Here is a 57,671-nt window from a genome sequence, read left to right as displayed (position 1 = left end):
GGTTTTATATCGGTTGAATTGATGGTTCCTATTTCTTCGTGATGTCGGGCTCCAAAAAATAATCATGCCCCATTAAATTCTTGTTTGTATGCACTTCTATGCCCGTATAGGGTTCCTTTTTCTAAATCACTTATAGGGTTCATTATCTTTCGCAACCGTCTACTACCGCATCTGCTTCAGCACCTTACGGAATGTGCGAATCGCTTTTTTACCGGTAGCATCCAACGCTGCAAAATCGAGCGGCCGGGTTTCCAGCAAATCGTTGCGGAGATCGTAGATTTCTCCATCGGCATAGTACTTCCAGTCGGTATCGTAGACAAAGGTTCGGGCCTTAAAATTGCCCCAATTGGGGTCGTAATGGCAGAAGACCCAGTCCCGAACTGGACCGGTGTACCCGGAATCCGTCAATTGGGGATAAAAACTGATCCCATCCTGCGGTCCAGGCAAGGCATTGGGTTTCTTGCCGGATACTTCCAGCAAAGTGGGTAAAAAATCCGTCAGGTCGATCAGGTTTTCATTTCTGCTGCCCGAAGCGACCGTGCCTGGCCAATAGGCCAACATGGGCACATGCGTTCCCAAATCGTTGGTATAGCCCTTGTTGCCGCGCAACTCCTGTCCCTTAAAACTTGTGACCACATCCCGGTCAGTGCCGTTGTCACCCACAAACAGGATCAGCGTGTTTTCGGCAATGCCCAGTTCCGCCACCTTGTCGATAATCCGTCCCACCAACTTGTCCATATAGGTCACCATCCCAGGGAAATACTGAGGATCGTTGACCCGCTTTTGAGGATCGTAGGATGCAAAATCGGGGGAACCGGGGTACGGCTCGAAGGGATCGTGGGTCAGCGCCATGGGGAAATAAGCGAAAAAGGGATCACCTGCCTGCCGCTCCACAAAATCCTCCAGGTAATCGGTAAAAAGGTCCGGCCCGTACTGCCCGTCGAACTTTTCCAGTCCACTGCCTTTGGTTTCCAACAAGGGGTCTTTGTACCGGGAACCCAGATCGCTCACCTGCCACAGCCGATAGGAATCGAAGCCGGCTTCCTCCGGCAGGCTGCCGATCTTTCCCCCGGCCAATTCCCGCTGCCGGGCATTGCCATACAGTTGCCATTTGCCCGCCACGCAGGTGGCATAGCCCTGTTCCTTCAGCCAATGGGCCATGGTTTTTTCATTGGGGTCCAGCAGGCCGAAACCGATGTAATTGCGGAAATTGTATTTCCCTGTCATGAGTTTTACCCGCGAGGGGGTACACAAGGGCATGGCATGGGCATTTTCAAATACCATTCCTCCGGCAGCCATGCGGTCCAGGGAGGGCGTTTGATGTTCAGTATTGCCATAGGCAGGCAAGACCTCATAGCCCAGGTCATCGGCAAAAATCAGGATAATATTGGGCGGCTGTTGGGCTTTAAGGGAAGGTATCGTCCCCGGTATACCCAGTAAAATGCAGAGAAGAAAGAAAAGAGAATTTGGTTTCAAAATGAGGGGAATTAATGATAAAACTTTCTTTAAACGGTTATTTTTAAGGGGTTAAGCTAACTTAAATTCGGAGATTCTCCAATGCCAACATGCATCAATCCGGGAATAATCTACTTCCGCTTTCATCGGAATAAATTCGACGCTCGGTTGGAAGGGTACCTCATTTGCCAGGTCTCAATTCCACCGTAAGGGATTGGCCTGCATAAACACCATCAGGCATTTGCATGGTGATTAGGCTGGTATTGGTGCTTCTATTCCATGTTGCCTTTACTGCCTTGGATCTTGGTTTGTATTTGCCGGGCACGCTTATTTTGAATTCGCTGTTGCTCCGACCAGGATCTGCTACGGTCAGGGATTGAATGGAATTGCCATCGTTTTTAATCAGTACAATTCCCGGCTGCTTTACGGCCACTTCGGCTCCATCGGTCAGGTAAAGGGTACCGGCTTCGTAAAATACGGCTTGCGTTTGCTCCAGGCCAGGGTGGTGCACCGCCTGTAACCGCTGATTATTTGCCAGGATGGTTAACCCGGACTGAGGAAGGGAAGCCAGTTCTTCCAGATTGATTCTTGGAGCGACCAGATAAGCATACCCGGCGTCCTGAGGCCGAATACCGTGATCGAAATAAGCCGTCAGAACTTTTTTCCGAATCTCTTTGGTGGAAACATTTTTCTGATCGGTGATGTCTGCCCAGCTTCCGCTCTCTACCTGGTTTTTAACCGTCAGATTGGGTCTGTTGGGAAACCAATATCCGACTCCATCATGGTACAGCCATTCCAAATCCTCCAGTTCGTGTTCCCCCTCAGGCAAGACCCGGGGATCGCTGTCCCGTTGCTGTACCCGAATCGGGCCCCGGAGTAACACCTGATCCACAGTGGTAGCTACGGGATGGGGCTTATCCGAAGCAATTCCGGCTCCCAGACAAACATAAACCCGGTCAAAGAAAAACCATGCCTTTTTTGCCTTGGTATCATCATGTGGACTGATAAAATCAAAGCCTACGGTCCCAAAATATCCGTCCTCTGCTGCCCCTACGAAGTCCGTCAAGCCATCCATCTGTATGTCATCGGGTCCGTGTAATTCAGGTTTTTGCAATATGGTGGTTCCGGAGATCTTTTGCCAGTCGTAAACCGGCCAGATATCATGGTATTCATTGCCTTTCAGCATCAGGTAATTCGTGCCATCTGCCCGGTGGTGGGTGGTAATGCCTGGACCATTATAGGGCATTTCCATGTTTCGGTTGCGGGTGGAAAACATCCGCACGGTCGTATAAAAATCCGGTCGCTGTAGCACAAAATGTTCTGTTTGCCAGAAAAATTTAGCAAAAGAGCGGGTAGGAGAGCGCTCCCCTTTTCGAAGCTGTATGATTTCTTCCAACTCCTCCTTCCGGTGATCGGTGCTGCGCAATAACCTTTCAATTTCTTCAGTTCCCTTCGGCTGGAAAGTAGTTTGATTGGAGATGGCCCGGTTTTTTACGCTAATGTCTTCGTATATACCGTAGACCAGTTGCTTGTAGACCCCGTCCAGGTAATAATCCACCAGCTGGTTGATCCGGTCGGTGTCAAAGGCGTAGGAAGTTCCTGCTACATAGTCTGCCCATTCACCAAAGGCATTGGCGTATTTTCCATAGCCGTAGGAGGTGGTATTATTTACCCGATCCACCCGGTGGTGAAAGCTATAGTCGTGCTGTATGCCCCGCTCTCCCGTAGAAAATTTGATTTCGTTGGCAATGATGGAAATGACCTCGTCAAAGGCTTCTTTATTTCTTGTAAAAAGCAGATTTTTAGCCAAAATACCGGCTATTACGATCCGGTCTCCGCTGGGACGTGCGCCAGAGGCCTCCATATGAGCCCTGCCAATGATGGGTTGGGCTTTATCCACCAAATCCTCCGGTAATTCATCCCCCATCAGAAGCATCAGGTTGACCAGGTTGGTGGGGGTGGTGATTTGGTTGTTGTGCCAGTTATCTCCCACAAAATCATGGTTTACCCAGTATTTTAGCGATAGGGTGATCTTTTCTTTTAAGGCCTGATCCTGATAAAAAGCAGAGGAGGCTTTGGAATAAGCTTTTGCCAGGTAAACCAGGTCTCCGGTATGTTTTCTGTGAGGAAACCCTGCTGTTCTACTCAGATCCTGGTAATCGATTTCAGGGAAGGAGCCATCTGGGTTCATCCGATTCAGGATATTTTTCACCTGTTGTTCTGAAATTTCTGATTTCAGCAATTCGGCTACTACCCGGCTCCGGATGGTGTCCAGCTCACTGGAAAGGCAGGTGAAAGATTGGAGCAGGAATAGTAAAATGACCGACAGCCAAAAACTCCCTGAGCCTGTCGAAGGTAATCTCATGGTTTTGTTATTTTGGGTGAATAATGATAGGGCAGGAAGACTTAAATCATGGCTCTTTCTGCTGATTTTTCTGTAAGGCTTCCATTTTTTTTCTTAAAGAAAGTGGCCGCATATCGGTCCATATTTCTTCTATGTGATCCAGGCATTCCTGTTTACTCCCTTCTTTTCCTTCGGCCTGCCACCCGAGAGGAATTTCCCGGTTGGCAGGCCAGATGCTGTATTGTTCTTCCTGGTTGAATACTACCCGAAAAACTGTATTATCATCTTCCCACATATAGACTTGATTTAAATTTGTCTTTTAAATGTACGTATTAATCAAAAATTTGCAAGCCAATATTCTGTTAAAATATGAAAGTAGGAGATAAGTGTTGGTAACGGCAGTATAAAAAAACTTTTTGAGTACGTTGCCCGTCAAGTACCTGTTTTTCCGATATATTGTTTATCTTTAGGTATAATTACTTGAATTAAAATTCCTTAGTTTTTTACACTGAACGGATGATATCAGGAAATGAGATAGGTCCAACTACTTTGCCCCAATTGTCATCGGGGCAAATCCAGGCACTTTTAAGTTGCTGTGAAGGTGAAAAAAATCTGATGGTCAGTGTGTTCGATAAAGGGAAGAAGGAGTTTTTGTACCTCAATGACTCGTTTAATACCATTTTGGGATACAGCAAACAGGAAATGGTGCGTGGGGGTTGGGATTTCTGGTTTCAAAAAATCAAACCGGAAGAATTGCCAGGAATCCGTTCCCTGTTTGAATCTATCATACAAAACCCTGAATTTTTTAATGAGCGCAGTTCCATTCCCACCTTTTCCTATCACATACAGGATACCTACCGAAAATGGTACCTGGTCCAACACCAGATTTCACTTTTAATCAATTCATGTAATGAACTGTTGATTAGTTATTTATATGATTTTTCAAATAAAGAAAAGATTGAAAATATTTTTTCCCGTCTCCGGTATTCCGTTCAGCAAAGATCCTGTGAAATATCAAACAGAGAAAGGCAGGTGCTGAATTTGATTGGGGAGGGCTATTCCTCCAAACAAATTGCCGAAAGGCTTTTTATCAGTATTCATACGGCCATCACTCACCGCAAGCATCTGATTGAAAAATTTGCTGTTAAAAACACGGCCCAACTCATCAAGGAAGCTTCCAAATCGGAATTCATTTAAAAATCCCCATAAATGGGGATTGTGGCTTTGTCAGGATTCAGGTAATTTTATTTTTCCTGTTGAACTGTTTTGTAATCAGTCCATTACAGAATTTTATTTTTCAAGCCAGCAAACCTTTTCCATGAAAAAGCCAAATCCCAAATTAACCGGATTGATCGGTCATTTGAATCTGAAAACTACCGCAGAAAAGAATGCCTCTCTTCAATTAACTTCCCTTTTGTCCAGAACTGACCTGGAAGCAAGCGAATCAACTATCCGTGCGAATCCCTTTTCCATTGAAAAATCGGATCTTTTTCAGGCAGATTCCATCAGTAAATCCCAAATGAAGGCCATCCGAAACATTGAAAAGGCCAGAAAAAAGAAGGATCCGGATACACAATTTAAAGTTTTTCGCCGAGAGGTACCCCTTAAAGACCCTTTGATACCCCATTCCGTATCCGACTGGTCGGCAGGTGCTAAGGTGGATGAAACCATAGGCCCCTTTAAAAATAAAGATGGCAGGCAGTTTTGGTTTGATTTTTTACCCATTGGTACCTTTACGGCCCTTTACAAGCAGGGTATAACGTCACCCATCTTACTCTTTCAGGGAAAAAAGATGGTAGAAAAAGTGCCTGCCAAAGGAAGGGCACCGATCCGGCAGCAGCATCAATACAACCTGGGTAAGGGTGGCATCTGGATCAATGCCAGGCTATTTTCCCCGAATGCCCCGGAAGGAACATTTACCGGATTGACCATCAAGTCGGGAATCATAAAAATGAGCCAGGCGGCCAAAACCATCAATAAGAAGTTAACATTGCCTGCAAATGCGGGTATCGATGTTTCCTTAAACCTGGATCAACAAGAAGTTAAGGCAATAAACCAAAAGAGCCCCTATGGGAAGGCCGCTGCCAATATGGTACTGAATCTTCCCGCAGGTCTGGATTTTAGTATCGTTGGAAATACGGCATCCATTTCCAGAATAGGAAAAGGAAGTTGGCAATTAATGGGTCAGAAGGTGAATTTCAGCTGGCAAAAAAATCTATCCCTGAGCTATCATCCTTTGCTCCAAAGAATCTTGATTCCCTTCAAGGCTTCCGCTTCGGAATTGGAAGTACAGCAAAATGAGTCAGATTTCAACTTCTTAAGCCATAAGGCTCCCATAGAAAATAGCGGCTGGTTGCTGCCGGTTACCCTCCTGGACCTCCAACAGCCAACGCTACCGGAAGGGACAGGCCAGCTATATGTGCGTACCGGTCCTGGTCTGAGCAATTCATGGGTAGGCCTGCAAGGAAGCGGTTTCAAGCTTTCCCAAACGCATGTATTGGCCAGCCCGGGGCAGCTGCTCTTGGTGGATTTCAGCGTCTCCAATCCACATGCCAGCCAGGAGCTTGAGTTGTGGAAGGAAGCAGATCAATTGATACCTTCCCGGGTGCGCCTGACATTTCCTCAGGCAGGCCCTTTGATTTACCTGACGCATGCCAATGGCAATGAACTGCTGATGCGATTTTGTGATGCAGACTTTCAGGTAGACCGTCCGGTCAAGGTAGATGGTACGCCACCGGCGCTGCAATCCAGGCATTCCCTGCTCATGTTATCTGCTACCCCCGCCAACCGATTGGTTTACTTGTTTGACGACAACCTCATTGCTGATACCGGAGAAATAAAGAACCAGGATCCATACCTTCCGGAACAAATGGCGCTGGCGATGAGCAATGCCCTCTTCAAAGTCACCCAGCCTAATGGATGCCTTTTATTTGGTGAGTTGAATGAAAGTTTTTCCAAGGTAGATGAAGGATTTTTATTCCTTTCCTTTGGCCTGTTGGCTTATATCCCCACCTTACCTGATCCCTATGCAGCCAATCTGGGATTGATCAGGAGACAGTTCAGGGAAAGTACAGGCCAGACAGGAGCAGCTGGAACCAATTTGCAAGGCTGGCTTATAGGAAGAACGGCCTGGTCTGCCGGTGAATCCGGGGATCAGGTATCGGTTTCTTTTCATTTTTCACCTTTGGAGCAGCTTTTTGCTGGCATTTCCTTTGACCAGCCGGCGGAAAATCCGGATCCGGTCCCGGAAATTTCCGGACCTGGAAATCTTTCTGCCATTTCTGAAAACCCTCCCTTTTCAGTTTCTGCAAATTCTGATTTGGATAATCCCGGAAGCAAGCTTTCCGCCATGCGTTTTTCCCAAAACCTGAACCAGTCGGATACATTAAAATCAGCTAATTTTACAGGAGTTGCTGCACGGGCCGACAGTTCTGCACCGAAACCGTTGCCAGATTACGGGAGCCAATGGGATAAGGACACTTCCCGATACAGAAGAGATGTCTTTGCCCTTTTAGATGTCAGCACGAATGCAGATCTGTTTGGGATCAGCTTTGACCTTTTAAACCGGCGGGAATTCCGTGTGGACACGGAGAGGGATCCAACCACAGGTGAAGTTTCCTATAGCTTCTTTTCGCTTCAGGTGCAGGGCCTGGACGTGGTCAGTGCCGGAGAAAACGTACGTGCCTTTACCGTTCCTCAAATTTCCTGGGAACCTGTCATCAATTTAACCCCTCCTGATGGCTCCACACCTGGAGATCCTGATGGTGGCTTCATTTATTATCCGGATGATGGAGGGCCGACACGGATCGCCAACAATAGCGGGGAAAAGGTAACCCTGGCACCGCTTCCTTTAACCGATTTTCTCTTGGAAAAGCGTAATTCCGAGTCGGATTTCAAGGCTTTTTCGTTTTTCACCCTGCCCTTTGGGATGAAAGCAGCAGCTTTGCTTACAGAAAATTATCGGTTTGATAATGTGGACAGAACGGGAGGGAATCTAAAGGAAACCAAAATCAATTTTGACGGTGAAGTGCAGTCTAGTCTCCAATTGCGCATGGATGCGGGTATCCCTCTGAGGGAGGGAGATAGCAAGATGTTTATGGGTAGTACCGTACAAATTAACAATGTATTGGATTTTCTGGGTAATGCTACCGGAAACAGCACCCTTGGGGGAAGTGTAACGGAAATTTTTAATCGGGAATTTTTTTACGACAGCAACTATCCCTTTGAGTTGTATAAGCAGCGAGGGGTGCCGGTTACCCGTATGGACCTGAGTGGTTATGGTGCCAATATGTTTAGCAATTGGCTGAATACCAAAGCCGCAGTGGCAGAAACCAGCCAGGCCAAATTTGACGTCATGATGGGCCGCTGTTCCCATGAAATCATCCAGGTAAAAAGCATACTGTATCCCTGGGCCATAAAAGTAGTGCGAACCATCACACTGTTCAGGGTTAGTTCGGGGTATGTCTATCGTTTCGACAGTGGCTGGCGGGCAGAAAGCGATGGTAAATTTGATTTCAGGTATTTTTACTACAAACCCAACCCCGCCTTTCCGGGAGGTCCTCCTGAAAATCCGGAACCCCAGCTTATTGCTATTGAAAAAATGGCCGAACTTGATATCCATCCCGGCTTGATAAAGGGTTTATTCAACGTGTCGAACATTGTTGAAACCCAGGAGGTGGCACCCTTTAACGAAAACGTACTTTTCGAAGAATCGGTAGACCAGGAGGGCATGGAAGTTAAAACACCCAAAAATTTCGACGTCAGTCTTCAACCGGTGTATTTTGATGCCGATGTGGATATTGAAGGCGTAATTTCAGGAATGCAAACCAAACCCACGTCAGAAGGAGAAAAAGCATTGGTTCCCTCCAGTAGAATTCTGGGCTTTGTCCAGCTGGGTCCCAAAGGTTTTCCGTTAAACGATACCGCTCTGCGCCTGTTGGTGCAGCGGCAGGGGACGATTGGTGGTGCCATCGACTGTGAAGTAGACCTGGTAGGCAGCCATCAGAAAATGCGTTTCAGCCATTTTGATTTTAACAATTCCTTTGATGAAAATGGATCTGACCCGGTTTTTTGTGTAGCAGGGAGGGGAAACGTGTTGCTGCCCAAAGATGGTAGCTGGTCCATGGTCAAACATGAGCGGGCCAATGGAGAAATCAGTCCTGTGCCTCCCAATTTTGGTATCCCGGTAATTCGCCCGGGAAAGGTTATCAAAGATGGAGAAGGTGTAAAAATAAATCTTCCGGCTGCTACGGTACTTACGCGATTGGCAGAGCCATTGGAACTGTTGCGACAGCCGGTAAATGGTACCATCAATTATGGGTTTTTGCAAAGTACCGACACCCAGAAAGCCTTGTTGCTCACCCCTTCTTTTCAGCAGGGACTGAATAAACTCCTCAGCAAGACCCCTCCATTGTTTGTGGATGCCTTCCGAATTGTCAACACCAAAGGCATATTCCCCAATATCGGTGCAGGGGATGATTTCTCAGCTGAAACCCTGGGTGAAGCCATCCTGATGAAGAAAAACGGATCCTTTCCTTTTGATTTGAATACATTACAGGATCTGGGTCAGGATGTATTTGAACTGATGGATGTACAGGATACGCTGAATGGCATCAAGGAACAAGGCTTACAGTTGCTTCACAATCCGGAAGAAATGTTTGACCTGCCCACCGAATTTGAACTGATAGATGTGGGCGAGGGAAATTTCAGGATTTATATTGAATATGCCAAAAAAGACAAGAATGGGAATGTGGAGGAGCCCGGGTCTTTGGATTTTGATATCAATTCGGTGGCGGAAAGCTGGAAAAGCAAGATGAACAACATCGGCCTGGTCATTGACCTGGCAGGTATAAAGCGTCTGATGACCATTCGGGGCAATTGGGACTCAGAAAATGGGAAAGAGGCTACCTATCCAAAACCGGACCTTGAATTTGCACCTGAACTGGATCCGTTGGTAGACTTATTGGAAATCCTGCAAAGCCTGCAGGAAGGTGACTATGGAGCTGCTGTTCAAAACGGCCTGCAACTGGCCATGAGCAATAAAGCTGGAAGTTGGGAATATAAATTTGAAGCTTCCAAGGAAATTCCTGTTATCCGTTTTCCCATACCTGATGCCGTATACAATGATCCCAACACCCCATTTAAGTTGGAAGCCGGCCTGAAGATCGGTGCCTACTTCAATGCTGCGCTCAAGGTAACCACTGATGCCAATGAACTGCTTCCCTCCGCCGGTGGAGTACTTGGCTTTTATGGCCGGTTGTCAGTCATGTGCGTGTCCATTTCAGCGGCTACCATTTATGCCATAGGGCAGGCAGATGTTGACATTGCTGCAGACACCAAGCTTGGACCTTCCTTACGGATGAAGTTTGGCTTTGGGGCCCAAATTGTGGTAGGCCTGCCCGTTGCTGGAAATGTAAGTGTGTTGTTTGTTGTAGGGGCTGAGATATTTATAGCTGAGGGCATTGTACAGGTTTCTGCCTTTCTGCTTTTTGAGGGACATGCGGAGATTCTGGGTGGGGTGGTGTCCATTACCATACGCATCGAAGCCAAAGGTACCTATGCCAAAAAATCCCTTGGCGGCGGCGCCTCACGTACCGATTTGCAATGCCAGGTTACCTTCGGACTGGATATCAGCATTGCCTTTATCATCAATATCAGTTTTACCGAATCCTGGCAGGAACAGCGCCGGATTGCTTAATTTCTTTTTACCATGAATCCCAACCAGAGACTATCCATCATGACATTTCCGCAATATTTTGACGGAAACGCATTGCAGGTAAATGTTGTGGTTATTCCCAGAGACCATAACCCATTGAATCCAATTATTGTAGGGCAGGAACCTGCCATTCCTGATGCAACTGAAGCATTTGCGGATGCGAACTTTTCGTTTGGCGCCCAGCTGATACAGGGCTTTGCAGCCAACCCGCTACCGCAACCCCAGCCTTTAAATCAAGCCATCCCGGTAAACACCAGCGCTCCCGCAAACCCCAGGGAGATCTTTGAAGCCATGGCCAACCACCTGCAGATACTGGATGTAAATATGCTTAACAGCAATGCAGCTTTGAGCAGTATTCCGCAGTCAAGGCAATTTGAGGCGCCCCGTGCGCGGAACGTTACGGTTTACAAACACCTGCCCAAGACCTTTCTAAAAGCTACCGGATTGAAAGCCATCAAAAGCAAAAATGCCTTTACGGATGACACCTACCATTGTGCAGTAAAGGCGGCTAATTTTTACCAGGGCTTTCAGCAAAGTGGTCCCGCTATCAGTTGGGGAAAGGTATTTGCACATATTTTACGTCAACCCTTGCTAGCCAGGGCAGCGGGATTCATCTATTCCTTCGAATTACCTATTGCAGCCGATACTTTTCCAGAGGGTGGATTTTTGTACCTGGACCTGGGCAGTGGAAGCAGCTTTAGCCCGCAGTTTGCCGCGGACGATACTTTTATCAAACGCTATGCAGCCCGGATTCCCATTTTAAGACCCGGGGAGCCCCGGCAGGTTTTTGCCCCACTGCTGTACCCTGTGTTGAGCGTTCACGATGGAAATTACGATGAATTGTTTATCGAGACGGCCATTTATGATGACGGTTTCGCCAAGACAGTGCATTGCCACCAGGCACCCCACCGTGATCCCCTGGTCGAAGAAGCTGATGGATCTTACCCATTAATGGATTCAGGGATTCAACTGGGTTGGGATGATTTACAATTGCTTGATTGGTATATCCGCCAGCTGGCGGTTGATCCCAGTGTGGCTGGTCCTGTCCAGAGGCTGGACGCACCCTTGGGAATCAATGGCTTTGTGATCGATGTGCGGCAACAGGCAGCAGAGGGGGAGGAACCGGGAGAATGGGAGTCCCTGAATTGGGTTGAGAACCGGAATACGTTCAGCCTGAGCCGAAATCCGGCAAACCCGGAGGATGCCATTGTACTGGGAGATTTTACCGGTAACTTACCTTATCAGGTATATCCTACCCAACTGGACGGGACAGAGCAAGTCACCGGTCAGCCACAGCCTTATTGGTTGCCCATGTATTTTGCAAACTGGACCGGCCACAGCATGGTACTGCCAGACGAAGATGCCGCCACAGTATACCAGACCACTAATCCCAACCTGGATGCCGACCCGGATGGACAGCCGGCAAATGATAAAGATGGCAATCCTGTGTCCACCGGTACAGGTGTTACCGGGGCTGCTCAAAACCAACTCAATCAAATCTATCAGCCGGGCCCTGTTAGTGCTCAGCTCCGGTATGGCAGAAGTTACGAATTCAGGGTGAGGATGCAGGATATCAGTGGTGGAACCCCCGCCATTGAGCGGCAACCCATTAACGAGACCCCTTCGGACATCGGGTTTTGCAGGTTCAAGAGATTTATTGCTCCGATTCAACCCCGAATCCTGGAAATTGAGGCCAATCCGGAAGCCATGCCAGGGGATGAACATCCGGTAACCGGTGTGGATGGACCCAATCAATTGGAAGCCCTTACCATTCGCAGGCCTAAATTAGGTTATCCTGCAGTAGTGTATACAGGTAAATATTCGGATCCCATTGGAAGACTTACGGCACAATCCAACCTGGGTCTTAGCCCCGAAGCAGGGGATGCAGAACATCGGGTCGGATTGGGCATAGCGGATCCAGATGTGGACCGTCTGGAAATCACCGTAGAAATAGCCACCTTAAAACTGGACAAGTTGGACAGCCTGAATGGGAAGGATGATTATGTCCACCTTTACACCACCTATCGGTATTTTCCCGACATTGGGGGAGATGAAGACCAGTATGAAGCCAGCCTGAATATCCCCATTGTTTACAGGGATATTCAAGGTACAGATAAGGTTCTGCATACCGGAGAAACCTTAAACCTCGCCCAGGATCTGGGCCTGGATCAGGATATTGATGATTTAAGTGAATTGGTTTTACCTACCGCAAGGGTAGCCAGGTTGACCATCAGGGCAGTTTGTGAGGAAAAAGAAACAGCTTCCCAAACCGAGGCGTATTATGGGGTCTTGGATGTCGGAAACCCCACATTGGATGTTCGCTTCGGAGCATCATTCTCTGTGCTTCTGTACCAGCCATCCGAAGACGAAACGCAACTACTTGTTCAAACAGCCGGTATTCCTGCCCTTCAGGGATTGTACATGCGCCCCGATGCTACCACGGTATTTGACGGAACCTGGAATACCCTGCTATTCGGCAAATCAATAGAAAATCAAAATAGCAATATTCAACAGCTTGCTGACCGGCTAAACCTGGAAAGCAACGGCTTAACCCTGTATGCACCCAAGGGAAAGCGGGTGGTTTTTGGCTGCAGCAGCCGCATCCGGCACAGCCTTGCTCCGGATGGATCTTCCATCACCTTTGCATCAAAAGGAGATTTGTATAACCACTGGATTTGTTGCCTGAACTATGAACTGGACCGGGATTGGATGTGGGATGCACTGGATACCGAAGCTTTTTGGGTGAGAAGATCCAAAAAATTCACTCATGATGCCGGTACCGGTGAAACAGACGTAAGGGTAGGAATCCTTAAAATGATCCGTACGGCCTCATTTGAATCATTGGATGGCCCGCAAAGGAATAGCAGTCAATTGGTGTTTTTTGATGCCGTAGAACCCAAGCGGGATGATGATACTGCCTTTCCGGATACCATTGACCTGAGCTACCATCTTGAAGCCCGATTCAAGCCTGAGCATGGGGCCACAAGCGATACCCTGGAAACCATTGAGATGACGCTGCCCATTACCAGCCCCCCGTCCCAGGTGCCAAAAATCGTTTCGGCAGGCTATGCCTTATCCCCCTATTTGCGGGATGAAAAGTATGAAAACAGTGAATCCAGAAAGCGTTATTTGTGGATCGAGTTTGAACAATCGGTGAAAGATCCTCAGGATTGTTATTTTGCCCGGGTCCTGGCACAGGCACCGGATCAATTGATCAGCAATAACCATCCTTCTTTGTTTTTAGCTCCGGAAGAGCCCCCGCTGCCGATAGATCCGGAACTCCTCCGCATTGTTTCACCTGCATCATCCAATGATTTGGCAGGACTGAATGCCATGCAACCCATGGTGAAAAGCAAAGATAGCGATGTACATTATATCCTGCCCCTGCCTCCCGGACTGCATGCCAATAGTGACGAAATGTTTGGTTTTTTTACCTATGAATTTCGGTTAGGGCATTTTGAGCGGCCTCCAGCTGCAGAAGGTGCGGCCGGAGAGAAGGTATGGACCACCGCCCAGGGCCGCTTTGGCCGGCGGTTAAAAATGCAGGGAATCCAGCATCCGGCACCTGCCTTATCCTGCATGCCCAACAGGGATAAAGATAAAGTCTGGGTCACTGCACCCTATGCGGTAGCAGTTCACAAGGGAAAAAATGTAACGGCAAATCCCCCCAGAACCGGATTATGGGCCTTGCTGTATGCGCAGGTGAAACGGGTGGATAATCAGGATTACCGAAATATTTTATTGGATGACCGCCCCCTGGATTGGCGGATTCAGGTGAGTAGCTCCACTCAGGAGAATCCTTATGCAAGCTATACGGAAAAGGAATTACACCTGCTCAACCAGGTTGCTGTAAAGATCTCAAAAGGGCTGGGTGGAATTTCCTACTCAGGCAACTATCTGAAATTAAAGACTGCAAGCCAAAAAAACCTGCATTCCACTAAATTTGGTACCACCGTCTGGAACAATAGCGAAATCAGCCAATTTCTCCAACTGTATGGTTTACCCAGGGATGCATCCCTGAGCGTGGTAGTGGTAGAGGTCTTGCCTCATATAAAAAATATTTTTGACCATGTTTCCGGACTGGAGGATTCCCTTGTGGCCCAATCTACCAGTAATTTTATGAGTGCCGGTCAAAGAGCATCCTTTAATCAAAGCTACAAACAGCGATATGGCTCGAATGTTTCCAATGCCAGCACTGCAGTACCTAACAACAGTCCGGTAAGTGATGAACTGGGGCATCACCGCATATTGCGTACTTCCCGTTTGACCAAGGTGCCGGATATTTGCTGTACGGACTGCGATTAAAAAGAATCAGGCTCTTTTAAAAAAGTATTTCATTACCTGGACTTTTCTTTCCATACCTTTCCCCGACAGGACCTGGCTCGGCAGCGGAATGGTTCAGGGAATTGGACGATTCAAATTTTCCGGTTTATCTTAAAAAAAATAAAAATGAATTTGCCGGTTATTTTATTGCTCAAAACAATTTAATTTCACCAACTTCAAGTCGGAAATGTCCTGATGAATTGTAAACCAATCGAACAAAGTCTATGCAAATCCCCAGTTTAAGCTCCTTAAAAAAAGAACTTCAACATAAGGACCCAAAAGAACTGATTGATTTGATTTTGCACCTGAGCAAGCTCAGCAGGGACAACAAGGCTTTTCTATATTTTAAATTATTCGATACGGAGGATTCTTCATTGTTTATCGATTCCTTGAAGGAAGAGTTGGAAAGTGCTTTTTATAAAGCCAACACAAGTAATTACTACCTGGCCAAGAAAGCCGCTCAAAGCGTTCGGCGGATCCTCAACAAAAACTTGAAACTGACCAAAGACCCCATCGCAAAAATTGAATTAATTGCTTTCTTTTGCCAGAAGCTTGAGGAACTGGGGTATTTGGATTACCGGCATCCTGTCATTAACAACCTGTATGCGCTGCAGGTGGGAAAAATAGAAAAGTTACTTGCTCAATTGCACGAAGACCTGCAATTTGATTATCGGGAACTGTTGGAAGTGCTCAAAAAACCAATACGTTAAACCCGAAAATCATACAAGGACGGTAGACACAAGCCGGCAGAATAGTTTTCTCTATTTTCTTCATCAGGGAAGCCTATTTATAAATCAAAGCCTATCTATACCAGACCTGCTCATCCAATCCCCTGGGCCCGTAAACCGGAGGGGGATCTCCTGCTTCGATGCCACCCAAATCAGGGGCTTCACCATTATGGTCCGTGTTTATATTGGGGATAGGAATACCTTCATCAATGGCTTTTCCACTCAAATCCCAGGTTCAAAAGGGTAGGAGGTTCGGTAATGAATGCTCCGGAAGACACTGCATCCTGGGCAAAAAGCCCATAGCTACAGCTAACAAGCAATATTACAAGTGAGTGGAATAGGATTTTTGAAGGGATCAATCGCAGGTATTTGGGTTTCATGGCAAATTTTTTAGGGTAAGGTAAATATTTAACAGCAATTATTAAAGTCGCTATCGGAAAGGGAGGCTAAAAATTTGGAAGCATATCCTTCTTGTTGGAAATCTGGTAAGTGGATTGATTTTACCCGCATTCTGAGAAAAATGGGATGCATAGATGATATGAAATTCAAATTTCCTTCAGAATGTGGCCTTACTTTTCAAAAATGCCCGGTTAATAATGTTTCTTCTATCCAGGAAAATGACTGTTCTTTCAGAACCCTTTCGGAGCCGGATAGAAGGTTTTTTTGAGGATAAGGAATGAAAAACAATGTTATGATTACCTGGTGTTTTTTACTAACTTCATAAAAAAATAATATTCCATTGCCCTACAAACGACGGTCAACATTGTTTTTTACTTCAATTAAAGAGGAAAAGCCTTTGCCTGGTCTTCCAATTATAATACTCCTACTCTTTCTGGGAATAGCCTCATCTTGCGGGAATAAAGTGACCACTACGGATCTTCCCGTCTCGGTCCCTGAGGACTATACCCTACCTACTGGTGAGGCTGATCTTGAGGAGGAATGGTGGTCCTCTTTTGGGGATTCTACCTTGAATGCTTTGGTAGATAGTGCTTTAATGCATAACCTGGAATTAAGAGGTTCCTGGTATCAGGTAGCACAGGAAGCCAGTAATGTGGCCATCATCGCATCTGAAAGGGTGCCCCAGGTATTTTTAGAGCTTCAGGGAGGTGCCAGTCGGCCGGTTCCTGATTTCGTGGGTGGTGAAAATACGCAATTATCCCTACGAAGCAGCTATGAAGTGGACCTTTGGGGCAGGGTAAAACAGAGTAAACTGGCAGCAGAAAGCCGGCTCAGAGCTACTTTTCTCGATTACCGGACCTTGGGCATCAGCATTGCCGGAGAGGTAGCACTCACCTGGTTTTCCATGCAAGCTTTCCAGGAGCAGCTGGACCTGATCCGGGAACAAACGGAATACAACGAGCAGGTGTTAGCTTTGATCCGCGTCAGGTTTGCCAGTGGGCAGGTCAGGGGAGTCGATATTTTACGTCAGGAGCAACTGATTCAAAACACTCAGGAACAGGCAACGGCCATTGAAATAGAAGTGAAAACCCTTCGAAACCGATTGGCAGTCTTACTGGGTGCTGTACCGGGTAGTCTTAACCTTCCACAAGATGGCAAACTTCCGGAATTAAGTCCTATGCCGGATGCAGGGTTGCCCATGGAATTGATCAACAGGCGCCCTGATGTCCAAAGTAGCTTTAATCGTTTGGAAGCCGCAGATAGGGAGGTAGCGGTAGCCATCAGCAATACCTATCCCCGGCTGAGCTTTAATTTTACAGGTGCCCTGAGATCCAATACACTCACCAACCTGGTAGAGTCGCAAGCAGCATCTATCACCAGCAGCTTGCTGATGCCGCTGTTTTATGGCGGTAGGTTAAATGCGGAAAAGGAGCAGGCAGAATTTTTCCGGGACCAGCAGGTGCAGCTTTATGGACAAACGGTTTTGCAAGCCCTTCAGGAAGTTGAGGATGCCATGATTAGGGAAAACCTTCAAAAAGATCGTATCGGCTACCTGGAAAATCAGTTGGATCTGGCAGAAAGGGCCTTTCAACAATTGCGGGTAGAATATTTGAACGGATCCATCGCTTACCTGGATGTACTGGTCAGCCTGGATCAAATGCAGCAATTGAAAAGAGACCTGGTCAATGCCGAACTGAATCTGCTTTTGTTTCGGCTAGCGCTTTACCGTGCTTTGGCTGGCGGATTTGAGACACCTATTGAAAATGGGGGAAAATTTAACCTGAATTAAAATAAAATCCCGACAAATGACGAAAAAGAAAACCATATGGATCAGCCTGGGATTATTAGCCATTTGCAGTCTGATAGTCATGATTTTTATCTGGACAGCACCGGAAGCCGAAATGGAGGGGGCCTCTAAAACCACCGCCATGCTGGTGGATGTAGTGGAGGCTGAAAGAGGAGATTTCACTCCCTCGGTGGTGGCCACGGGGATTGTTCAACCGGCTACAGATATTTCTCTGAGCAATCAGGTAGGGGGTGAGGTCACTCAAATTGCCTCTCAATTTCTTCCCGGAGCCTATGTGAAAAAGGGCGATTTGCTACTTCAGATCAATCCTGCGGATTTTGAAAATACCCTCATGCTACGGAAAAGTGACCTGGCATTGTCCCAATCAGACTATGAGGTGGAACTGGGCCGGCAGGATGTGGCTCAGAAGGATTATGAACTCATCGGGGATGAGCTTTCTCCGGAAAACCGGAACCTGGTCTTGCGAAAGCCTCAGCTGGAGGCAGCAAAGGCCAATGTGGCAGCTGCCGAAGCGGCTGTGAATCAAGCCAACCTGGATTTACAAAGGTCCAGTATAAGGGCACCCTTCGATGCCCATATCCTTTCCCGAAATGTTAATCTCGGTTCACAAATAGCCCCCGGGTCGGACCTGGGAAGGTTAGTTGGCATAGATGAGTATTGGGTAGTGGCTAACGTACCGCTGTCTAAAGTCAATTGGCTGGATGTGGGAGAACAAACCGATGGGTCCGGGGCTGCCGTCAAAATCGTGCATCCTGCGGCCTGGGAACCCGGACAATTCAGGGAAGGGCAGGTATCCCGTCTGGTAGGTGCTTTGGATAACCAAACGCGGCTGGCAAGGGTAATCATTAGTGTGAAAGATCCGTTGATGCGCAGGGCTCCGGACCCTGACACACCCCCACTTATCATTGGTACCTTTGTAGAAGTGCAGATTGAAGCCCGTACACTGGAAAATGTAATCCGCCTAGACCGCCAATACATAAGACCTGGAAATACCGTTTGGGTCTTCCAGGAGGGGGAATTGGATATTAGGGAAGTAAACATTCTATTTGAAGATCGGGTTTATGCCTATATTGATAAGGGACTCGAAGGCAACGAGCAAGTAGTGGCAACTGATTTAGCCACCGTAGTAAGCGGATCGCCGCTACGCCTGGATGAAGATTAAAAAACCAAAACCATGAAGGACCAAACCAAGCCCGATACCGAAAATGGTGCCATAGCCTTTATGGCCAGAAGACCGATTATCACCAACCTGCTGATGGTTATTCTTCTTGCTGGTGGATTTTATACCATGTATAATATCCAGAAGGAAGTTTTTCCCCAGTTTCAGCTGGACATTGTGGAAATATCCGTGGTATATCCCGGTGCAGCTCCGGAAGAAGTGGAACAGGGCATTGTGCTTCCGGTAGAAGAAACGGTTCGAGAGGTACAAGGTATCAAAGAAATTATTTCCTCGGCCAATGAAGGTTCCGGAACAGTAGAAATCTGGCTGATCCCCGGTACCGATCGCATGAAAGCCTTGCAGGACATCAACCAGGCAGTTAGCCGGATTCAAACCTTTCCTGACGATATAGAAAGGCCTCAAATCATCCTTCAAAACCAGCAAATGGATGTAATGCAGGTGGGGATTTATGGAGATGTAGATGTCTGGACTTTACGTATTCTTGCCGAGAGGCTGCGTACCCGGTTTTTAAGCGATGATGAAATCACCCAGGTGGAGATCGGCAATGTACCTGACTTTGTAACCCATGTGGAAATCCCCCGAAATACCCTGCTGAAATACAACCTTACCCTTGGGCAAGTGGCCGACCTGATTGAAAATTCCAGCCGGGATATTCCGGCTGGTTCCATTGAAACCCTCTCCGGAGAAATTTTGCTGCGCATGGAAGAGCGGAAACTGGTAGCCGAGGAATTTGCCAATATTGATATCATTTCTTCAGAATCCGGTTCCACCGTCACATTGGGAGATATCGCCTCCATTAGGGATGGCTTTGAGGAAGTGGGTTTTCATGGTCAATTTGAACAGCAGAACACGGTGGACCTGGAGGTATTCCGGATAGGCAATCAATCTCCCCTTGATATAGAAGTTATCGTCAAGGATATTCTGGAAGAATTTAAGCCCAGCCTGCCACCTGGTGTTCAGGTTCGGATTGAAAGCAACCGGGCCGAAGACTTCCGCGAGCGGCTTTCCCTGCTGACGGAAAATGGACTGATGGCCATTGTGATTGTATTGGTAATTCTGGGACTGTTTTTGGAATACCGATTGGCTTTCTGGGTAATGATGGGCATGACCATTTCCTTTGTAGGAGCCATTATTTTTCTGCCTGCTGTTGGAATCAGCATCAACATGATTTCCATGTTTGGCTTTTTGATTGTATTGGGGATCGTGGTGGATGATGCCATTGTGGTCGGAGAAAACATCTACGAATACCGTCAAAAAGGATATTCCTACATGGATGCCGCGATCCTTGGTGCCAAAGATGTTTCCAAACCGGTAATTGTCAGTATACTGACGACGGTAATGGCATTTGTTCCATTGCTCTTTATTCCCGGGGAAACCGGCAAATATTGGTGGCCGCTACCTGTAGTGGTGATTGTGGTGCTCTTTGTTTCTTTATTCGAAGCGCTGTTTATATTGCCATCCCACGTTAACAAAGCGCCAAAAGGCTCCAAACATGCCTGGATTTTGAAATTGGAGAAATGGCAGGGAACTATTGCTGCGGGCTTTAATCGTTTTATCAATCGTTACTACAAGCCATTTCTGGACCTCTGCCTGAAAAACCGCTACCTTACTTTTTCTGCAGCCATTTCCCTCTTGATACTGGTGGGCGGCTACGGGTACAGCGACCACATGGGCATGGTTCTCATGCCGGAGGTAGCCGCAGATGAAATCGAGGCGGCGGTTCGGCTTCCTGTAGGCACCACCAATGACCAGGCAGCAAAAATAGCTAAAGAAATCACTACAAATACCCGGAACATGTTTGAAACCCATAATCTTTATGAGGTTGCCGAAGGGGTTAAAACCAATGTTCGGGGAAAAGACTTTATTGATGTGGAAATTGTGATGAAACCACCTGACCAGCGAGACATGAGCGTCAAGGAACTGATAGCGCTCTGGCGGGAAAACATCGGGGACATCAAAGGAGTAGATCAGATTAATTTTGAAGCTGAGCGCGGACCGGGTGGTGCGCGGCAGGATATCAGCGTGGATTTGAGTCATCCGGATATCGAAGTATTGGAACGGGCCAGCAGGGAGTTTCTGGAACGGGTGGAGGCCTTTTCCGAAACCCGGGATGTTAGCGACAATTACAATAAAGGCAAGCTTCAGCTGGGCTTTGAATTGCTACCGGAAGGCCGTAACCTGGGCCTTACACCCAATATAGTAGGACAACAAATCAGGGATGCCTTTTTTGGTGCACTGGCCATGCGACAGCTTCGCGGAATCAACGAATTTGAAGTTCGTGTGAAGCTGCCATTGGAAGAACGGAAGGATATGGACTACCTGGATGAATTTATCATCCTGGCACCCAATGGCACGGCCGTACCTTTGTTGGACGTAGTGCGCATCAGGGAAGGGGAAACCTTTACCAATATCAACCGTCGTGATGGCAAAAGGGTGGTAAATGTAGGCATGGATGTGGAGCCTCCTGCTGCACAGACCAGGGTACTTAATGCACTCAATGAACAGGTTTTACCTCAATTAAGGGCGGATTTTCCGGGTATTGCCTGGACGTATGAAGGGAGTCAGGCAGAAATGCGGGAATCTACTGAAGCCTTGTGGTCGGGTTTTATCATTGCCATGTTGCTCATTTTCTGCTTGCTGGCAGTAGCACTGAGCAGCTATACCCAGCCCATTGTCATCATGATGGCCATCCCTTTTGGAATAGTCGGTGCCGTGATCGGACACATTCTATTGGGCTATGATTTATCCCTGGTTAGCCTGATGGGAGTAATTGCCCTCTCCGGGGTGGTGGTAAACGACTCCCTTATCATGATCGATTATGCCAATAAACACCGGGTCAATGCTTCAGCTTATGAGGCCATACATGAGGCAGGCGTACGTCGTTTCCGGCCTATAGTTCTGACTACTCTGACTACCTTTGGCGGGCTAACCCCCATCATACTTGAAGGTTCAAGCCAGGCCATGCAATTGATTCCAATGGCCATTTCCCTGGGGTTTGGGATCATTTTTGCCACCGCCATTATTTTGGTGATCGTACCTTGCCTGTACATGATCTTTGAAGATTTGGTTCAGGCTGTTAAACCCGCAGAAAAGCAGGAAGAGGTATCCGCATAATTTTGGAAAATAGCTGTATATTCGTACAAAATTATAGATTTATGAAACTATTTGTTCGTTCAATATTGCTTTTAGTATTGCTTTCCAGCCCATTTCTGCTTCAGGCACAGGTGGTGGATCAGGAAGTCCACCGGGTTGTATTTCAGGTTACTAAAGGAGAGCCTGCCGACCAGGAACAAGCCATAGGCCAACTCAATAACATCCTGAGGGCACTGCCCAATGCAGAAATTGAGGTGATCTGTCATGGAAAAGCCCTGCCGTTTCTTCTTGAAGCACAAAGCCAGGTAAAAGAAAGTATTACAGACCTGCTCAGCCGTGGTGTGGTCTTCGCTGCCTGTGAAAATACCATGCGCAGGGCCGGCGCAAGTAAAGATGACCTGATATCCGGCGTGATTACCGTTCCTTCGGCACTGGCAGAAATCATCATTAAGCAGGAGCAAGGTTGGGCATATATCAAAGCGGGTAATTAGTGCGGCTAGGGTTTCCTGGGTAATGGCTTCCTGCTTATCAAGGCCCAGATAGGTTTGCCATCTTCGGAGGCCCGGGCGCCAATTTCAATCAATAGCCGCTTGGTAGTGGCTTCATCGGCACCGATCACATGCTGGAGGGTATTCAATTCCCGCCATTCGTGTGCTTTATCATTTAGCAAATTTAAAAGCAAGTCTTTTCTGGGCTGGTCTTTTTTGGTCTCTGTTTTTTGTTTCAGGTAATGCCCCAACCAGGTTCCTGCCAGGGTGGCCAGAGAGCCTATGACGGCACCGGAAAATCCAATAAAGGCAATCCAAATAGCGTCCGACATAATCAAAAATGGAAGGTGTTATTATGAAAATAGGGATAAAAATTATTCTAACCAATAATAATTACGATAAACTTGTTCCTGTATAGATAAGATATGGTAAAAAAATATTTATACGTACTGAATAAATTCACTATGCGACTTTCTTCAGTAGTATTTTTAATTTTCTTGATGACTCTAATTCCACGATTGATGGCAAAAACGAATCAGAAAGCGGCCACCGACAATAATTCAGCAGACAGCTACCAGGTGACCCTTAGACCTGCGGAAAACGGGTCTTTCAGTATAAGGCCGGAAATTTCTCCCGACGGAATGGTAAAAGCGGGGACGGCGTTAACCATCAAAGCTAGTCCTGCTTCAGGTTATAGCCTGGATGCCATTTACTACACGGTAAAAGGAGGCATGTGGGGAACGACAAGTCATGAGTTTTTTTCCTCCGAAGTTACCCTAACAGTGACAAAGGACATGACTCTGGGGGCCGTTTTTGTCGAAAATTTCCTGGCGGAGAATATTCAGGTGATTCAGGATGTAGTATATGCCCAACCAGGCGTGAAACCCTTGAAATACGATGTGTATTCCCCAAAGGGAGCCAGACAACTTCCGGCAATCGTCATCATCCACGGCGGAGGCTGGTCCTCCAATAACGAAGACATCATGCGTGGACTGGCTCGGGAGCTGGTCAAAGAAGGAAAATACGTTGTATTCAGTATAGACTACCGCTGGATCAATAAACTGGATGGAGATCCTACACCCAACCACATGCACCAGCTCATAGAAGATGTATTTGGAGCCATTGCCCATATTCAGGAACATGCCATGGAATACGGTGCCGATCCCACACGAATAGCGGTAACCGGCGACAGTGCCGGTGGCCATTTATCAGAAGCAGCGGCGCTACTCGGTCCACATATTGGAAATGGCGGCTTTGGAGAGCAGGAGGGGCTGTATGAGTTTATGCCCAGCTATATTCCTCCAACCAAATCAATAGATCAGGTAAAAGAGGAAATCAGCAGGGCCATAAAGGCAGCAGCTCCTAGCTATGGACCTTCCGATGCCGTTGATTTTAAAGGATTTATGGAGCAGACAGATTGCGGATATTGGGATGCGGTTTCCCCCATCAGGCATGTGCCTTCTTTCCAGAAGCGGGCAATACCTCATTTCATAGTTCGTGGTACGAAGGATCCGCTTATATCGCATGAGATGGTTCAATCTTATGTAGAGGTCCTTCAGGATAAGGGGCAAAAGGTCAGCTACATACAGGTAGAGGGTGCAGGCCATGCTTTTTTCGACTGGAAGCCGGATGCGCAGACCAGAGCCACTTTTGCCCGCTATGGCCAGCCTTATGCAGCCGAAATGAGGAAATTCTTTGATGGTATCTTTTACTAGAAAAGACGATGAAAGTAATCTTAGTTGCAATCGCAGTACTATTAAGTTGGGGAGGACACGCGCAAACCAACGCTAATAGCCCCACGGATGGGGCTGCCCAGTCACTGAAGGAGCTGTTTGATGGGAAGTTTTATATGGGGACGGCCATGAATCGCCGTCAAATTAGCGGGGAAAATCAAGCGGAGGTAGCGCTGATTAAAACGCAGTTTAATTCCATCACCCCGGAAAATGTGATGAAAAGCGAACGCCTGCAGCCCCAGGAGGGGGAGTTTACCTTTGATCTGGCAGATGCTTTTGTGGCATTTGGAGAAGCAAATGACATGCACATCATAGGACATACCTTGATCTGGCATTCTCAGGCTCCCCGCTGGTTTTTTACCGATAAACAGGGCAATGATGTTTCCCCGGATGTTTTAAGACAACGCATGGAAAGTCACATAAAAACCGTGGTGGGCAGGTACAAAGGGCGGGTTCATGGCTGGGATGTGGTCAATGAAGCCATTCTTGACGATGGATCCTACCGGGAAAGCAAGTTTTACGAGATTCTGGGCGAGGAATTTATTCAACTAGCCTTTCAATATGCCCATGAGGCCGACCCGGAGGCGGCATTGTACTACAATGATTATTCCATGGCCAATGCCGGTAAGAGGAGTGGAGTAGTCAAAATGGTGAAGGCTTTACAGGAGAATGGATTAAGAATTGATGGCATTGGCATGCAGGGACATGTGGGGATGCATCACCCATCTCTGGATGAGTTTGAAAAAAGCATCACCACTTTTGCAGCTCTTGGGGTAAGGGTGATGGTGACAGAACTGGATCTGAGTGTGTTGCCTTCCCCCGGGAATGAGGGAGGAGCAGAAATTTCCGATACCAGGGCCTATCAGGAAAAGTTCAACCCTTATACAAAGGGGTTGCCAGATGAGGTGAATGCCGCTTTCACCGAACGCTACCTGGATTTTTTCAAATTGTTTCTGAAACATGCCGATAAAATCAGCCGTGTAGCCACCTGGGGTGCAGCAGATGCCCAGTCCTGGAAAAACAATTGGCCGGTCCGGGGTAGAACGGATTATCCACTGCTTTTTGACAGGGAGTATCAGGCGAAGCCTATCGTGCATGCATTAATTGAAATCATGAATAATCAGTAAATCCATGAAGAAAAATCCAATCCAAATTAACCGACTGATACTACTGCCCTTAATACTGAGTGCCGCTTTTTACTTTTCGGCCGTCTCCGTTTGGGGCCAGGAGCAAAGTAAGGAAACCTTTAGCAATCCTATATTCCCCGGTTTTTTTCCAGACCCGGGTATTTACGCAGTGGGGGAAGATTTTTATTTGGTCAATTCCACTTTTTCCTTTTTCCCCGGAGTACCCTTATTCCATAGTAAAGATTTGGTGCATTGGAGACAGCTAGGACATATCCTGGACCGACCCGAGCAGATGGATGTAGAAGGTTTGGGTATTTCCGAGGGAATATTTGCCCCTACCATCCAATACCATGATGGGGTGTTTTACATGCTGACCACCCTGGTAGGCAAAGGGGGTAATTTTGTGGTAACAGCCACCGACCCTGAGGGACCCTGGAGCAAGCCCATCTGGTTGCCTGCTGTTCGGGGCATAGATCCTTCTTTGTTCTTTGACGATGACGGCAATTCCTATATTATATACAATGGAGACGCCCCGAATAACCGCCCGCTTTACAGTGGGCATCGAACCATCCGGATCATCGGGTTTGACCTTGGAACCCTGAAAACAGTGGGGGAAGACCGGGTACTCGTGAACGGCGGTGTGAACATAGATGAAAAACCCGTATGGATAGAAGGTCCCCATATTTTTAAGACCAGGGGCTACTATTACCTTTGCGCAGCAGAAGGAGGGACCAGCGTCAACCACTCCCAGGTAATTTTCAGAACCCGAGACCTCAATGAAGCCTTTATTCCATACGAGGACAATCCCATTTTGACCCAGCGGCATTTGGACCCGAACCGGCCGAATCCCATATCAGCTACGGGTCATGCCAATCTGATAGAAACTAAAAATGGCGAGTGGTGGGCGGTATTTCTCGCCACCAGACCCTATGATACCGAGGATCATTATAACATTGGAAGGGAAACTTTTTTAGCTCCGGTGAAATGGACCGATGACGATTGGCCCATCATTAATCCTGATTACGAAGAAGTGCAATACCAATACCCCAGGCCTGATTTGCCTGAACACACATTTGAAGACCATTTTCCGCTCTCCGGAAATTTTACCATTTCCGATGATTTCGATAAGGAAAAATTGGCGGATTACTGGTTTTTCATCCGTGTGCCAACGAGCAAATGGCATCGCATTGAGGAAAAAACGCTCACCTCTCAAGTAAGGCCGGAAACGGTGTTTGGAACCTCCAATCCCAGTTTTATCGGCAGAAGGCAGCAACATAATAAAGGGCAGGCCACACTGGAAATGTCCTTTAATGCCCGGAATCCAAACGAAAAAGCCGGCTTGTTACTTTTCCAAAACGAGACCCATCACCTGTTGCTCTGCATGAGCCAAAATACAGCCGGCAAGCCAGTGGTGCAAGTACTGAAAGCCAACGAAGCGAAGGAATACGAGGTCCTGGCAGCGCAGGAATTGGATGGGGCGCAGGATAAGGTAACCCTGAAAGTAGATTTTGACATGCCAGCGTATCGTTTTGCGATGAAGCAGAACGAAGATTGGCTGCCCTTGTATGATTTCAAAGAAGGAGAATACCTCAGTACCCGTGTAGCCGGTGGCTTCGTCGGAGTGACCATGGGACCTTATGCCAGTTCCTCGGGCAGTCCGTCCTCCAATACCGCTTCGTTTTACAATTTTACCTATACGGGAGAAGATTAGGCAAATGGAATTTAAGTCTTAAAATGCTTCTATTTGTAAACAAGACACACAAAATTGGTTATTCATGTAAACAATTTAAATGGAATTAAGTAAACTAAACAAAAAATGAGAGAAATGAGGGTGAAATAGCAAGGAAAGCATGTTAAATAATAAAATATCAGTTATTTTGTATAGGTGGCAATAGTAAAAAGCTTTCATCGTTCTTCCAACCATTTTTTCATTAAAATTTCCTCAAATTTCGAAATACTTCTTTTAGAATACACTCTGAAACCTGATCAATATTTCTCCTCTCTATTTATCTAATTAATTAGTTTAGGTGGGTAAGTTTTCCACCTTGAGGGCACCTGGATTAAAATGTTACCTTTGTCCCCCTCAATCAAAAAATCTATTAATTATAAAAAACAACTACTAATTTTATGAGTAAAAACCTAAACAAATTGACGAAGGTCTTTTGTACGATGGTCCTTTTTTCACTGCCTTTTTTTGCCCATGCCCAGACAACGGTTTCAGGGGTAGTTACTGACAAAACAGGGTTTGGAATACCAGGAGTGACGGTACTATTAAAAGGGACATCAGAAGGGACCGTTACAGATTTTGATGGAAAGTATAAAATTGAGATAGACGAATCTGATGCCGTTCTTGTTTTTAGTTCAATTGGATTTGATTCGCAGGAAATAGATGTGGGGACCAAAAACCAAATTGACGTCGTATTAAAGGAGGATGTTACCGGGCTAACCGAAATTGTGGTAACGGCTTTGGGAGTAGAAAGAGAGGAAAAAGCACTTGGATATTCCGTTCAACGATTAGATGGTGAGGATTTAGCCACTGTAAAAGCGATCAATCCAATAAATGGACTTTCCGGTAAGCTATCTGGCGTATACATAACGGGAAGCGGAAACGGTCCTACTGCTTCTGCGAACATTACTATACGGGGAGCAGCTTCTTTATTGGGAAATAACCAGCCATTGTTTGTTGTGAATGGGATGCCGATCACAAACGATCTTTACAGCTTTGACGATGGGTTAAATGGCTCCACAACCATTGATTTTGGGAATGCGTCACAAATAGTAAATTCCGACGACATCGCTTCCATTAATGTTCTGAAGGGACCTGCCGCTTCCGCGCTCTATGGAAGTAGGGCAGCAAATGGAGTAATTCTTATTGAGACCAAAACCGGGCAGGGGTCCGATACGCCAATGGGTGTTGAAATTAACTCAAGCACTACGTTTGAAAACATCCTAAGATTACCTGATTTTCAAAATGAATATGGGTTTGGTGCGGACGGTAAATATAGCTACGTCGATGGTTCGAACTACATTGGTCCCAATGAATCGTATGAAGCATACGGTGAAAATTGGGGCCCAAGAATGAACGGACAGCTTATTAAGCAGTTTAATTCAAATGGTGAACCCGTTCCCTTTACACCGGCACCCGATAATATTCGCAACTTTTTTAGAACAGGAATCACCTCCATTAATAATATTGCGCTAAATAACTCAGATGAAAACGGCGATTCACGGTTTTCATATACCAACCTGGGAAACAAAGGCATTGCGCCCAATACCAACTTGAATAGAAATACACTTCAAGCGAGCATTGGCAGGAGATTACTGGACGATCGCTTAAAAATAAGGGTGAATTCCATGTATGTAGCATCAAATTCTGATAATGTGCCCAATGCTGGCTATGATGAATCATCTTCCATCATGTACGGTTGGTTATGGTATCCGCGGCAGGTGGAGATCAATGATCTGAAAAATTACTGGGAAGTTCCAGGCGTACAACAGCGCTATGTGGAGGATCTTTGGGTAAATAACCCTTGGTTAGTTGCGAAGGAAAATACCAATTCATTTAAAAGCAATCGCTTCATCACCAACCTGAGAGCAGAGTACGATTTTTCAAAAAACTTTTCAGGACGGTTCCGATATGGAGCGGATGTATTGGATGAAGAAAGACAATATCGTAGGGCACCGTCAACTAAAGGTGTTTTAAGAGGAAGTTACCGGGAAGATGAAGTTTCTTTTAGCGAGACCAACGCTGAGTTATTATTCACCTACAACACGGATCGCGACAATTTATCAAATTTTGACCTGGATGTAAGTGTTGGGGGCAATATTATGAAACAAAATGCAAATTTTCTGGTAGCCAACAATCCTGAACTAGCCGAATTTGGTGACACGGAGAGCATTTACACCTTAGCAAATGCTCGATCAGGTGTTTTAGTAGAATCTCAGAAGACTGAAACTGGTATTAATAGTTTGTTTGGAACAACAACCTTGTCCTATTTAAACAGCCTGTTTCTAGAAGCCTCTTTCCGTAACGATTGGAATAGCACGCTGGTAAATCCGATGGAAGGTCTTGAGGGCTCTAATTTCAGCTTTGGATATCCATCTGTAGCTGTAAGTGCCGTCCTTTCCGACTTACTCGACATCTCCCGACAATTTGCATTTTTGCAGTTAAAAGGATCTTTTGCTGAGGTGGGGAACGGTGCGCCTCCTTACTCTTTTGGAAATACCTTTGCGCCACAACCTGCTTTTGGTTCACAAACCGCATACACCACCAATATTATTTTCTTTGATCCGGATCTTAAGCCAGAGCGTACACAGGCGTGGGAAGCCGGGTTAGATGCCCGATTCTTTGAAGGTAGACTTCGAGTAGACCTGACTTATTACGAAATGTTAAGCTTTGATCAGATAATAGATTTACCGGTTGCCAAGACCAGTGGTTTTGAATTTTATAGGACCAACGGAGGGGAAATCAGCAATAAGGGAATCGAATTAACTGTTGCGGGTAGAGTTATTGATAATGAAGACCTTAAATGGGATGTGATGTTAAATGCTGGAAGAAATAGATCCGTCATTGAATCGCTACCCGATATCATAAGCGGTGGGAGGTACTCGATAATAGCAGACTTATTCCCAGGCGACGAAGGAGGTTCTGACCTTGAGTTTGTAGCCGAAGAAGGCAAATTGCTGGGGCAGCTATACGGACTTGGCTTTGAACGGGGGCCTGATGGCCGTATCATCCATCAGGATGGTATTCCCATGATGACTGATGAAAAAGTATCTGCAGGCTCCTTCCAGCCCGATTGGAGAATTGGTATTAACAATAGTTTTACCTACAGAAACCTTACGTTGAACGTTCTTTTCGATGGACAAATAGGGGGTAAAATATATTCCCGCTCCCATTCACTTTATGGTACCAGTGGGGCCATTACCAATAATGACGATCCTAACCTGCCGTTGTCCACATTGGAAGGACGAAGAGTCCATTCAGTAGCTTACGACAGCGATGGCAATCCGGTCTACACGCTGGAAAATGCCGGTGGTGTTGTGGGACCGGGTTGGAACTGGACAGACGGTAACGGAGACGGAGCTTTCGTCAATGAAGATGGGTCCTTTCAAACAGAAGAACTCGCTGAAAATGATGTGGTTGTACCTTCGGGAGGAGCGCAGTACACAGGTTATTTCTACCAATACTATGGTAATGGTTTTAACAGAGATAATATCGAAGCGGCCACCTATGATGCTACCTATGTGAAATTGAGGGAACTGAGTATCAGTTATGCAATTCCAACATCACTAACAAATCAAATAGGAATTCCCAGAGCGAGTGTCTCCTTTATAGGCAGAAATCTCTTGTTATTTACCGATGTTCCAAGCATTGATCCGGAAACGTTCTCCATTCGGAATGGAATGTTCGTGAATGGGTTTGAGAGCACGCAGCTGCCATCCACCAGAAGCTATGGTTTTAGCATAAATCTCGACTTTTAAAAAGCTGGCCAGTAATTAGAACATAAAAAGAAAAAAGCATGAAATCGAGCCTGCCTACCGGACAGGCAGGCATGACGAGATCGTCACACAATGGGATGACTATCAAACACCTGTCTGCCGGCAGGCAGGTGCGAGATTCCATCCCGATACTCGGGACAAGTTATGACCGCTAAAAAAAATATAAACACATGAAATTGAAATATATAATCCTTGCCTTCTCACTACTGACACTGTCTGTTTCCTGTGAGAAGTTTGAAGAAATGAACGAAAATCCCAACGAACCTGCAGAGGTGTCAACAAACGTACTGTTGCCATCAGCCATCCGGCAGAGCGTGAATACGCATGTAACCGAATCCTTTCTATTAGGGAACAACATCGCACAGCTGACCGCAAAGACGCTTCGTACGGAAGTTGATGATTATCGATGGAATGCGTTCCCAACCGTTTGGGAAGGTTTTTACAAAAGCCTTACGGATATCGTGGTGATCGAACGAAAAGCTGTCGAAGATGGGAATGAGGTGTTGGAAGGAGCGGTAATTGTGTTAAAGTCCTGGATATTTTCAAACCTAACGAATTCTTACGGAGATATTCCCTATACCAGTGCCATCAATGGCTTTGATTCTGAATTTACTCCTGAATACGATCGACAAGAGGATATTTACGCCGACCTGCTTGATGAGCTGTCAAGGGCCAATACGCTTTTAGCTTCCGGAAACGGGGTGATTGGTTCAGGCGATATCTTGCTTGGCGGAGATGCCAATCACTGGATACGATTTTGCAATTCCCTACGTCTACGACTCCTCATGACTGCCAATAATCAGATTCCGGATGCAGGAACTCAGTTTGCACAGATTGTAGCTGAGGAGGATATAATTACTTCAAATAATGAAAATGTCATTCTGGATTATTTAACTGGTTTTCCAAACCAATTTCCGACGCTTCCCCTGAAAACGGGTGATTTCGATGCCGTGGCGTTAAGTAGTACCTTGCTCGGGGTCATGGATGAGAATATGGACCCCCGACTAAGCCGCTATGCACGACCGGATAACGACAATTACAGTAATCCTACCTTTACGGGTGCTGATAACGGAGTAGGGGAATCCTGTGCTACCTCGGGGTCTCGGTTAGGAGCGCAGTTTTTTGACGATCCCAACCAGACCTCAGCTACTGAATTGGGGTTAGAAGATCCCAATGGCATGATAATAACCTATGCAGAAGTAGCGTTTCTATTGGCAGAGGCAGCGGATAAGGGCTGGATAGACGATGCAGTAGAGCCCCATTACCAGAATGGTATCAAGGCTTCTATGGACTATTACCGGGTTAACTACCAAGCATTCGGCTGGGAAGATTTTGATGATTTTTACAATCAACCCGCTTTAGCCTATACAGACAGGAATGATATCTGGGAGCAAAAATGGCAGGCACTTTACTTTAATGGATTAGAGCCTTATTTCGAGCTTAGAAGGTGGTATTTTGAATCCGGAATGAGCTTTGATGGTATACCGTTTATGAATGCTGCCTGTGAAAATAATAATAATAACGAGCTGCCACTTAGGTTTTTGTATCCGGGCGAGGAACAAAGCTTAAATGAAGCGGCTTATCAAAAGGCAATCGCGCGGTTAGATGGTGGTAATAACTTTAATGCCCGTATTTGGCTGGTAGAATAGTCGTATTTGAAAGATTAAAAAAAAGGGAAATCAATTATTGGTTTCCCTTTTTTTGTTTTTATATAGTAGTATCTGATTTTTACTGAGCTCATTACACCGAGGAAGGCTTGTTGGTAGACCGGGAAAGCGATGCCATTCTGGAATCGTATGGAATCAAAGTGCTGCGTTTTTCGAATAGTAAGCTGGAGGAAGAACTTATGAGCGTTTTAAAGGTAATTGAATCATTCATTATCGCCCGGCTACCGGAACGGTAAACGAAACATCATCCCAGCTAAACGCTATGGTGGCACCATTATCAGAGGAGCGGATGTCTATGGTAAAGGTTTCTACTACGGTATCGGTTTTTTGTACCGGGGCCTGAACTTTCACTACATCCCGTTCGTAATCCGGTTCCGCTGCACCAAAGAATACGCCGGTCTCGTTGTTTAGGATCACTTCAAAGGCATCTGCCCCGGGCACCGCATACATGCGGTACGTTCCTGCGGCTACCGGTTCGCCTCCGAAAGTCACGTCCTGATTAAAGGTGATTTCCGTGGCTGCATTGGCACCGAGCCGCCAGTATTGCCCATAAGGCTGCAGGGCACCGGCACTTTCGTCCCCAAAGATAATCCGGTCTTTTTTGGATGGCTGGGAATAGTCAATGCTGATTTCCAGCCCGCCGTGACTATAGGAAGCCGTGGCAGGAGGACTTACCGGTGTGGCAATAAACAATCCATACACCACCCAGATAATAAAAATCAGCAAGATGACACCGGTGCCAATAAGGATATTCTTTTTCATGGTTTTGCAATTAATACCTTTTCAAGGTACAAAAATAATCGAAAATTCAGGCTAAGATCAGCATGATCATGCATATTTGGTCTTATCGTGGTCTTTGGTTTTTTGTGCAGGCATAAAATTGGGGACTGACCAATTCAACTGATGGGCTTACCCATCCCACCAGGTACCGGCCTTCTCCTCAGGGAGAAAGCATTTGACCAGAGTGGTAGATGAGTCTCGGCAAATTCTTCGGGCCATCCTTATCTTTCGGGTAAATGGTATGATTAACCTATTTTTTGAAATTTTCTTTTTGCTCGGTAATACTGATATTTTCTATCCCCTTGAGTAAAGCATCGGGAGTAAAAGAAACACTGTCTATGCCCTGGGCCACAAGAAATCCTGCGAATTCGGGATAGTCACTTGGGGCCTGACCGCAGAGGCCAATTTTTACTCCGGATTTTTTGGCGGTCTGAATCACATCGGACAACATTTGTTTGACCGCCTCATTATTCTCATCAAACAGGTCACTGATGATGGCGGAATCCCTGTCAATCCCAAGCACAAGTTGTGTCAGGTCATTGGAACCTATGGAAAAGCCATCAAATATTTCTGCAAATTCTTTGGCTAGAATCACATTACTCGGAATTTCGGCCATAACATAAACTTCCAGCCCATTTTTCCTCCTTTCCAGGCCAAAATCCTTCATGGTTTCCAAAACCCGCTTTCCTTCTTCCACTGTCCTGCAAAAGGGTATCATGACCTTGATGTTGGTCAAACCCATTTCGTCCCGGACCAGCCGTATCGCTTCACACTCCAAGCCAAATCCTTCCCGGTACCGCTCATTGTAATAGCGGGAAGCACCCCTGAAACCCAGCATAGGATTTTCTTCCTTTGGCTCAAAAATTTTACCTCCGATCAGTTGGGCGTACTCATTGCTTTTAAAGTCACTCATCCTGACAATAACTTCCTTGGGATAAAAAGCTGCCCCGACCATCGCCAGTGATTCTGAAAGCTTTTCCACAAAATAAGTTTTCTTGTTGGTGTAGTGGTGGGTAATGGCTTCAATGGCTTTTTTGTCATTGCTATCACTGAGTTCATGGTATTTGACCAAAGCCATCGGATGGATCCTTATGGTGTTGGTGATGATGAATTCCATGCGAAGTAGTCCAACGCCCTGATTGGGATAAAAAGACAACTCAAACGCTTTCTGGGGGTCAGCCAGTATGAACATGGGCCTGGTACGGGTTTCCGGCACTTCACTTACGTTGATTTCCTTTTCGTCCCATTCCAGCTTTCCTTCATAAACCATGCCTTCATCCCCTTCAATACAGGAAGCCGTGATGACTTGACCGTCATGTAGTTTTTCAGTAGCATCAGAGGTCCCCACCACGGCATGGATGCCCAATTCCCTGGCTACAATAGATGCATGACTGGTCCTTCCTCCTTTGTTGGTAATGATACATACCGCCTTGCGCAGCATGGCATTCCAATCCGGATTGGTGATGTCTGCGACAATGATATCTCCTTTTTGCACTTTTCCGGCATCAGCCAGGGATTGGACGATACAGGCCCTGCCACTGGCGATGGATCTCCCTACGGCTTTTCCCTTGCAGATGGGTGTTGCTTTTGTTTTTAAGGTATATTCTTTAATGGAAACGGCATCCCGCTTCCCATGCACCGTCTCCGGACGTGCCTGAACGATAAATAGTTCTCCGCTCAATCCATCTTTGGCCCATTCAATATCCATGGCCATTTGATAATGCTTTTCTATACTAAAGGACCATTCCGCCAATGTCTGTACGTCTTGGTCTGAAAGGCAAAAAACGGATCTTTCGGAGGGGCTGGTGGTAACATTGATGATGGGTTTTTCGGATCCTACCGCATATACCATCTTGTTCTCCTTTTCTCCCAACTTCCGGTAGATGATGCTCTTTTTCTGGCTGTCCAGGGATGGTTTAAAAACAAAAAATTCATCTGGATTTACGGCTCCCTGCACCACGTTTTCTCCCAATCCCCAGGCAGCAGTGATGTATATTACGTTTTGAAATCCCGTCTCCGGGTCAATGGTAAAAATTACTCCCGCACTGCCTTTATCTGAGCGAACCATCTGCTGAACCCCCACAGACAGGGCCACGTCCATATGGTCAAAACCATTGTCTATCCTGTATTTGATTGCCCGGTCATTGAAAAGGGAAATGTAACAGCGGTGAACGGCTTTCAGCAGGTTGTCCAGACCTGCAATATTCAGAAAACTATCATGCTGTCCGGCAAAACTTGCCGTAGGCAAATCTTCGGCTGTGGCGCTGCTCCTTACGGCTACTGAAATTTCATTGCCAGACCGGAGGGCCTCAAAAGAAGCGGCGATATCCTTTTCTATTTCTTTTGGTATTTTCCCTGAAGACAGGATCTCCCGGCAAGTGGCACCTATGGTTGGCAGGTTGTCCAGCGTTTCATTATCCAAAGTTGCCAATTCTGCTTCCAACTTTTCCTTAAGTTGATTTTCTTTGATAAAGGTTCGGAACGCTGCAGCTGTAACCGCAAATCCGTCCGGTATTTTAATGCCCAGGGGAGCAAGTGTTGCCAGCATTTCACCGAGAGAAGCATTTTTTCCCCCTACCAGGGGGAGGTCTTTGTTTTTGATGGATGAAAAAGGGATACAATTGGTAGACATGATAAATCTTGCAGTTAATAGAAAAAGTAAGGTAGTTAGATATAAAACAATTTTAAATGATAAAAATCATTTGCATCTATGATATTGCTTTGGCAATATTATTAATAGAAGAAATTTAAGCTAATCCAGCACATTAGGATCTATTATTGTAAATTGAAGGTATGATTAGGTAGATCATTGCCTTATTGAATTGAAATAAACCTTTAAACTTTATGAAAGCCTGGCTCCTACATAGAATTTCAAATCTGGATGAAGTGGCACATCCTCTGGAACTGGCAGAAATGCCGGTACCTGAACCGAAAGATTTTGAAATAAGGATTAAAATTAGTTGTTGTGGGATTTGCCACACGGAATTGGATGAAATTGAAGGCCGGACCCCCCCTGAAAAATACCCCATTGTGCCAGGTCATCAGGTTGTAGGTTTGGTAGACAAATGTGGCAAAGGCTCTAAAAATTTTAAAAATGGAGATAGAGTAGGAGTAGCCTGGATATATTCTGCCTGTGGGCAATGTGAATTTTGTTTGGTAGGCCTGGAAAATCTATGCCCTGATTTCAGGGCTACAGGAAGGGATAAAAACGGGGGATATGCCCAATTTATGGTGGTTGACGAGCGATTTGCTTATCGTATTCCATCCAGGTTTTCCGATGTTGAAGCTGCTCCATTATTGTGTGCCGGTGCCATCGGTTACCGGTCCCTTAACCTGACGGGCATTGCTGATGGACAAACGCTTGGGCTTACAGGATTTGGAGCATCAGGTCATCTGGTTCTGAAAATGGCCCGCCACCAGTACCCAAATTCCCCTTTATTTGTTTTTGCCAGGAGTAAAGAGGAGCAAGCGTTTGCTATGGATCTGGGAGCCAGTTGGGCGGGAAAAGTTACGGATACAGCTCCTCAAAAGCTCAATGCCATCATTGATACTACCCCGGTTTGGACCACTTCAATTGAGTCCTTGCTGCAGCTAAAGCCCGGAGGCAGGCTGGTGATCAATGCTATCCGAAAAGAATCCAAAGACCAGGAAGCCCTTATGCACCTCTCTTATCAGGATCATCTGTGGATGGAAAAAGAAATAAAGACAGTAGCCAACATTACCAGATCAGATGTAGAAGAATTTCTTAATCTGGCAGCTTCCATTCCGATTATACCTGCAGTAGAAACCTATCCATTTACAGAAGCCAACAAAGCCATAATGGACTTGAAACAGAAGCATGTGAAGGGAGCTAAGGTGCTGTTGTGCCGGTAAATAAATAACGATTTTTCGGTTGTTTCACCCGAAACAGCGCAATTATTTCCATTGAATGCCATCGGAAGTCATGCCGGACTGTGAAAAATGGAAGTTGATTTTTTACATTTGTCAACCGACATTCGTTCGGATTTAACGTATTTTGCAATATCCAATAACCTGCTCCATGCAAAAAATCAATGTGTCACTTATCCTTGTCGAGTTATGGCTTTCGGCAGCTATCCTGATGAGCTGTTAACAGAGCAGCTACGCTAGTTTATTTGATGCCGGTATCGCCTCTCATGAGAAGGCTGCCGAAACCTACGTAGGCCAACCCCATCTCAATAACCATACATTGCCAAAAAATCCATGCCTCCAATAGCCTCCCAAATTCTTAATTGTACCGGTGCCACCACCATCCGGGAGATCGCGCATGTTCAGACTTTATGGAGTGGTTACGGCTCCATTAAACGCTATAAATTAGTAGGAGGGAAGTATCCGTCGGTTATTGTAAAGCACATACAATTACCTCAGCCTGGTAAACACCCCCGGGGTTGGAATACCGATTTGTCCCATCAACGTAAAATCAAATCCTATGCCGTGGAAAGCTACTGGTACCAGCATTATGCCAGGTTAACGGGACCAGATTGTAAAGTTCCTCAATTATTACATGCGGAAACACAGGAAAGTTCGCGGTTGATTATCATGGAAGACCTGAATGCCTTGGGTTTTCCCAGACGTTTGACACCCGATACGGTTTCCTTGGCAGCAGCCAAAAACTGCCTGACCTGGCTGGCCCGTTTTCATGCCAAATTTATGCAGGTACCGCCCATTGGCCTCTGGGAAATGGGAACGTATTGGCATTTAGAAACCCGGCCTGATGAGTTGGCAAAGATGAATCATATACCCCTGAAGCAGGCTGCTTCGCTGATCGATCAAAGGCTCAATGAAGCTACCTTTCAAACCCTTGTACATGGCGACGCCAAATTGGCAAATTTCTGTTTCGGCCCGGAAGACCAGGTGGCAGCGGTGGATTTTCAATACGTTGGAAAAGGCTGTGGCATAAAAGATGTTGCCTATTTTATCAGCAGTTGTTTTACCGCAGAAGCCTGCGAAATACATGAGGATGAATTGCTGAACCACTATTTTAATTCACTTGAAATGGCACTTGATAAATCCATTGACTTTCAATTGGTTAAAAAAGAGTGGACGAAGTTATACGCCTTCGCCTGGGCCGATTTGTACCGCTTTCTGGATGGCTGGAGTGCCGGCCACTGGAAGATGCATGGGTACAGCGAGCGACTGACACGATCGGTATTGGAAGAACTAAATTACGTTTAAATGCTCAACAAAAACATCCTTTCCGCACTTTGCCAAAGTGCCATTAAAGCAAGTATCAAAGCGGGGCAAATGATTCAATCGCAGGTAGATCAACCCCATGACCTACAGGACAAGCAGGGGGGATATTCCAGGGCTTCCCAGTTAGTGACCGAGGTCGATTTTAAGGCGCAGGAAATTATTTTAGAACATTTACGGCCCGGTATTGCCCAATACGATCTGGGCGTACTGACGGAAGAGGCAGCCGATGATCAATCCCGTTTGTATACCGACTATTTCTGGTGCATTGACCCGTTAGACGGTACCTTGCCCTTTACGGAGCAGCGGCCGGGGTATGCCGTTTCCATTGCCCTCGTTTCCCAATCCGGAGATCCTGTAATCGGCCTAGTCTATATACCTGATGAGGATGAATGTTACAGCGCTATAAAGGGAGAAGGGGTGGTCCTAGATGGCCAGCCATTTAAATTAGGAAATTCAAGCGATGATAAGGTCTTCCATATCTATATGGACAGCAGCATGCAGTCGGCCGACTATTTTAACGCATTTACCGAACAGATGAAGCAATGGGCAAAAGCCCAAAATTACCGGGATGTGGTTGATCATATCGGTTTTGGTGCGGTCCGGAATGCCTTGGGTGTCTTGTCCCATGCCAATGCCTGCTATGTTAAATTTCCCCGACCACAAACGGGAGGTGGCAGCATCTGGGATTTTGCCGCCACCCGCCTGATATTTGAGGAATTGGGCTTACCGGTCTCGAATATGAAAGGTGAAAAACTACACCTCAATGCGCCGGAAACCACCTTTATGCATCAGCAAGGGGTGGTGTATGCGACAACGGAGAGTATTAGTGAGATGGTTTTGCGGTTAGAATTTTAAATCGTATCAGGTTGTGTGGGAAAGAAAAGCACGGGATATTGGATGGGTATCATGGTTGTTTTAAGTCTTTTTGATTGTATGGTTTCGCTTTAAGGAGAAAGAAGTATGGTACACACGCTGCATATTCAAAATTATGTAAGCACAATTTGCAGTACATCGTAGATGATTTTAGTTTAATGATAATAGAATGAAAGCTTATACTATCATAAGGTCTGAAGAACAATACTGGATGTATTGTAGCGACCTTGAAAAGTTAACCAACGAATACAGGGAAAACCCTTCTGATGAACTCCATGACCTTATCGAGACCATTACACTCTTAATTGAAAAGTATGATGAAGCGCACGCTACTTTGGAGGAACTTGATCCCATTCAACTGTTAAAATCCTTAATGGGGGATAATCATATGAAGCAGCGTGACCTTGCCCAATTGCTAGCGATTTCAAAGGGGCATGTTTCGGACATCTTGAATTATAAGAAAGGGCTGTCAAAAAACGTAATTCGCCTACTCTCCGATAGATTTAAGGTTCGACAGGACGCTTTTAATCGTACCTATGAATTATTCCAGGTTACCAATAAACAAAATGGGAATGCCGAACAGGGGCAATTGTATACCCAAAAGTAGCAGGAGCATGAAAAACACGATTTTAATCGGCTTAGCCCTCTTTCTTTTACGGGGCCTTGTAGTTGCGCAAACCGGACTTGCTCTCCCGCCGGATCTGGAGGGGCGAATTCCCTGGGATTTAGCAACCTTATCAGCAGCCCCCGATTTTGAATGGATAAATCAGACCGATGCTGTCTGGTCACTGATCTATACCGGTGAGGAATATGAAGGAAAGGTGACGGAGGTTTTTGCGTACTACGCCAGCCCGGCTACATTGGATGGAAAAAATCCGGGAACCGGGGAGTTTCCCGGAATCGTGCTGGTTCACGGTGGGGGAGGGACGGCCTTTCGAATTTGGGCACAGGAATGGGCCGAAAGAGGATACGCCGCCATTGCCATGGACCTAAGTGGTAATCAGCCGTTACCCACTGAGGAGCAAGACAACCCCTGGGGTTCAAAAAGCACCCGGCTCGCAGCCGGAGGCCCACGGCAGGATGACGAGCACAAGTTTTTCCGGTTAGACAAAGACTTTACCGCCCAATGGCAATTCCATTCCGTATCCAATATCATTCGGGCCCACTCCCTGATCCGTTCCTTTCCAGAGGTAGACCCCGATCGGACTGCGCTAACCGGGATCAGCTGGGGCGGGTACCTAACCAACCTGGTAGCCGGCGTGGACCACCGGTTTGCTGCGGCGGTACCGGTATATGGAGCGGGTTTCCTGCATGAAGGAAGCGCCTGGGACGGTCAGTTTGACTCCCTTGGCATGGAAGGGACGCAACGCTGGGTAGCACTATGGGATCCTTCCAGTTATGTGGCCCATGCAAGGGTACCCATGCTGTTTATCAACGGCACCAATGATTTTGCCTATTTCGTTGAAAACTGGCAAAAAACAGCGAACCTGGCCAGTAATGCGCAGTATTCCATGATACCGGAACTGAAACACAGTCATTTGCACGGAGCTGAACCTGTGGAAATTGACCACTTTATCAGTACCCAATTGGAAAACAAAGCCGAATTTATTAGTTCAATTAAATTGAGCCAAAAGGGGAGTCAGGCCAGGTATTCGATTGCTCCTGCGCCGAAAGAAGTTTACCTGGCATACACCGCAGATGCGAAACGGAGTCCGGAAAGGAACTGGCAACTGATCCCTCTCGGTAAAGCCAAAGGTAAAGTCACTATTCCTTCAGATGCCATGCTTTGGTACATCTACTGGGTGGATGAGTCGGGGAATAGAAGGAGTGGGGAGGTGTTAAGTAATTGAAAATCAATACACAAAGTAAAAGATAGTAAAAGGTTTGTTTTAATCCTTCAAATGATATATATTGGTATGTCAAATGAAAAAAAGTAAGAAATACAAAGCCTTTAAGTCGGAAGACCTATCTTATATTAGTGATTATGAAAAGCCCTATGGCATTTCTGATACTTTTGTGGTCAATAAGGGAGACCAGCAAGTCAGTTATGTGGTCAAGAACGGATATGGTTATTTCTTAAAGGATTTTAAAGGTGCCAGGAGTTTGGCAGAGGTGGCTAGAAAGCTTGAGGATAAATTGACCTATGCTGAGATTTCCCCGATAATTGATTTTCTGGATCTTAAAATCGTTGATTTGGCCAAGGCGGCCGCAGTTTCCCAAAGCACTATTTCCAGGTGGTCTGCTGACAGTAAAATCGGCATACCTGGTTCTTACCAGTTTTTTAAAATGGACGAAGTGATCAAAAAGGGAATGGAGATTTTTGGTCGGGAATCCAGCTTAAAATCCTGGCTGAATACACCAAATATGGCTTTGGGTCAAGTCAAACCCAGGGACCTATTGGTATCCATGATGGGGATAGACCTGGCGCATGAGGCTATAGATGCGCTTCACTTCGGAAATGTCATGTAGGCATGTTGACCTATTACCGCATGATGTCGGAAAAATACCACCGGGAACCTTTTAGTAGTTCTTTGTCAGGGGGAAGGTGGAATCCCAAAGCTTATCCTATGATATATGCCAGTAGTTCGGCAGCTCTGGCGGCTTTGGAATACCTGTGTATCAAAGGTACTTCTACTGCTCTTAAAACCTGGTATGTGGTTATTTATGAAATCCTTGACAGTGAACTGATTGGTACCCTTGATAAAGAAAGTCTGCCACAGAACTGGGACATGCTGCCACATAACAAAGCAACACAAGATTTTGGCAAACTGTGGTTGGTAGAAAATAGTTTTCCATTTTTAAGGGTTCCATCCGCCCGGTTGCACTTATCTTTTTATCCGGAAGAACACAATCTATTGGTTAATCCCAGGTTCCCGGGTATCCAGGATTTTTTCAAGGTGGTGGATTTTAGAAAGTTTGATTATATACTTGGTAACTAACGGGTGGAATTTGGATTCAATTTCTAATGGTGGACTATCTAAATGATACTTTGTGATTTGCTTTAGCGTAAAAACTAATCTTAAGAAAATCATCCGATAGAGCAATGTTATTTAATTCTTATTCCACCGGGTGTTATATAATTTATATTATGTTAAATACTGATAATTCCACACCATCAATTAATAATGAAACCTGCACTGAATAATGGTACATTTCTGGTCCCTCCCTTTTGTTCCTGACACCGCATAAACCAATCGGTATTCTCTATTGATACGCCTGGACCAATAACCTCTATAATTGCCTTGTTCATCAAGGTTTAAAAGGAACTGCTTTACCGTCTTTATGCTGTTGGATTGATTCTTCTAGGCGTTCCCAATTCGCCTTGGTTGACATGAGGTGAAGTATTTCATTTACAGAGTTATATTCCTCCTCTGATATCATTACCACTGCATGCTGACCACTTTTTCTGGGAACGATAATCGTTCCTGAATCCTTGGATACGTAGTCAAGATGCCTTTTCATGGACTTACGCAATTCGGTCATTGTTATGGTTTTCATCAGACAAAATTTTATTGATGGAATTTAATCAATGAGTCTATTGAAATTCGAATGGTTTTATTTTCGGAGGATTCTCATTAAACTGTTTTTCAGCTTTCCTCAGATCATGTGAAAGCTGCATCCTTAACCAAAAGTCTGCGTTTCCTCCAAAAACTTTGGCTAGCCTAAGTGACATATTTGGAGTGATAGATGCCTTTTCATTTAGAATATTTAATAACGTAGGTCGCGTAACCCCAAGCAGCTCAGCCGCCTTTCCAATCGTCAGTCGATTGGCACGAATCACTTCTTCCTTTAACACCTCCCCAGGGTGTGTATTGTGTTCAATTCTACGTTTCATTTGAATAAAATTTTTTCACATTAATTCCTATATCGCTTGTCTGACTGTACCCGGTTGTTTAAATTAACGAAACAATCAAAGAAAATGAAAAAGTACGTTAAGAATGTCTGGACCTATCACCTGATTGCCGACGGACCTGCGTTGATTTTTATTTGGTTTTGGGTAGAAGCCGGTACACCGGGATCGATTTCTTTTATACTATTTGCCTTCATCTATCCCTTCTTATACCGACCTGTGGTGGATTATTATCGTTTACTGGCCCTGGAGGCCATTGAGAAAAAAGACTTTTCAAAAATGTGGAAATGGGCCGGGTTTTACCGATTCAAATGGTATAGCAAGCTGATGTTTGGCGTATAAGCCCTCGCACCACCTGTATGGTGGAAATCCGTCTAGCGTCTTTTCCTCCTGTACCGCTTATCTGCTTACCGGTAAACGAACAGCTATGCCAAAGTCTCCACCAGCAGCACCAGATCCCCTATCCTAATGTCTTTTTTAACTAACAAGTACATTGGTTAAGCAATAACGAATTGAATTTCATTGCTAAAGGTATAAAAACAAAGAGATGAATACACTAGAAATCCGAAATTAACAGGGGTACAACATTTTAACCTGCTGCGAATAGGCCCTTTTTCCCATATCCGGTATATTTACCAAAAACAACAAATCCATGCCATCCCGCTTTACCCTCAGCCTTTGGTTACGTTTTTTTACCGGTCAACTGCTGATCCTTTGCCTGTGTGCAGCTGCCCTGGCCCAAACCGAACCTGCCGGTATCCTGCTTACCTGGCAGCAAGACCCCACTACTACCATCAGCATTGACTGGCATACCTTACCTCAAGACGAAGCAATCGAATCCGTCCGTTATCGTTCCGAAGGCTCATCCGAATGGCAGACAGCCCCTTCCCAATCCGTTCCCTTTCCCTATTCGGACCGTCGCATTCACCGCATCGAACTGACAGACTTGAAACCTAATTATAACTATGAATTTAGTGTTGGGGAGTTCCAGCGGATCTATTCCTTTCGCACCCTACCGGCCAAAAACCACCGCCCTCTCCGCATTGCCGCTGGAGGCGACACCTCCCATGGGGAGCTGTTCCGCCAAATGAACCGGGCCGTGATGCGGTACGATCCGGATTTTATCGTCTGGGGTGGTGACCTGGCCTATGCCAATGGTGACAAGGAGAACGTGGACCTCTGGTACCAATGGTTTGATGGGATTCGGGAAACGCTTATCTCCGAAGAAGGGCGTGTCGTTCCGATCATTGTAGCCCTGGGCAACCACGATGTCATCAACCACCATTACCCGGCATCGGAAAGTGTGATCGATGCGGACATGGGCATGCCGGCCTTTATCGCAAAAGTGAAAGCGGGCGGAATGGAGGAACCCACCGATGCCATGCGCCTGGCCAAAGGACCGTTTTTCTATCCCCTCTTCACTTTTCCGGGGCAGCCTGGCTACGGGGTACTGGATATCGGCGACTACCTGAGCCTGATCATCCTGGACAGTTCGCATAGCAACCTGATCAGTGGCACCCAAACCGAATGGCTGAAAAACACCTTGCAGGAGCGACAGGATCGGCCACATGTGCTTCCGGTTTACCATAAACCGGCGTATCCATCCGGTCGGGTGGAGCCTGGAGGAAAACGCATTCAATTCTGGTCTGAAGAAGTGCTGGATAATTGGATTCCTCTCTTTGAGGAGTACGGTGTTCGGGTGGCCCTGGAAAATGACGACCATACCTATAAGCGAAGCTACCCGGTAAAAAGCAATGCCTTCCACCCTAATGGGATCGTGTACTTGGGTGATGGCTCTTGGGGAGTAGCGAAAAAGAAGCCCAAAACCCCGGAAGAAATCTGGTACCTACGGAAATCTGCCGAGGAAAACTCCGCCATTATTATTACCCTTCAGGGTCCCCACCAGCATTTTTTAATGATCAACGAAAACGGAAAAATCATCGACGAATACCCGGAGACCTTAAAGATCACTCCCTAAATTGGTCGCTGTTCAACCCCTCCAGGGTTGCAAATTGGATGGGTTTTAGCTATCCCTGGGTTTACACCCAGGGTTATTTTTATTCAGGCCCTTCAGGCCTGGAAGCGGGGTGAAAATGTTATTCCCGTTTTTAAATCTGCGAATTACTAGTATTTACCGGGATAAATAACTTAAACTATTTCATGTGTCTATAATTTGTTCTTTTATGGCCACATAGCCTGTCCCGATCTTAAATCGGGAGAATCTCGCATGGCTGATAGTCGTCCCGGCGTGTGACGGCTACGTCATGCTCGATTTCATCTCCCTTTTTCCATCCCTACTTTCCCCCATTTCATCACATAAATTTGATTGAAGTGTCAGCGTGGTTTATTCTTGTGTCATGATTAATGCTTCCGGATTCCGATCAGAAAGGAATGACAAAATACGGAGACATTTTACCTTGACAAACACCATGACCAAAGCTACTAAAAGAACCTATATTGCGCTGATCCTCGCCGGTTTGTTATACAATATCTATTTGACCTGTGGCGCATGTGCAGAGGCCAAACAAATCATCCCAAAGCAAACCAGGTACAGCGTATTCGGGTTAAATTTACATTTTTAAATGGAATACAATATGAAAAACAAACCCTTAGCATTTCAGGAAATCGAATGGTGGATTGTCACCTTTGTTTTTTTGATTCTTGTGCTTGTAAATATTCTAAGTGCTGGAAGCAGTAGTTTTCACTATTTTCCAGGCAATCCCACTGGTTATTTTGCCAGGGTTTTTATTCCGTTGATCCTCTTTTTGGTCTTTTACCTGATGCACCGGGTGCTGATCCCCCGGTATCGAGAAACAAACCGAAAAGGACCTTTTATTGGCTACGGTTTACTGATTTTCACCTTGTCCTATATCCTTGTTTCCTTATTCTCAGTGGGCTCCGAAATTACCAATTCTCCCTTTACCCCATTTTATTTTACGGCTATGGCCTTGTATGGTGGCTACCTGGTTTGGGTATTGCTGCTAAAGGAGGTTTTTTTACCCCCCAAAATGGATGACTATCTGACGTATAACCTGCTAAGGTTGAGCAGTATTTTCTTCTTTGTGGTTCTTTTTCTATTTAAATTCGACTTTCTGGTTTCACGGAACATCTCTGTGATCCTGGCGCTTTTTCTTCCAGCCTCCATTCTGGTATTGTTGTACAATTTCTTTTTGATCTACAGAATGCGCTTACATGGAAAGCAACGCGCCGCCCTTTGGTTTAACATATTACTGATCGTAGGTTTTCCCGGTTTTTTATTGTTTGTAGGACTTATGCAACAGGATCCAGGCACGGTGCTTTTGGGCTTAGGCACCGGATTGGTCATCCAGTTGGTCGTACTGCCCCTTTCCGATCTGGCCTTCGAAAAGTACTTTGGCATGAAAGGCAAAATAGAAACCCTCAGCCATCAGGTAGACCGCGGATCGGCCGACCTCCGTTTTCTCAAGTCCCAGATCAATCCTCATTTTCTGTTCAATGCCTTAAATACCCTATATGGGGCGGCTTTGATGGAAAATGCCGAAAAGACCTCGGATGGCATCCAAAAACTGGGCGACATGATGCGCTTTATGCTACATGAAAACCAACTGGACAAAATCCCCCTACAACGGGAAATCGAGTACCTGCGCAACTACCTGGACCTTCAAATGCTGCGCTTTAAAAAGGAGGATAATTTAGAAATTAGCATTAAATTGAATGAAGAACACTGTGAAGGAACCATTGCCCCCATGCTGCTAATCCCTTTCGTAGAAAACGCCTTCAAACACGGCATCAGCACTAAAAATGAATCCTGGATCCGGATTAACCTGCGTTGCCTGGCCGGATCGGTGCACCTGGATGTGGTCAATTCCCTTCATCCGCCCAAGGCCCTGAAAGACCCTTCCGATGAATCCGGTATCGGTTTGGACAATGTGCGCAAGCGATTGCAGGTACTGTATCCCGACAGGCATGACTTAACGATTGTTTCCAACGATACGGAGCATTTTGTTCATTTTTCCGTGCAGATAACCCCCGAAACGCAAAAACCATGATCAAGGCGATTGCCATAGACGACGAAAACATGGCACTGGAAGTCATTAAATCCCATGCGGCTAAGGTGCCCTTTCTGGAGTTGGAGGCCGTTTTTTCCGATGCCATCACGGGCTTTGACTACCACAAAACCCAGCCCGCTGACCTGATTTTTTTGGACATCAACATGCCGGATATTTCCGGAATCGACCTGGCGGGCATGTTGCAAGCCGAAACCATGGTGGTTTTTACCACGGCCTATTCGGAGTATGCAGTCAAGGGCTTCGAGCTCAATGCGCTGGACTACCTGCTCAAGCCCTTTTCGCTGAGCCGTTTCCTGCAAGCCTGTCAAAAAGCACGGGATTGGAAAGAGCTGCAGCCGGCAGCAACAAACGGGCATGTATTTATTAAAACATCCGAAGGCCAAATCAAGGTCCATTTTGCAGACCTGCTGTTTTGTGAAGCCACCGGTAACTACGTGACCTTGTACCTGGAGGGGGAAAAGGTCATTACCCGAATAACTTTCAAGGAGCTGGAAAAATTGCTTCCCTCCTATTTTGTCCGCACCCACCGCTCCTTTATCGCCAATAAGCACCGCATGGACAAAATCGAAAAGCACCAGGTGCAGCTCGGAGAATATACCGTTCCGGTAAGCCTTTCCTACGCCGGACTTTTGTAGTGTTTTTTTGTTCAACTAGTTCGTACTAGCAAAAAGTGGTTAGATAGCCAAACGTAACTAATTCCCCCTTTTTAAGGGGGTAAGGGGGATTTCTTCGAGCAGTTTAATCTAATAAGAGTCTATAATTTATATCTAAAATCCTTCAAAACCCTGATTGGTACATGTCCTCTTCCTCGGATGGTTTAAGCAAGTGCATAGATGTGATTTTTTTTGTAAAAATTCTATTTTACGTTTGCGGTATGCTTAGATTTTCGTCCAATAATCCTCCCTGCCGATTCTGGTCGGGACAGGTGCTGGCGCCCTTGAGAAGGGGGAATTGATGCCGATCGAATTTCCAAACTGGTCCCTTGTTAAAGGGGTCCTGTATGGAAAAAAAAGCAGGCAGCTCCGGGATCGGGGCTGCCTGCTTTTTTACTATTTCTGTTACTATTCTCCCGCTTCCATAGGATGCTCCTGAAGGAGTTCCGAAGGTGAATAAAAACCTTGTTTTCCCTTTGTAGCTTCCCGCACCTCCGCAACCTTTTCGGCTTGCACAGGTGCAGCTTCATTGCCAAAACTATTCCTTACATAGGTAGCCACTGCTGCCACTTCCTTGTCATTGAGCATGCCGGCATAAGGGGTCATGGGCACCTGACCCGGATATTCCTTGCCCAGCACTTCAATGGGTCCCATTAATCCATTTAAAATTATTTTCACCAATCGCTCTTCGCTGCCATTAACCCATTGGGTACCGGCCAGGGGTGGGAAGCCTGAAGCGCTCAGGCCCTTACCATCGGGCTGGTGACAGGTGATACAGAAACCCTCTCTGCTATAGATGGCCTTACCCATCTGAAACAGGGTCAAATCTTCTCCTTTTAATCGGCTGTTGGAAGCTTTTTCTTCCTGAGGTGCTTCCTGAAAAACGATGCTGCCGTCGGCATTCACCACCATATTACTCACTGACATGCCATTCAAATGCGCCAATGCAGTTTCAAAAGGTTTTTGCATCCATACATCTTTGGGATGTTCATCCGCCACTTCCAGTATGGCCAGTCCATCCTCCTTGTTGAGCCAGGAAGCAGCTACGATGGCCTCCAGCCGCACCCTGCCATGGGGATCTGCAGCTGCTTTTTTCAGCATATCCACCTGATCTGCTACCTGATGGCCGGTATAGCGTAAAATTCTGGTTACGGCTGCCCTTACCCGGTGGTCATCGGAGGCAAATAAGGTCTTCATCAAGTCCTGATCCACCTGATTCAAGCCCCAGCTAACCCAGAGGGCTTCCAGGAGGTGGTGTTCGTACCGGGGATCATTGGCATCCAAATTGGCCGTCCATTGTTGCATCTTTTCCAATACTTCGGTTTGGTCTCGTCCCCGCAGTTCAGCGCGGGTACTGTATCTGGCCCTGAATTCGGGCAACTTGAGGTTGTCCAATAAGGTTTCTATGCTTTCCCCCGCAATCTTTGGTGGGGTAACCAAAGGCCTGGAAGGATAGGTAATCCGGTAAATCCTGCCATGCACATGGTCTCTCAACGGATCACGGGCATTGTGCTGCATGTGGCCTACCAGTATATTGTGCCAATCCACGAAGTAAAGGGACCCATCGGGGGCAAACTCCATGTCTACCGGGCGGAAATTGCGGTCATCGCTGCGTATCAGGTCGACCCGGTGCTCGCTGTCATAGCCGGTACCATCTTCCATCATCTTGTGCATTTTCATACCCAGAAAGCCGATGGTATTGTTGATGAGCAGGTCACCCTGTACTTCTTCCGGAAAATGCCTGCTGGATACAAATTCCAGTCCGGAAGTAGGCCGTACCCGGTGGGCATCTTCGATCAGGTTAGGACCTTTGTGGGTGCCTTCACCATACCTGGGTTGGATAGATCCAGGCATCATCCAGCGTACATCAGGTCCTGAGGTCTCTGCAAAAAAGTTTTGGCCCCAATCGTCAAAAGCAATTCCCCAGGGGTTGGGAATGGGCAATTGGGCCGTTCTTTCCAAATGTTTTCTTGCTGGGTTGTAGCGGTAAAAACCGCCGTTGGTCCCCCTTACCGGACCATAAGGGGTTTCTACATTGGTATGGAGGAAAACCCCCTCACCCATGTAAATGGCTCCCGAAGGATCCGCTACGAATGCGGAAATATTGTGATGGGTATCGTGATCGTCAAATCCACTCAACAGGATCTCACGTTCTTCGGCATAATCGTCTCCATCTTTATCCCTCAGGATGATCAGGTTGGTACCTTGTGATAAATAGACTCCCTCCGGAGCGATTTCCATGCCTATAGGCAGATGCAGGCTGTCTGCAAATACGGTTTGCTTGTCTGCTTTTCCGTCATTATCGGTATCTTCCAGAATCAGTATTTTATCATTGGGCTTTGGGTCTCCCGGCTTGTAGTGCGGATAGCTGGGCATCACGGCTACCCAAAGCCTGCCTTTGGTATCAAAGGTCATCTGCACCGGATTGGCCAGGTCAGGAAATTCCTTTTCGGAAGCGAACAACTCGACCTGGTAACCTTCTGCCACTTCAAATTTCTCCATGGCATCTTCTCCATACAGGTATTCCAGGTCGCCATTTTTATCGGGATTGTAATTGGTTTCTACCGGAGGCAGCTCTATGGTATTTTCATCTGCTGCTGCCAGGTCAAAATTTTCTCCCTTGCTGACTTTCCAGATGGCCTGGTCCCTGTTGTCCGTCATTTGCCGGATTTTTTGCAATTCATAGGGATAATTGTCAGGACCAAAGGGATTGTACCTTCGGCCAAAGACATGTACCCCATTGGGGATTTTATAGTCATTGTGCCACATCCAGTTTTTTTCCAGTACAGCTGCATGAATGGCCGTTCTCCTGTCCTCTGCTACCGGATCATCCTCACCAAAAACCTTATCTGTCAGGAATTGGGAAAACTTTTTGTACCCCTCTTCTGTGAGCTGGAAACCGTCTATGGTCAGGTATTCATCCGTAGCTGCATACCAGGACCTGGAGGGTTCAAATGCATCGACAAACAAAACCTGATTGGCTTCGGCCACTTCTTTCATGGCCTGGGTGTACATTTTCAGGTTTTGATTTTCCTTTTCACCATTGGGAAGGTCATGGTTTGCGCTCAGGTTTTCAAAGGCGATAGGTGAAACCAGGGCCAGCTGCGGAGCAGCATCCCCATTATAAATGGTGTTTTGGGTGTGGTTGATAAATGCTTCCAATTCATTTTTATAATTTTCCAGCCCTTCTTCTCCCTGGAAGGATTCATTGTATCCGAAAAATGCAATGATGATATCGGCTTCATGATTTTTAATCCATTCATCTGGTGATTCAAAATGACCTTCACTACCTGAATTGGTGGCGAGCTCATCCTGGAATTCTTCTGCTCCCGGAAAAGCCCAGGGAGATACCCTGCCCGAATGGGGCCTGAATCCCGGCGTATCACCGGCATCACTCATGTTTCGGATATACAACAAAGAATCCGGATAGCGAACATGCATTTCTGTTTCAAAATGTCCGTAATTCATCATTCTGGATCCAAGATTGTTTCCTACTAAAATGATGTGGTCTCCTTTCCGCAAATCCAATTTGGGCCCTTCAGGACCACATTGAAAAGCAAAAAAAGAAACGATAAGTAGGATAACAATTGTAGGAGTACGTTTTATCAGGTTAAAATTGAAGGGGACCATTAGCATTTTTTATAAATGTTGAGCATTACTTATAATTCAATATTACTATAATTTTCCAATTATTCTTAAATAAAGTATATAAAACGGTGATTTCTATCCTGCACTGTCCTGTGGCATCCATAAATGGAAAGCCAACCTTATTTCATTACTTTTGCTAGTACCTGCTCCCTTCAATTGTAATAGAAAAATTTTTGATTTCCAGCATTTATGGTTATTCTTAAGGTTTCTTACAAACTATGCAAACGCAAAAAATCGGCTTATTCTTAGGCCCATTGGTCTTTTTTGGTATTTATTTTACAGCTGCGCCTGAAGGACTATCTGCCTCAGGGCTTGCTTTATTGGCCGTTACATTTTGGATCGCAATCTGGTGGATAACTGAGGCCATACCCATTGCTGCCACCGCGCTTCTTCCCCTGGTTTTGTTTCCCTTTACCGGTATAATGGATATCAAACCTACAGCCATTCCCTATTCAGATCCGATGGTACTGCTGTATATGGGTGGATTTATGATTGCAGTCTGTATCGAAAAATGGAATCTGCATAAAAGGATTGCCTTGAAAATCATTTCCTATCTGGGTACCAACCTGAAAAGAATCATCCTGGGCTTTATGGTAGCCACAGCTTTTCTATCGATGTGGATTTCCAATACGGCAACTTCTCTTATGATGCTGCCCATTGCCATTGCCGTGGTGGTTCAGGTCAGTCAGTCCAATGATAGCATCCGGACTTCGCTGGGACAATCCCTGATGTTAGGAATAGCATACAGTGCCTCCATTGGCGGCTTATCTACCATCATCGGGACACCCACCAATATCATTCTGGTGGGCGTGTTAAAAAATACCTATGGCATTGAAATCAGTTTTGGCGAGTGGATGCTGGTGGGTTTGCCGATCTCTTTGGGTTTGCTATTTATTTGCTGGTATTACCTGGTAAATTGGGCATTTGTATTTCCTGACACCTTGAAAATAGCCGGAGGAAAAGAGGAGATCAACCGGCAGCTAGACCTGCTCGGTCCCATGAGTGTTCAGGAAAAACGGGTCTTGTGGGTATTTGTGGCGGTCAGTTTTTCCTGGATCAGTCGCAGTTTCATATTACAGGATTGGATTCCCTCTCTGGATGATACCATTATTGCGCTCACCGGAGTCTTGTTGTTATTCGTCATTCCTGCGGGGAATGAGCATAAAGAGCAATTGCTGGACTGGAAAGTTGCAGAAAAAATTCCCTGGGGCATCCTGATATTGTTTGGTGGTGGATTGGCCCTGGCAAAGGGCTTTCAGGAAACCGGTTTGGCCAACTGGATTGGTGAACAGTTTATCTTGCTTCAAAATGTTCCGTTTTGGTTGTTTTTGTTTTTCATCATTGCAGCAGTCAATTTCCTGACTGAAATTACTTCAAATGTGGCCACTGCCTCCATGCTCCTGCCCATATTATCTGCAGTAGCATTAGCCATGGGGGTTCATCCTTACGGGTTGATGGTGGCGGCGACCATGTCTGCTTCCTGCGCCTTTATGCTGCCTGTGGCCACTCCTCCCAATGCGGTGGTATTTGGCTCAGGTTACCTTACGATTCCCGTAATGATGAAAACAGGATTTGCTCTAAATCTACTGTCTATCTTATTTATTTTGATGCTTACCTTATTTTATATTCCCTGGGCCTGGGATTTTTCCCTCATGGAATTTCCATTAGAATGGAAATAAAAAAGGCTTTCAGATTCAACTGAAAGCCTTTTAGAAGTTAATTTTTATTATCAGAATGTTATCTTTCCAACCAATCTGGACCTAATTTCTCAGATAACATTGCATTGTACTCTTCTGCTTTTGCTTCATTCTTCAACCTCGTATGGATCTGAAATAAAATTTCCATTATGTCTGTGTTATCAGGTTGTAATTCGGAAGCTTTGGTAAAGTAAGGTAAGGCTTCTTCATACAAGCCGTCTGCTTCAGCCAACATGCTTTCTGATTTTTCTTCCCACTCCTCATCAGAAAGGTTATTCACCTCCGTAATGATATTTCTGGCCTCATCCAAATAAATGGCACCAGCATAATAGTTTCCTTCAAAGAATTCAGGATCAGCTTCTACCGTTCTCTTGTACTCTTCCAAGGCACCTTCCATATCTCCTGAACTTTCTTTCAAATAGCCATACCTTAAGCGAATGGCAGGATTATCCGGATCATTTTCCAAAGCCTTTTCTATAGAAGTCATGGCTTCATCCATTTTATCTAATTGCAGGAGCAATTGAATTTCAAATTCGGCCAAGCCCTTATCTTCAGGATATTCTTCCCTGGCTTGCTTCGATAGGCGGTAAGCTTCTTCCGGATCATTGTCTTCTGCGCTGGCGATCTGGATCAGAAAATAATATGCATTTAGTTTATTATATTCCTCAATGTCCAGCAATTTGGTAAAATACTCCTTCGCAGCATCGGATTTTCCGATCTGGTTGGCTGTATACCCTGCGTTAAAAACGATTGAAGTATCTTTCGGGTCAAGGTCTGCTGCAAGGGAAAAGAACTCGAAAGACAATTCCATATCATCGTTCTCATATTTTTCAATGGCTTTATTGAAGGAAGCATTTTTTAATCGATAGACACCTTCACCTTGAAGATTAGCAGGTAAATCCGGAACAACTTCTTTAAATAAGTCTTTACTTACCTTGCTGGTAGAATCCATGTCCTCCATTTCAAAGGTGGTCATAAAGCTGCTTTCTGCTTCCCTTCCAATGGAAACCGTCTCCTGGGTATTGGAAGAGTCTGCTTCGAACATCTGGGTTTCTATTTTACCCTTAATATAATAGGTATCCGATTGGCTTCCCGTATCTTCATCATTTACGGCATTCTTGATATCTGAATAGGCTTCTTCAATATTGCCTTTTCTTAAGTTCCTTTCGGCTGAGCGGACTACCTTTTTCTGGCCAAAGGCAATTGTAGCAGCGATGCTCACCAAAGCCAACGATAAAATTAACTTTTTCATGTTTCGAGTGTGGTTCTTATTTGGTTATAAACTATTATTCTAAATCTGGATTTATATCACTTTCTGCATTATCGGGTGTATCATTTTCGGGATCATCTTCCAGGATATTTTCAATTTTTTCTACGGAAGAAATTTTATCCGTATCGTTCAGCCTGATCAGCCTGACTCCCTGGGTAGCTCTTCCCATTACCCTTACTCCTGCGGCAGGAGTTCGAATAATGATCCCTGACCTGTTGATGATCATCAAATCATCGGTATCTACGACTTCTTTGATGGCCACTAATCCACCTGTTTTCTCGGTGATATTCATGGCTTTTACACCCTTTCCGCCCCTTTTGGTTATCCTGTATTCGGACAAAAAGGAACGTTTTCCATACCCTTTTTCAGTAACTACCAAAAGCGTAGCTTCTTCTCTCTGAACACAAACCATGCCAATTACATGATTACCATCTTCCCCCAAATTGATGGCCTTTACGCCGGTAGCGGTCCTTCCCATGGGTCTGACATTGGATTCATGGAAATGAACCGCCCTGCCTGAACTGGAGGCGATCACTACATGAGCATCCCCATTGGTCAACTCTACATTTAATAACTGATCATCTTCCCGGATATTCAAGGCTATGATTCCATTGGTTCGGGGCCTGGAATATTGTTCCAGGGTGGTTTTTTTGATGATACCGTTTCGGGTTACCATCACAATATTGTTATTATTGATATAGTCAGCATCTGACAGGTCCGTAACCTGAATGATCGACCTGATTTTATCTCCGCTCTGAATATTGATCAGGTTCTGTATGGGCCTGCCTTTAGAGGTTTTACTTCCCTCAGGTATGGCGTAGGTTTTCAACCAGAAAAGTTTACCCTGATCGGTAAATATCAACAGGTAATTATGGGTAAGGGCGGTAAACAAATATTCTGTGTAATCGTCCTCTTTGGTAGTAACTCCTCTTGAGCCTACTCCTCCCCTGCTTTGGGATTTATATTCTGTAAGTACGGTCCTTTTGATATATCCCTGGTGCGAAACAGTAATCACGACCTCTTCATTAGGGATCATGTCCTCATAATTGAAGTCTTCGGCATTGTGCTCTATCTCCGTCCTTCTCTCATCCGAATACCGGGTTTTCATTTCCACCAGCTCTTCCTTGATGATTTCCATCCGCTTATCCTCATTGGCCAGGATTTCTTTCAACTCTTCAATGAGTTTCATCAGTTCATCATATTCCTGCTGGATCTTCTCCCTTTCCATGCCGGTAAGCCGTTGCAGTCGCATGTCCAGGATGGCTCTGGCCTGAATTTCAGACAAATCGAACCTTTCTATCAGACCATTTCTGGCTGTCTCCGGATCTCTGGAATCCCGGATCAACTGAATTACCTCATCCAGGTTGTCCAGGGCTACCAGGTAACCCTCCAGTATATGGGCCCTTTTCTCCGCCTCCTTAAGTTCGTACTGTGTCCTTCTGATGACCACCTCATGCCGGTGATCTACATAATGAACAATCAGGTCTTTCAAATTTAAGGTATAAGGTCTGCCCTTCACCAGGGCCACATTGTTGACACTGAAAGAAGTCTGAAGCTGGGTATGCTTGTAAAGATTGTTTAGGATTACATTGGGGACGGCATCCTTTTTTAGCTCATATACAATGCGCATGCCCTGCCTGTCGGATTCATCTCGGATGGCGGAGATTCCATCCAGCTTTTTCTCATTGATTAGCTGGGCTGTTTTTTCCACCATAGAGGCCTTATTCACCTGATAGGGGATTTCGCTGATGATAATCATCTCGCGTCCATTGGATTTGGTCTCGACAGTGGCTTTGCCACGCATGATTACCCTTCCTCTACCTGTTTCAAAGGCTGCTTTGACGCCATTGTATCCATAAATGATGCCACCAGTAGGGAAATCAGGAGCTATTATGTGCTCCATGAGTTCCGGAATGGTGATCTCATTGTTATCAATATAAGCAATGATCCCATTGATGACCTCTCCCAAATTGTGTGGAGCCATATTGGTGGCCATTCCCACAGCGATACCTGATGCCCCGTTTAAAAGCAGGGCGGGAATTTTGGCCGGTAAGACTACCGGTTCCTTGAGGGTATCATCAAAATTGAATTGAAAATCAACTGTTTCCTTATTGATATCAATTAGGAGTTCCTCTGCGATCCTTCTCAGCCTGGCTTCAGTATACCTCATGGCTGCCGGATTATCCCCGTCCACTGAGCCAAAGTTTCCCTGGGGATCTACCAGTGGATAACGCAGGGACCAGGGCTGGGCCATCCTGACAAGTGTTTCATATACGGCAGAATCTCCGTGGGGATGGTATTTTCCCAGAACCTCTCCTACTATTCTGGCAGATTTCTTATATGGTTTATTGTGGGTCACCCCCAATTCCTGCATGCCATACAAAATCCTGCGGTGTACAGGCTTTAAACCGTCTCTCACGTCCGGTAAAGCCCTGGAAACAATTACCGACATCGAATAATCGATGTAAGCACCACGCATTTCCTCCTCAATATTAATTGGGATGATGTTCTCGTTCTCTCCTTGAGCCATATTTAAAATTTCTCTCTAATAACCTGCAAGATAGCAAAAAGAACAGGTTTTGAAAAATATAATTTTTCTAATATTTTGATTAATAGGTATTCAATTTATTTTCATGGAGTTATTTTTACTATTTCTTTAAAAAATTTGGGAAAGGGCATGTTTCAGATGGGCAATTTTCATTATTTTACCATTGGCCCACTTTTCTGTTTTGTCTGTACCAAATGGAACTACCCCGGTATTCCACTCCATTGTGCAGGTGTTTCATGACCACCCGGCAGCCTCCGACCTTGCATTTTTTGGTGCCAGGTAAACTGACCGATACACCTACCTGCAGGGAATAGACATTTTGATCGATGTTTTGAATTTCCTGAGCCTTGGGAGCAGTATAGGCAAATGTCCTGAATGCTGCAGCTGATCGTACAAATGCCCTGGTATATTCTGAAAAATCGTATTCCAGCCTTAGAGCTATTCCATAATAGGGATCGGGAGCCGTTAGGTTCTGATCCGGTGGATGGCGCATCATCATGGACCCAAATTCACCTTCTGCCACCAATCTCC

General features: G+C 45.9%; 42 protein-coding genes (1 of these 42 running past the window's edge). 27 read left to right on the top strand and 15 right to left on the bottom strand.

What is annotated here, in order from left to right; genetic code table 11:
• Window positions 1–162 precede the first annotated feature (162 nt).
• The 3 genes from GL182_RS10420 to GL182_RS10410 form a co-directional block, all read right to left on the bottom strand.
• Window positions 163–1,476, bottom strand: coding sequence for a sulfatase-like hydrolase/transferase (locus GL182_RS10420; RefSeq protein ID WP_163379587.1), 1,314 nt, complete (start codon window positions 1,474–1,476; stop codon window positions 163–165).
• Window positions 1,477–1,636: 160 nt separating this feature from the next.
• Window positions 1,637–3,820 carry a polysaccharide lyase family 8 super-sandwich domain-containing protein gene (locus GL182_RS10415; protein WP_163379586.1) on the bottom strand — a complete coding sequence of 728 codons (2,184 nt, stop codon included), beginning with the start codon at window positions 3,818–3,820 and terminating at the stop codon, window positions 1,637–1,639.
• 46 nt (window positions 3,821–3,866) lie between these two features.
• Window positions 3,867–4,094 (bottom strand): MbtH family protein, encoded by a 228-nt coding sequence (locus tag GL182_RS10410; protein WP_163379585.1) that lies wholly within the window; start codon window positions 4,092–4,094, stop codon window positions 3,867–3,869.
• A gap of 221 nt (window positions 4,095–4,315) precedes the next feature.
• On the opposite strand from GL182_RS10410, the gene GL182_RS10405 reads away from it, so the two are divergent.
• The 4 genes from GL182_RS10405 (at window position 4,316) to GL182_RS10390 (ending at window position 15,547) form a co-directional block, all read left to right on the top strand.
• The gene (locus GL182_RS10405) at window positions 4,316–4,996 is read left to right on the top strand and encodes a LuxR C-terminal-related transcriptional regulator (protein WP_163379584.1); all 681 of its coding nucleotides are present in this window, start codon (window positions 4,316–4,318) and stop codon (window positions 4,994–4,996) included.
• Between the two features lie 121 nt (window positions 4,997–5,117).
• Window positions 5,118–10,496, top strand: coding sequence for a hypothetical protein (locus GL182_RS10400; RefSeq protein ID WP_163379583.1), 5,379 nt, complete (start codon window positions 5,118–5,120; stop codon window positions 10,494–10,496).
• 12 nt (window positions 10,497–10,508) lie between these two features.
• Window positions 10,509–14,819: a hypothetical protein gene (locus GL182_RS10395; RefSeq protein WP_163379582.1), complete on the top strand. Its 4,311-nt coding sequence runs from the start codon at window positions 10,509–10,511 to the stop codon at window positions 14,817–14,819.
• Between the two features lie 242 nt (window positions 14,820–15,061).
• Window positions 15,062–15,547: a hypothetical protein gene (locus tag GL182_RS10390; protein ID WP_163379581.1), complete on the top strand. Its 486-nt coding sequence runs from the start codon at window positions 15,062–15,064 to the stop codon at window positions 15,545–15,547.
• 91 nt (window positions 15,548–15,638) lie between these two features.
• Here the strand turns inward: GL182_RS10390 and GL182_RS10385 are convergent, their stop codons facing one another.
• A complete protein-coding gene (locus GL182_RS10385) occupies window positions 15,639–15,791 on the bottom strand; it encodes a hypothetical protein (RefSeq protein WP_163379580.1) in 153 nt (50 codons plus the stop codon).
• Window positions 15,772–15,945: a hypothetical protein gene (locus GL182_RS10380; protein ID WP_163379579.1), complete on the bottom strand. Its 174-nt coding sequence runs from the start codon at window positions 15,943–15,945 to the stop codon at window positions 15,772–15,774. Before GL182_RS10380 ends, GL182_RS10385 begins: the two co-directional genes overlap by 20 nt.
• 383 nt (window positions 15,946–16,328) lie before the next feature.
• On the opposite strand from GL182_RS10380, the gene GL182_RS10375 reads away from it, so the two are divergent.
• Genes GL182_RS10375 through GL182_RS10360 form a run of 4 tightly spaced genes read left to right on the top strand, consistent with a single transcriptional unit; the run spans window position 16,329 to window position 22,535 of the window.
• Window positions 16,329–17,753 (top strand): TolC family protein, encoded by a 1,425-nt coding sequence (locus tag GL182_RS10375; protein WP_205603624.1) that lies wholly within the window; start codon window positions 16,329–16,331, stop codon window positions 17,751–17,753.
• Window positions 17,754–17,769: 16 nt separating this feature from the next.
• Entirely contained in the window at window positions 17,770–18,933 is a 1,164-nt protein-coding gene (locus GL182_RS10370) for an efflux RND transporter periplasmic adaptor subunit (protein ID WP_163379577.1), read from the top strand.
• Window positions 18,934–18,945: 12 nt separating this feature from the next.
• Complete coding sequence (locus tag GL182_RS10365; protein WP_163379576.1) at window positions 18,946–22,065, top strand: efflux RND transporter permease subunit; 3,120 nt, start codon at window positions 18,946–18,948, stop codon at window positions 22,063–22,065.
• 41 nt (window positions 22,066–22,106) lie between these two features.
• On the top strand, window positions 22,107–22,535 hold the full coding sequence (locus GL182_RS10360) for a DsrE family protein (RefSeq protein ID WP_163379575.1): 429 nt from the start codon (window positions 22,107–22,109) through the stop codon (window positions 22,533–22,535).
• Window positions 22,536–22,540: 5 nt separating this feature from the next.
• On the opposite strand, the gene GL182_RS10355 is transcribed toward GL182_RS10360, so the two are convergent.
• Window positions 22,541–22,864: a hypothetical protein gene (locus GL182_RS10355; RefSeq protein WP_163379574.1), complete on the bottom strand. Its 324-nt coding sequence runs from the start codon at window positions 22,862–22,864 to the stop codon at window positions 22,541–22,543.
• A 189-nt stretch (window positions 22,865–23,053) separates the two neighbouring features.
• Here GL182_RS10355 and GL182_RS10350 point away from each other — a divergent pair, with 189 nt between their 5' ends.
• From GL182_RS10350 to GL182_RS24490, 7 genes are all read left to right on the top strand, one after another.
• The gene (locus GL182_RS10350; protein WP_163379573.1) at window positions 23,054–24,247 is read left to right on the top strand and encodes an alpha/beta hydrolase fold domain-containing protein; all 1,194 of its coding nucleotides are present in this window, start codon (window positions 23,054–23,056) and stop codon (window positions 24,245–24,247) included.
• 8 nt (window positions 24,248–24,255) lie between these two features.
• Window positions 24,256–25,392: an endo-1,4-beta-xylanase gene (locus tag GL182_RS10345; protein WP_163379572.1), complete on the top strand. Its 1,137-nt coding sequence runs from the start codon at window positions 24,256–24,258 to the stop codon at window positions 25,390–25,392.
• A 4-nt stretch (window positions 25,393–25,396) separates the two neighbouring features.
• A complete protein-coding gene (locus GL182_RS10340) occupies window positions 25,397–27,103 on the top strand; it encodes a glycoside hydrolase family 43 protein (RefSeq protein ID WP_163379571.1) in 1,707 nt (568 codons plus the stop codon).
• A gap of 416 nt (window positions 27,104–27,519) precedes the next feature.
• A complete protein-coding gene (locus GL182_RS10335; protein WP_240469771.1) occupies window positions 27,520–30,876 on the top strand; it encodes a SusC/RagA family TonB-linked outer membrane protein in 3,357 nt (1,118 codons plus the stop codon).
• A gap of 38 nt (window positions 30,877–30,914) precedes the next feature.
• Complete coding sequence (locus tag GL182_RS24395) at window positions 30,915–31,049, top strand: hypothetical protein (protein WP_262889330.1); 135 nt, start codon at window positions 30,915–30,917, stop codon at window positions 31,047–31,049.
• Window positions 31,050–31,064: 15 nt separating this feature from the next.
• A complete protein-coding gene (locus GL182_RS10330; protein WP_163379570.1) occupies window positions 31,065–32,543 on the top strand; it encodes a SusD/RagB family nutrient-binding outer membrane lipoprotein in 1,479 nt (492 codons plus the stop codon).
• Window positions 32,544–32,650: 107 nt separating this feature from the next.
• Window positions 32,651–32,797 (top strand): DUF559 domain-containing protein, encoded by a 147-nt coding sequence (locus tag GL182_RS24490; protein WP_163379569.1) that lies wholly within the window; start codon window positions 32,651–32,653, stop codon window positions 32,795–32,797.
• Here the strand turns inward: GL182_RS24490 and GL182_RS10320 are convergent.
• Together GL182_RS10320 and ppsA are read right to left on the bottom strand one after the other, a co-directional pair.
• Window positions 32,772–33,323: a DUF2911 domain-containing protein gene (locus GL182_RS10320; protein ID WP_163379568.1), complete on the bottom strand. Its 552-nt coding sequence runs from the start codon at window positions 33,321–33,323 to the stop codon at window positions 32,772–32,774. The two genes, GL182_RS24490 and GL182_RS10320, sit on opposite strands and share 26 nt — an antisense overlap.
• 268 nt (window positions 33,324–33,591) lie before the next feature.
• Entirely contained in the window at window positions 33,592–35,973 is a 2,382-nt protein-coding gene (ppsA, locus tag GL182_RS10315; RefSeq protein WP_163379567.1) for a phosphoenolpyruvate synthase, read from the bottom strand.
• Between the two features lie 212 nt (window positions 35,974–36,185).
• On the opposite strand from ppsA, the gene GL182_RS10310 reads away from it, so the two are divergent.
• From GL182_RS10310 to GL182_RS10280, 7 genes are all read left to right on the top strand, one after another.
• Window positions 36,186–37,214 carry a zinc-dependent alcohol dehydrogenase family protein gene (locus GL182_RS10310; protein WP_163379566.1) on the top strand — a complete coding sequence of 343 codons (1,029 nt, stop codon included), beginning with the start codon at window positions 36,186–36,188 and terminating at the stop codon, window positions 37,212–37,214.
• 348 nt (window positions 37,215–37,562) lie between these two features.
• Window positions 37,563–38,534 (top strand): phosphotransferase, encoded by a 972-nt coding sequence (locus GL182_RS10305; RefSeq protein ID WP_163379565.1) that lies wholly within the window; start codon window positions 37,563–37,565, stop codon window positions 38,532–38,534.
• A complete protein-coding gene (locus GL182_RS10300) occupies window positions 38,535–39,407 on the top strand; it encodes a 3'(2'),5'-bisphosphate nucleotidase CysQ (protein WP_163379564.1) in 873 nt (290 codons plus the stop codon).
• A gap of 187 nt (window positions 39,408–39,594) precedes the next feature.
• The gene (locus tag GL182_RS10295) at window positions 39,595–40,032 is read left to right on the top strand and encodes a type II toxin-antitoxin system HigA family antitoxin (protein WP_163379563.1); all 438 of its coding nucleotides are present in this window, start codon (window positions 39,595–39,597) and stop codon (window positions 40,030–40,032) included.
• 7 nt (window positions 40,033–40,039) lie between these two features.
• Complete coding sequence (locus tag GL182_RS10290; RefSeq protein WP_163379562.1) at window positions 40,040–41,275, top strand: alpha/beta hydrolase family protein; 1,236 nt, start codon at window positions 40,040–40,042, stop codon at window positions 41,273–41,275.
• Between the two features lie 73 nt (window positions 41,276–41,348).
• On the top strand, window positions 41,349–41,894 hold the full coding sequence (locus GL182_RS10285) for an antitoxin Xre/MbcA/ParS toxin-binding domain-containing protein (protein WP_163379561.1): 546 nt from the start codon (window positions 41,349–41,351) through the stop codon (window positions 41,892–41,894).
• A gap of 2 nt (window positions 41,895–41,896) precedes the next feature.
• A complete protein-coding gene (locus GL182_RS10280; RefSeq protein WP_163379560.1) occupies window positions 41,897–42,364 on the top strand; it encodes an RES family NAD+ phosphorylase in 468 nt (155 codons plus the stop codon).
• A 180-nt stretch (window positions 42,365–42,544) separates the two neighbouring features.
• Here GL182_RS10280 and GL182_RS24390 read toward each other — a convergent pair whose 3' ends face one another.
• From GL182_RS24390 to GL182_RS10265, 3 genes are read right to left on the bottom strand one after another with little or no spacing between them, the layout of a single operon-like run.
• Window positions 42,545–42,709 (bottom strand): type II toxin-antitoxin system YoeB family toxin, encoded by a 165-nt coding sequence (locus GL182_RS24390; protein ID WP_163379708.1) that lies wholly within the window; start codon window positions 42,707–42,709, stop codon window positions 42,545–42,547.
• Window positions 42,675–42,923, bottom strand: coding sequence for a type II toxin-antitoxin system Phd/YefM family antitoxin (locus tag GL182_RS10270; RefSeq protein WP_163379559.1), 249 nt, complete (start codon window positions 42,921–42,923; stop codon window positions 42,675–42,677). The genes GL182_RS24390 and GL182_RS10270 overlap by 35 nt, the downstream gene beginning before the upstream one ends.
• Before the next feature lie 37 nt (window positions 42,924–42,960).
• On the bottom strand, window positions 42,961–43,260 hold the full coding sequence (locus GL182_RS10265) for a HigA family addiction module antitoxin (RefSeq protein ID WP_163379558.1): 300 nt from the start codon (window positions 43,258–43,260) through the stop codon (window positions 42,961–42,963).
• Between the two features lie 84 nt (window positions 43,261–43,344).
• On the opposite strand from GL182_RS10265, the gene GL182_RS10260 reads away from it, so the two are divergent.
• From GL182_RS10260 to GL182_RS10245, 4 genes are all read left to right on the top strand, one after another.
• The gene (locus GL182_RS10260) at window positions 43,345–43,617 is read left to right on the top strand and encodes a hypothetical protein (protein ID WP_162339582.1); all 273 of its coding nucleotides are present in this window, start codon (window positions 43,345–43,347) and stop codon (window positions 43,615–43,617) included.
• Between the two features lie 310 nt (window positions 43,618–43,927).
• Window positions 43,928–45,253 carry a fibronectin type III domain-containing protein gene (locus GL182_RS10255; RefSeq protein WP_163379557.1) on the top strand — a complete coding sequence of 442 codons (1,326 nt, stop codon included), beginning with the start codon at window positions 43,928–43,930 and terminating at the stop codon, window positions 45,251–45,253.
• 616 nt (window positions 45,254–45,869) lie between these two features.
• The gene (locus tag GL182_RS10250; protein WP_163379556.1) at window positions 45,870–47,303 is read left to right on the top strand and encodes a sensor histidine kinase; all 1,434 of its coding nucleotides are present in this window, start codon (window positions 45,870–45,872) and stop codon (window positions 47,301–47,303) included.
• Window positions 47,300–47,959: a LytR/AlgR family response regulator transcription factor gene (locus tag GL182_RS10245; RefSeq protein WP_163379555.1), complete on the top strand. Its 660-nt coding sequence runs from the start codon at window positions 47,300–47,302 to the stop codon at window positions 47,957–47,959. Before GL182_RS10250 ends, GL182_RS10245 begins: the two co-directional genes overlap by 4 nt.
• Before the next feature lie 426 nt (window positions 47,960–48,385).
• Here GL182_RS10245 and GL182_RS10240 read toward each other — a convergent pair whose 3' ends face one another.
• Entirely contained in the window at window positions 48,386–51,607 is a 3,222-nt protein-coding gene (locus tag GL182_RS10240) for a PVC-type heme-binding CxxCH protein (protein WP_163379554.1), read from the bottom strand.
• A 236-nt stretch (window positions 51,608–51,843) separates the two neighbouring features.
• On the opposite strand from GL182_RS10240, the gene GL182_RS10235 reads away from it, so the two are divergent.
• Window positions 51,844–53,304: an SLC13 family permease gene (locus GL182_RS10235; protein ID WP_163379553.1), complete on the top strand. Its 1,461-nt coding sequence runs from the start codon at window positions 51,844–51,846 to the stop codon at window positions 53,302–53,304.
• Window positions 53,305–53,362: 58 nt separating this feature from the next.
• Here the strand turns inward: GL182_RS10235 and GL182_RS10230 are convergent, their stop codons facing one another.
• From GL182_RS10230 to GL182_RS10220, 3 genes are all read right to left on the bottom strand, one after another.
• Window positions 53,363–54,574: a tetratricopeptide repeat protein gene (locus tag GL182_RS10230; RefSeq protein WP_163379552.1), complete on the bottom strand. Its 1,212-nt coding sequence runs from the start codon at window positions 54,572–54,574 to the stop codon at window positions 53,363–53,365.
• A 34-nt stretch (window positions 54,575–54,608) separates the two neighbouring features.
• Window positions 54,609–57,122, bottom strand: a complete 2,514-nt coding sequence (gene gyrA / locus GL182_RS10225; RefSeq protein WP_163379551.1) for a DNA gyrase subunit A — start codon at window positions 57,120–57,122, stop codon at window positions 54,609–54,611.
• Window positions 57,123–57,297: 175 nt separating this feature from the next.
• A protein-coding gene (locus GL182_RS10220; RefSeq protein ID WP_240469770.1) for a hypothetical protein crosses the window boundary here: on the bottom strand, window positions 57,298–57,671 show its 3' end. 616 nt of this gene lie beyond the right edge of the window; 374 of the gene's 990 nt are visible here — the last part of the coding sequence; its start codon lies beyond the right edge, outside the window — the gene reads right to left on this strand; the stop codon is at window positions 57,298–57,300.

Source organism: Cyclobacterium sp. SYSU L10401, assembly GCF_010993705.1.
GTDB lineage: Bacteria > Bacteroidota > Bacteroidia > Cytophagales > Cyclobacteriaceae > Cyclobacterium.
Note: the sequence above shows the minus strand (reverse complement) of the source record. Positions and strands in the feature narration are given on the sequence as shown.

Coding starts and splice junctions, on each gene's coding strand:
- GL182_RS10290 (WP_163379562.1), top strand. CDS start 40,040: ATGAAAAACACGATTTTAATCGGCTTAGCCCTCTTTCTTTTACGGGGC.
- GL182_RS10320 (WP_163379568.1), bottom strand. CDS start 33,323: ATGAAAAAGAATATCCTTATTGGCACCGGTGTCATCTTGCTGATTTTT.
- GL182_RS10260 (WP_162339582.1), top strand. CDS start 43,345: ATGAAAAAGTACGTTAAGAATGTCTGGACCTATCACCTGATTGCCGAC.
- GL182_RS10265 (WP_163379558.1), bottom strand. CDS start 43,260: ATGAAACGTAGAATTGAACACAATACACACCCTGGGGAGGTGTTAAAG.
- GL182_RS10350 (WP_163379573.1), top strand. CDS start 23,054: ATGGCAAAAACGAATCAGAAAGCGGCCACCGACAATAATTCAGCAGAC.
- GL182_RS10405 (WP_163379584.1), top strand. CDS start 4,316: ATGATATCAGGAAATGAGATAGGTCCAACTACTTTGCCCCAATTGTCA.
- GL182_RS10410 (WP_163379585.1), bottom strand. CDS start 4,094: ATGTGGGAAGATGATAATACAGTTTTTCGGGTAGTATTCAACCAGGAA.
- GL182_RS10300 (WP_163379564.1), top strand. CDS start 38,535: ATGCTCAACAAAAACATCCTTTCCGCACTTTGCCAAAGTGCCATTAAA.
- GL182_RS10245 (WP_163379555.1), top strand. CDS start 47,300: ATGATCAAGGCGATTGCCATAGACGACGAAAACATGGCACTGGAAGTC.
- ppsA (WP_163379567.1), bottom strand. CDS start 35,973: ATGTCTACCAATTGTATCCCTTTTTCATCCATCAAAAACAAAGACCTC.
- GL182_RS10240 (WP_163379554.1), bottom strand. CDS start 51,607: ATGGTCCCCTTCAATTTTAACCTGATAAAACGTACTCCTACAATTGTT.
- GL182_RS10370 (WP_163379577.1), top strand. CDS start 17,770: ATGACGAAAAAGAAAACCATATGGATCAGCCTGGGATTATTAGCCATT.
- GL182_RS10335 (WP_240469771.1), top strand. CDS start 27,520: ATGAGTAAAAACCTAAACAAATTGACGAAGGTCTTTTGTACGATGGTC.
- GL182_RS10380 (WP_163379579.1), bottom strand. CDS start 15,945: ATGAAACCCAAATACCTGCGATTGATCCCTTCAAAAATCCTATTCCAC.
- GL182_RS10360 (WP_163379575.1), top strand. CDS start 22,107: ATGAAACTATTTGTTCGTTCAATATTGCTTTTAGTATTGCTTTCCAGC.
- GL182_RS10355 (WP_163379574.1), bottom strand. CDS start 22,864: ATGTCGGACGCTATTTGGATTGCCTTTATTGGATTTTCCGGTGCCGTC.
- GL182_RS10310 (WP_163379566.1), top strand. CDS start 36,186: ATGAAAGCCTGGCTCCTACATAGAATTTCAAATCTGGATGAAGTGGCA.
- GL182_RS10250 (WP_163379556.1), top strand. CDS start 45,870: ATGAAAAACAAACCCTTAGCATTTCAGGAAATCGAATGGTGGATTGTC.
- GL182_RS10235 (WP_163379553.1), top strand. CDS start 51,844: ATGCAAACGCAAAAAATCGGCTTATTCTTAGGCCCATTGGTCTTTTTT.
- GL182_RS10400 (WP_163379583.1), top strand. CDS start 5,118: ATGAAAAAGCCAAATCCCAAATTAACCGGATTGATCGGTCATTTGAAT.
- GL182_RS10345 (WP_163379572.1), top strand. CDS start 24,256: ATGAAAGTAATCTTAGTTGCAATCGCAGTACTATTAAGTTGGGGAGGA.
- GL182_RS10280 (WP_163379560.1), top strand. CDS start 41,897: ATGTTGACCTATTACCGCATGATGTCGGAAAAATACCACCGGGAACCT.
- gyrA (WP_163379551.1), bottom strand. CDS start 57,122: ATGGCTCAAGGAGAGAACGAGAACATCATCCCAATTAATATTGAGGAG.
- GL182_RS10285 (WP_163379561.1), top strand. CDS start 41,349: ATGAAAAAAAGTAAGAAATACAAAGCCTTTAAGTCGGAAGACCTATCT.
- GL182_RS10230 (WP_163379552.1), bottom strand. CDS start 54,574: ATGAAAAAGTTAATTTTATCGTTGGCTTTGGTGAGCATCGCTGCTACA.
- GL182_RS10305 (WP_163379565.1), top strand. CDS start 37,563: ATGCCTCCAATAGCCTCCCAAATTCTTAATTGTACCGGTGCCACCACC.
- GL182_RS10340 (WP_163379571.1), top strand. CDS start 25,397: ATGAAGAAAAATCCAATCCAAATTAACCGACTGATACTACTGCCCTTA.
- GL182_RS10415 (WP_163379586.1), bottom strand. CDS start 3,820: ATGAGATTACCTTCGACAGGCTCAGGGAGTTTTTGGCTGTCGGTCATT.
- GL182_RS10270 (WP_163379559.1), bottom strand. CDS start 42,923: ATGAAAACCATAACAATGACCGAATTGCGTAAGTCCATGAAAAGGCAT.
- GL182_RS10365 (WP_163379576.1), top strand. CDS start 18,946: ATGAAGGACCAAACCAAGCCCGATACCGAAAATGGTGCCATAGCCTTT.
- GL182_RS10255 (WP_163379557.1), top strand. CDS start 43,928: ATGCCATCCCGCTTTACCCTCAGCCTTTGGTTACGTTTTTTTACCGGT.
- GL182_RS10390 (WP_163379581.1), top strand. CDS start 15,062: ATGCAAATCCCCAGTTTAAGCTCCTTAAAAAAAGAACTTCAACATAAG.
- GL182_RS10395 (WP_163379582.1), top strand. CDS start 10,509: ATGAATCCCAACCAGAGACTATCCATCATGACATTTCCGCAATATTTT.
- GL182_RS10295 (WP_163379563.1), top strand. CDS start 39,595: ATGAAAGCTTATACTATCATAAGGTCTGAAGAACAATACTGGATGTAT.
- GL182_RS10330 (WP_163379570.1), top strand. CDS start 31,065: ATGAAATTGAAATATATAATCCTTGCCTTCTCACTACTGACACTGTCT.
- GL182_RS24395 (WP_262889330.1), top strand. CDS start 30,915: ATGAAATCGAGCCTGCCTACCGGACAGGCAGGCATGACGAGATCGTCA.